The 57,671-nt window shown below is 41.9% G+C and carries 51 protein-coding genes and 3 tRNA genes (2 of these 54 cut by a window edge); 24 read left to right on the forward strand and 30 right to left on the reverse strand.

The genetic code is table 11. The features are described from left to right. Positions 1-533, reverse strand: the beginning of a protein-coding gene (locus BIW53_RS12460; RefSeq protein WP_070992349.1) for a GGDEF domain-containing protein. 652 nt of this gene lie to the left of the window's left edge; the window shows 533 of its 1,185 coding nt (coding positions 1-533); it begins with the start codon at positions 531-533; the stop codon falls past the left edge of the window. Between the two features lie 179 nt (positions 534-712). On the opposite strand from BIW53_RS12460, the gene BIW53_RS12465 reads away from it, so the two are divergent. From BIW53_RS12465 to gloA, 4 genes are all read left to right on the forward strand, one after another. Then, on the forward strand, positions 713-2,215 hold the full coding sequence (locus tag BIW53_RS12465) for an ethylbenzene dehydrogenase-related protein (protein ID WP_070992350.1): 1,503 nt from the start codon (positions 713-715) through the stop codon (positions 2,213-2,215). Continuing rightward, positions 2,212-2,880, forward strand: coding sequence for an Lcl C-terminal domain-containing protein (locus BIW53_RS12470; protein WP_245699409.1), 669 nt, complete (start codon positions 2,212-2,214; stop codon positions 2,878-2,880). Before BIW53_RS12465 ends, BIW53_RS12470 begins: the two co-directional genes overlap by 4 nt. Positions 2,881-2,895: 15 nt before the next feature. Next, on the forward strand, positions 2,896-4,857 hold the full coding sequence (locus BIW53_RS12475) for a pre-peptidase C-terminal domain-containing protein (protein ID WP_070992351.1): 1,962 nt from the start codon (positions 2,896-2,898) through the stop codon (positions 4,855-4,857). A 70-nt stretch (positions 4,858-4,927) separates the two neighbouring features. Then, on the forward strand, positions 4,928-5,368 hold the full coding sequence (gloA, locus tag BIW53_RS12480; RefSeq protein ID WP_070992352.1) for a lactoylglutathione lyase: 441 nt from the start codon (positions 4,928-4,930) through the stop codon (positions 5,366-5,368). 34 nt (positions 5,369-5,402) lie between these two features. Here gloA and BIW53_RS12485 read toward each other — a convergent pair whose 3' ends face one another. The 4 genes from BIW53_RS12485 to cysB form a co-directional block, all read right to left on the reverse strand. Further along, positions 5,403-6,212, reverse strand: coding sequence for a substrate-binding periplasmic protein (locus tag BIW53_RS12485; protein ID WP_139158841.1), 810 nt, complete (start codon positions 6,210-6,212; stop codon positions 5,403-5,405). Between the two features lie 143 nt (positions 6,213-6,355). Then, a complete protein-coding gene (locus BIW53_RS12490; protein ID WP_175442132.1) occupies positions 6,356-9,154 on the reverse strand; it encodes a collagenase in 2,799 nt (932 codons plus the stop codon). 245 nt (positions 9,155-9,399) lie between these two features. Then, complete coding sequence (locus BIW53_RS12495) at positions 9,400-10,866, reverse strand: amidohydrolase family protein (protein WP_175442133.1); 1,467 nt, start codon at positions 10,864-10,866, stop codon at positions 9,400-9,402. 129 nt (positions 10,867-10,995) lie between these two features. Then, positions 10,996-11,973, reverse strand: coding sequence for an HTH-type transcriptional regulator CysB (gene cysB, locus BIW53_RS12500; protein ID WP_070992356.1), 978 nt, complete (start codon positions 11,971-11,973; stop codon positions 10,996-10,998). A gap of 290 nt (positions 11,974-12,263) precedes the next feature. Between cysB and BIW53_RS12510 the strand changes: the two genes are divergently transcribed. Continuing rightward, complete coding sequence (locus BIW53_RS12510) at positions 12,264-13,025, forward strand: hypothetical protein (protein WP_070992358.1); 762 nt, start codon at positions 12,264-12,266, stop codon at positions 13,023-13,025. 37 nt (positions 13,026-13,062) lie between these two features. Here the strand turns inward: BIW53_RS12510 and BIW53_RS12515 are convergent, their stop codons facing one another. Further along, positions 13,063-14,352: an NCS2 family permease gene (locus tag BIW53_RS12515; RefSeq protein ID WP_070992359.1), complete on the reverse strand. Its 1,290-nt coding sequence runs from the start codon at positions 14,350-14,352 to the stop codon at positions 13,063-13,065. Positions 14,353-14,471: 119 nt separating this feature from the next. Here BIW53_RS12515 and BIW53_RS12520 point away from each other — a divergent pair, with 119 nt between their 5' ends. From BIW53_RS12520 to BIW53_RS12530, 3 genes are all read left to right on the forward strand, one after another. Continuing rightward, positions 14,472-14,921: an SEL1-like repeat protein gene (locus BIW53_RS12520; protein ID WP_070992360.1), complete on the forward strand. Its 450-nt coding sequence runs from the start codon at positions 14,472-14,474 to the stop codon at positions 14,919-14,921. Between the two features lie 168 nt (positions 14,922-15,089). Beyond that, entirely contained in the window at positions 15,090-15,527 is a 438-nt protein-coding gene (locus BIW53_RS12525) for a SulA-like leucine-rich domain-containing protein (RefSeq protein WP_070992361.1), read from the forward strand. Positions 15,528-15,539: 12 nt separating this feature from the next. Then, the gene (locus tag BIW53_RS12530; protein ID WP_070992362.1) at positions 15,540-15,998 is read left to right on the forward strand and encodes a YchJ family protein; all 459 of its coding nucleotides are present in this window, start codon (positions 15,540-15,542) and stop codon (positions 15,996-15,998) included. A gap of 10 nt (positions 15,999-16,008) precedes the next feature. Here BIW53_RS12530 and BIW53_RS12535 read toward each other — a convergent pair whose 3' ends face one another. Further along, positions 16,009-16,530 carry a VC2046/SO_2500 family protein gene (locus BIW53_RS12535; protein WP_070992363.1) on the reverse strand — a complete coding sequence of 174 codons (522 nt, stop codon included), beginning with the start codon at positions 16,528-16,530 and terminating at the stop codon, positions 16,009-16,011. A gap of 112 nt (positions 16,531-16,642) precedes the next feature. On the opposite strand from BIW53_RS12535, the gene BIW53_RS12540 reads away from it, so the two are divergent. From BIW53_RS12540 to BIW53_RS12550, 3 genes are all read left to right on the forward strand, one after another. Next, a tRNA-Tyr gene (locus BIW53_RS12540) sits at positions 16,643-16,727 on the forward strand. Between the two features lie 21 nt (positions 16,728-16,748). Beyond that, a tRNA-Tyr gene (locus tag BIW53_RS12545) sits at positions 16,749-16,833 on the forward strand. Between the two features lie 17 nt (positions 16,834-16,850). Next, a tRNA-Tyr gene (locus BIW53_RS12550) sits at positions 16,851-16,935 on the forward strand. 5 nt (positions 16,936-16,940) lie between these two features. Here the strand turns inward: BIW53_RS12550 and BIW53_RS12555 are convergent. Further along, on the reverse strand, positions 16,941-17,612 hold the full coding sequence (locus BIW53_RS12555) for a M48 family metallopeptidase (protein ID WP_070992364.1): 672 nt from the start codon (positions 17,610-17,612) through the stop codon (positions 16,941-16,943). Positions 17,613-17,703: 91 nt separating this feature from the next. Here BIW53_RS12555 and BIW53_RS12560 point away from each other — a divergent pair, with 91 nt between their 5' ends. Further along, a complete protein-coding gene (locus tag BIW53_RS12560; protein ID WP_070992365.1) occupies positions 17,704-18,684 on the forward strand; it encodes an ion channel in 981 nt (326 codons plus the stop codon). Between the two features lie 15 nt (positions 18,685-18,699). Here BIW53_RS12560 and BIW53_RS12565 read toward each other — a convergent pair whose 3' ends face one another. Then, complete coding sequence (locus BIW53_RS12565; RefSeq protein ID WP_070992366.1) at positions 18,700-19,326, reverse strand: HD domain-containing protein; 627 nt, start codon at positions 19,324-19,326, stop codon at positions 18,700-18,702. Between the two features lie 187 nt (positions 19,327-19,513). On the opposite strand from BIW53_RS12565, the gene BIW53_RS12570 reads away from it, so the two are divergent. Then, positions 19,514-20,704, forward strand: coding sequence for a class I SAM-dependent methyltransferase (locus BIW53_RS12570; protein ID WP_070992367.1), 1,191 nt, complete (start codon positions 19,514-19,516; stop codon positions 20,702-20,704). A gap of 63 nt (positions 20,705-20,767) precedes the next feature. Here BIW53_RS12570 and BIW53_RS12575 read toward each other — a convergent pair whose 3' ends face one another. The 7 genes from BIW53_RS12575 to BIW53_RS12605 all read right to left on the reverse strand — a co-directional run bounded on the left by BIW53_RS12575 (position 20,768) and on the right by BIW53_RS12605 (position 29,249). Further along, positions 20,768-21,058, reverse strand: a complete 291-nt coding sequence (locus BIW53_RS12575) for a PilZ domain-containing protein (RefSeq protein ID WP_070992368.1) — start codon at positions 21,056-21,058, stop codon at positions 20,768-20,770. 10 nt (positions 21,059-21,068) lie between these two features. Further along, positions 21,069-21,452 (reverse strand): response regulator, encoded by a 384-nt coding sequence (locus BIW53_RS12580; RefSeq protein WP_070986943.1) that lies wholly within the window; start codon positions 21,450-21,452, stop codon positions 21,069-21,071. An 88-nt stretch (positions 21,453-21,540) separates the two neighbouring features. Continuing rightward, entirely contained in the window at positions 21,541-25,425 is a 3,885-nt protein-coding gene (hrpA, locus tag BIW53_RS12585) for an ATP-dependent RNA helicase HrpA (RefSeq protein ID WP_070992369.1), read from the reverse strand. A 356-nt stretch (positions 25,426-25,781) separates the two neighbouring features. Beyond that, complete coding sequence (locus BIW53_RS12590) at positions 25,782-26,210, reverse strand: CBS domain-containing protein (RefSeq protein ID WP_070992370.1); 429 nt, start codon at positions 26,208-26,210, stop codon at positions 25,782-25,784. Positions 26,211-26,278: 68 nt separating this feature from the next. Next, positions 26,279-27,292: an isoaspartyl peptidase/L-asparaginase family protein gene (locus tag BIW53_RS12595; RefSeq protein ID WP_415839084.1), complete on the reverse strand. Its 1,014-nt coding sequence runs from the start codon at positions 27,290-27,292 to the stop codon at positions 26,279-26,281. A 160-nt stretch (positions 27,293-27,452) separates the two neighbouring features. Then, the gene (locus tag BIW53_RS12600) at positions 27,453-28,163 is read right to left on the reverse strand and encodes a SapC family protein (protein WP_070992372.1); all 711 of its coding nucleotides are present in this window, start codon (positions 28,161-28,163) and stop codon (positions 27,453-27,455) included. A 105-nt stretch (positions 28,164-28,268) separates the two neighbouring features. After that, the gene (locus BIW53_RS12605) at positions 28,269-29,249 is read right to left on the reverse strand and encodes a cupin-like domain-containing protein (RefSeq protein WP_070992373.1); all 981 of its coding nucleotides are present in this window, start codon (positions 29,247-29,249) and stop codon (positions 28,269-28,271) included. Positions 29,250-29,325: 76 nt separating this feature from the next. Here BIW53_RS12605 and BIW53_RS12610 point away from each other — a divergent pair, with 76 nt between their 5' ends. Further along, on the forward strand, positions 29,326-30,027 hold the full coding sequence (locus tag BIW53_RS12610; protein ID WP_070992374.1) for a DUF6445 family protein: 702 nt from the start codon (positions 29,326-29,328) through the stop codon (positions 30,025-30,027). 4 nt (positions 30,028-30,031) lie between these two features. Here the strand turns inward: BIW53_RS12610 and BIW53_RS12615 are convergent, their stop codons facing one another. The 6 genes from BIW53_RS12615 to pgi form a co-directional block, all read right to left on the reverse strand. Beyond that, a complete protein-coding gene (locus tag BIW53_RS12615; RefSeq protein WP_070992375.1) occupies positions 30,032-31,582 on the reverse strand; it encodes a tryptophan halogenase family protein in 1,551 nt (516 codons plus the stop codon). Continuing rightward, positions 31,579-33,099 carry a tryptophan halogenase family protein gene (locus BIW53_RS12620; protein WP_084228153.1) on the reverse strand — a complete coding sequence of 507 codons (1,521 nt, stop codon included), beginning with the start codon at positions 33,097-33,099 and terminating at the stop codon, positions 31,579-31,581. Before BIW53_RS12620 ends, BIW53_RS12615 begins: the two co-directional genes overlap by 4 nt. Positions 33,100-33,167: 68 nt before the next feature. Then, positions 33,168-35,891: a TonB-dependent receptor gene (locus BIW53_RS12625; RefSeq protein WP_070992376.1), complete on the reverse strand. Its 2,724-nt coding sequence runs from the start codon at positions 35,889-35,891 to the stop codon at positions 33,168-33,170. A 626-nt stretch (positions 35,892-36,517) separates the two neighbouring features. Then, a complete protein-coding gene (gene pgl, locus BIW53_RS12630; RefSeq protein WP_070992377.1) occupies positions 36,518-37,225 on the reverse strand; it encodes a 6-phosphogluconolactonase in 708 nt (235 codons plus the stop codon). Further along, complete coding sequence (zwf, locus tag BIW53_RS12635; RefSeq protein ID WP_070992378.1) at positions 37,225-38,697, reverse strand: glucose-6-phosphate dehydrogenase; 1,473 nt, start codon at positions 38,695-38,697, stop codon at positions 37,225-37,227. The genes pgl and zwf overlap by 1 nt, the downstream gene beginning before the upstream one ends. A gap of 357 nt (positions 38,698-39,054) precedes the next feature. After that, positions 39,055-40,695 carry a glucose-6-phosphate isomerase gene (gene pgi, locus BIW53_RS12640; RefSeq protein ID WP_070992379.1) on the reverse strand — a complete coding sequence of 547 codons (1,641 nt, stop codon included), beginning with the start codon at positions 40,693-40,695 and terminating at the stop codon, positions 39,055-39,057. 299 nt (positions 40,696-40,994) lie between these two features. On the opposite strand from pgi, the gene BIW53_RS12645 reads away from it, so the two are divergent. Continuing rightward, positions 40,995-42,026 carry a LacI family DNA-binding transcriptional regulator gene (locus BIW53_RS12645; protein WP_070992380.1) on the forward strand — a complete coding sequence of 344 codons (1,032 nt, stop codon included), beginning with the start codon at positions 40,995-40,997 and terminating at the stop codon, positions 42,024-42,026. Between the two features lie 9 nt (positions 42,027-42,035). Here BIW53_RS12645 and BIW53_RS12650 read toward each other — a convergent pair whose 3' ends face one another. Then, positions 42,036-43,121: an AI-2E family transporter gene (locus BIW53_RS12650; protein ID WP_070992381.1), complete on the reverse strand. Its 1,086-nt coding sequence runs from the start codon at positions 43,119-43,121 to the stop codon at positions 42,036-42,038. A 378-nt stretch (positions 43,122-43,499) separates the two neighbouring features. On the opposite strand from BIW53_RS12650, the gene BIW53_RS12660 reads away from it, so the two are divergent. Genes BIW53_RS12660 through BIW53_RS12680 form a run of 5 tightly spaced genes read left to right on the forward strand, consistent with a single transcriptional unit; the run spans position 43,500 to position 47,006 of the window. After that, positions 43,500-44,165, forward strand: a complete 666-nt coding sequence (locus tag BIW53_RS12660) for a hypothetical protein (protein WP_070992619.1) — start codon at positions 43,500-43,502, stop codon at positions 44,163-44,165. A gap of 1 nt (position 44,166) precedes the next feature. Further along, on the forward strand, positions 44,167-45,621 hold the full coding sequence (gene bepA / locus BIW53_RS12665) for a beta-barrel assembly-enhancing protease (protein ID WP_070992383.1): 1,455 nt from the start codon (positions 44,167-44,169) through the stop codon (positions 45,619-45,621). Between the two features lie 49 nt (positions 45,622-45,670). Next, positions 45,671-46,018, forward strand: coding sequence for an arsenate reductase (glutaredoxin) (gene arsC / locus BIW53_RS12670; protein WP_070992384.1), 348 nt, complete (start codon positions 45,671-45,673; stop codon positions 46,016-46,018). After that, positions 46,018-46,569, forward strand: coding sequence for an NAD(P)H:quinone oxidoreductase (gene wrbA / locus BIW53_RS12675; protein ID WP_070992385.1), 552 nt, complete (start codon positions 46,018-46,020; stop codon positions 46,567-46,569). The genes arsC and wrbA overlap by 1 nt, the downstream gene beginning before the upstream one ends. Beyond that, entirely contained in the window at positions 46,566-47,006 is a 441-nt protein-coding gene (locus tag BIW53_RS12680; protein WP_070992386.1) for a DUF2069 domain-containing protein, read from the forward strand. Before wrbA ends, BIW53_RS12680 begins: the two co-directional genes overlap by 4 nt. Positions 47,007-47,038: 32 nt before the next feature. On the opposite strand, the gene BIW53_RS12685 is transcribed toward BIW53_RS12680, so the two are convergent. Further along, positions 47,039-48,370, reverse strand: a complete 1,332-nt coding sequence (locus BIW53_RS12685) for an ankyrin repeat domain-containing protein (protein ID WP_070992387.1) — start codon at positions 48,368-48,370, stop codon at positions 47,039-47,041. A 195-nt stretch (positions 48,371-48,565) separates the two neighbouring features. Between BIW53_RS12685 and BIW53_RS20535 the strand changes: the two genes are divergently transcribed. After that, complete coding sequence (locus tag BIW53_RS20535; protein ID WP_084228154.1) at positions 48,566-48,730, forward strand: DUF2897 family protein; 165 nt, start codon at positions 48,566-48,568, stop codon at positions 48,728-48,730. Positions 48,731-48,777: 47 nt separating this feature from the next. On the opposite strand, the gene BIW53_RS12690 is transcribed toward BIW53_RS20535, so the two are convergent. Together BIW53_RS12690 and bamC are read right to left on the reverse strand one after the other, a co-directional pair. Further along, entirely contained in the window at positions 48,778-50,151 is a 1,374-nt protein-coding gene (locus tag BIW53_RS12690; RefSeq protein WP_070992388.1) for a YjiH family protein, read from the reverse strand. Between the two features lie 69 nt (positions 50,152-50,220). Next, positions 50,221-51,282, reverse strand: a complete 1,062-nt coding sequence (bamC, locus tag BIW53_RS12695; protein WP_070992389.1) for an outer membrane protein assembly factor BamC — start codon at positions 51,280-51,282, stop codon at positions 50,221-50,223. A 348-nt stretch (positions 51,283-51,630) separates the two neighbouring features. On the opposite strand from bamC, the gene BIW53_RS12700 reads away from it, so the two are divergent. Both BIW53_RS12700 and bcp read left to right on the forward strand, forming a co-directional pair. Then, entirely contained in the window at positions 51,631-52,164 is a 534-nt protein-coding gene (locus BIW53_RS12700; RefSeq protein ID WP_070992390.1) for a glycine cleavage system transcriptional repressor, read from the forward strand. Positions 52,165-52,172: 8 nt separating this feature from the next. Then, positions 52,173-52,646 carry a thioredoxin-dependent thiol peroxidase gene (bcp, locus tag BIW53_RS12705; RefSeq protein WP_070992391.1) on the forward strand — a complete coding sequence of 158 codons (474 nt, stop codon included), beginning with the start codon at positions 52,173-52,175 and terminating at the stop codon, positions 52,644-52,646. Between the two features lie 53 nt (positions 52,647-52,699). Here the strand turns inward: bcp and BIW53_RS12710 are convergent, their stop codons facing one another. Further along, positions 52,700-54,016 (reverse strand): hypothetical protein, encoded by a 1,317-nt coding sequence (locus BIW53_RS12710; RefSeq protein ID WP_070992392.1) that lies wholly within the window; start codon positions 54,014-54,016, stop codon positions 52,700-52,702. Positions 54,017-54,116: 100 nt separating this feature from the next. Beyond that, positions 54,117-54,782 carry a 7-carboxy-7-deazaguanine synthase QueE gene (gene queE, locus BIW53_RS12715; protein WP_070992393.1) on the reverse strand — a complete coding sequence of 222 codons (666 nt, stop codon included), beginning with the start codon at positions 54,780-54,782 and terminating at the stop codon, positions 54,117-54,119. A gap of 122 nt (positions 54,783-54,904) precedes the next feature. On the opposite strand from queE, the gene queC reads away from it, so the two are divergent. Next, complete coding sequence (gene queC / locus BIW53_RS12720) at positions 54,905-55,564, forward strand: 7-cyano-7-deazaguanine synthase QueC (protein ID WP_070992394.1); 660 nt, start codon at positions 54,905-54,907, stop codon at positions 55,562-55,564. A gap of 256 nt (positions 55,565-55,820) precedes the next feature. Here queC and BIW53_RS12725 read toward each other — a convergent pair whose 3' ends face one another. Next, positions 55,821-56,426: a hypothetical protein gene (locus BIW53_RS12725; protein WP_139158843.1), complete on the reverse strand. Its 606-nt coding sequence runs from the start codon at positions 56,424-56,426 to the stop codon at positions 55,821-55,823. Between the two features lie 14 nt (positions 56,427-56,440). Beyond that, on the reverse strand, positions 56,441-57,671 hold the 3' portion of the coding sequence (locus BIW53_RS12730; RefSeq protein ID WP_070992396.1) for a YHYH protein. Its footprint extends 1,475 nt past the window's final position; 1,231 of the gene's 2,706 nt are visible here — the last part of the coding sequence; its start codon lies off the right edge, out of view; the stop codon is at positions 56,441-56,443.

Genomic DNA, 57,671 nt, shown 5'->3' on the forward strand with positions numbered 1-57,671 from the left:
TCGCGTTGGTTATTAAATGCATCTAAAGCGGAAGAGATAACATGACTAATAGTAAAAAGCACATCAACAATAACACCAGAGTATTCCTGCTCATTACGATAAGATTGAATGATAAACGCCCCCAGATAAGAGCTACGATTAAGTAAAGGAAAACATAACCACTGTCTAGGCATGGTGCCTAACACCTGTATTTCTCCAGAATCTATAAGTTGTTGTATGTCTTGCTGAGTGAAATTACAAATTTTACGCTGGCTGATGGCATAACCTGTTAGCGTTTGCTCTACAACATTTAGATCAATATCTTCTAAATCTTCGGCTCTGATGTCATCCATCACGTCATGAAAATAAGGAAATTGTAGCGTTCCTTCGCCACCGAACAAGACAACATAGAAATTATCTGCGTAGGTGACTTTTTGAAGTATACAATGAATATCCAACAAGAAGCGCTGTATCGAATCACTCGTATTCAAACAAGCAACGATATCTGTCATGCTGTCAATAACGCTGTCATTCGCTATTTTTGACACAGGCATCGCCCTCTCTAGTGCTGATAAAACGCTTACAACTGATTATGTTGAGTATAGGATAGGATCTCGCATTAGCTAAAAACTCTCGAAAAATACTTTGATAATTAATAGATTGTCATCATCCCTTCACAGCAAGTAAATAAACTGTAATATTAATTTACAATTATTTTACTCAGTGATATTTCGTGCGACGTCCAATTTTTATTCTTTTACATACCGCTGCTATATTCGCAATTACGCTAAGCTTGCTTTCTGGCTTTCGTATTGCAACCTTGACTAAACCCTACATATTAACGGTTGCACCGCTATTACCCAGCGGACAAGTTCATAATCTACACTTACTATCTGCAAGCCTGCTTGTAATGCTAAGTGTGTATTATTTATATTTTACAGTGAACAGTGGTCGTATTACCTCACAAAACCGCTACCACAACGTAGTCACATTTTTTGGCTACCTAGTCATAACCATATGCCTAGTAAGTGGCTTATCAAATTACCTCGACCTAACGCCCACACAATTTTTGTCATTACATTATTACAGTGCGTTAGCAACTGTCGTCTATTTATTGCTGCACAGTTGGGTGTATATACTTCAGTATGGTCGCAGAGCCTTTAAAAAAATCCTGCTGATGAACACCAAAAGTGTACCTTATGGCTTACTTGGCACACTAGGCTTATGCACAGCGATACTATTTTTTCTGCTGAATACGCTAACACATACCTTAAATGTCGCACCTATTTCAAATCAGGTATTGATGGAAATAGACGGTCTAGCCAATGAACCCCAGTGGCAACAAGCACATACGTTCATAATTGACACCACTAACGGTGCTAACTTTGATGACGGCCATACTCAAGTACATATAAAAGCACTGAGTAATCATAAAGAAACCTTTTTTTTGTTCCGCTGGGCAGATCCAACCAAAAGCTTACAGCACTTACCTCTTATAAAAACATCACAAGGCTGGAAGGTAAAAGAAAACGGCTTTTACCAATTTGATGAGCAAAGCCACTATGAAGATAAGTTTGCAGTAATGCTGTCAAGCAGTTGTGACATAGGTGCTGATGGCACCAGTTACTTGGGTAAAAAACCATTTTCTAACAAACCAGCTAATTGGCATGGCAAAGGCTATCACGCCAGCTTAGATGGCAAAATACGCGACCTATGGCATTGGAAAGCAGTGCGAACAAACAATATGGTACTGGCCGATGACAATTATATTGGCCCATTGGCACAGCCGCTAAGTGGTCAACGTCGCTATAAAGCTGGCTATCAAACAGATGGAAAAGAAAGCGGTGCATATGTAATGAATTGGCTATGGTATTCTCCCAATCAGGTTACTCCAAAAAGATTACCCACCCCAAGCGAGCATAATCATAGCTCGGTATTGCCCTGGTTTGGCTCGCAGCCCTACCAATCATCTAAGGATACCTATCCCATTGGCACGCAATTAAGCTCGGTATTATATCGCTCCAACCGATTCGAAGGTGACCGCGCTGATGTACGGGCCAAAGGCCATTGGCAAAATGGGTATTGGACTTTGGAGCTGGTGAGAAAAAATCAGACTGAGTCAAAGTATGATGTGACGCTAAATAACAATACTTGCATCTGGGTTTCGGCCTTCGATAGTAGCCAAATCGCTCATACTCGCCACCAGCGTGCAATTAAACTTAGGTATTCACTGTGATCAAAAGGCTTTTTGTTTCATTGCTCATCATTGCGCTAACCTGCGCTTACGTTATGTTTAGCGACACACTCATTGAACCCTCCGTACATCCTAGATATACAAAAGTAACAGCGCAAGGCCAAGCGCTATCACCATGGCAGGGTCCTTGGGCCTGTGTATTGGACCGACAACATAACCTTTTGTGGGAGGTAAAAACCGATGATGAATCCATTCATGACGGCTACTGGACGTACTCTTGGTATGACCAAGGCTTAGGTACTGAAAATTACGGTGATTGTTATTTTGAAGCGGCACGTTGTGACACCCAGGATCTTATCCATCACACCAATAAGCAAACACTATGCGGCCAAAATAACTGGCGACTGCCGACTGAGCATGAATTAGCCAGCTTGATTCAACCGCCTGCTCGACCCGGCCAACCCTACATTGCCTATGATTACTTTGCTCATATCAAAAAAGGGGATTACTGGACAAGTAAAGCAAAGGTCAAATTACAACAAAAATTTGCGCACCTTAAACAAGGTGCCAAAGCGGTGAACTTCCATAGTGGCGAAGTTGTTTCTTTACCCTATAGAAACGCCGCCTTTGTTATCTTAGTGAGTGATGTCACTAAGACTTACTCCCACACGCAGCTAAGCAGTCGCGACACTTCAACTACACAATAATATAGGATCAAGGAAATGAGCACACGTATCGTGAGCCTTGCTATCGGTTTAACCCTTACCGCCAGCGCTCAAGCGGGTAGTCAATACCATAGGCTTATCTGGGATCACAGCCCAAAGTCACAAGCGACAATTGGATTCACTCCATCTGGGGGCAGTAATCACCACGTTAAATATGGTACATCAACCGATGAACAAAACTGGACCGTGCAGCCTGTGAGTGCATCTCGCACGTTCGATGGTTCACTAGAAAGCCAGTTTGTTACATTGAAAAACCTCAGTGCAAATACCAATATTTACTATCGAGTATGTGACACTCAAGGCTGCTCAGAAGCATTTTGGTTTAAAACTGCGCCGGCAGACAACCAAGCTTTTACGGCCATAGCTGGCGGAGATACCCGAACAGGCTGGACAACACGTCGCCAAGGTAACCAGCTCATCGCAAAAATCCGCCCACTGTTCATTATGCACGGCGGCGACTATACCAATGCAAACTCCGTATCAGAGATGAAAGAGTATTTACAAGACTGGCAGTTAACCTTCTCCGATGACATTATCGATGGCATCAACTATCGACGTATCTACCCTTTTGTAGCAACACATGGTAATCATGAAGATGACAACTATAGAACCCTATGTCAGGTGTTCGGTGTTGACTATAACCAAGATGGTGAATGTACCAGCTCAGACACCTATGGTGCTTTCAATGTTGGCACCTTGCTTCGGGTTTACACACTAAATAGTCAATACAAAAATAGTGGTTGGTCTAGCTATGCCTCTGCTATGAATGATTGGCTAGCACAAGATCTTAGTAGCCAAGGTAGCACAGCTAAGTGGCGTAGCACGCAATACCACAAACCTATGTACCCTCACTACTCTGGTAAATCAGACAACACCATTTTGCACACTTGGTGGGCAGATGCATTTTATAACCATGCCATGAACCTTGTGGTTGAATCAGATACCCATATCAATAAACTCACTCAAGCATTACAGCCCACCAACAATGGCTTTAATGCGACTACATCAGGTGGCACTGTCTATGTAGGTGAAGGTAGTTGGGGTGCGCCTGCTCGCTCCGCCAATGACCCAAAGTCTTGGACCATTGATTTGGCAAGTATTCAACAATTCAAAGTGCTATCTGTCAGCTCTGAAAGTTTACTGGTACGCACCGCGCAATTTGATGCATCTGCCGACACGCTGACACGTGCACAGCGCGCCGCCGACCCCCTTGCCTTACCTACCAATGTTAATTGGTGGCACGCAAATGAAATTGGAGAGGTGCTCACCCTCAAACAAGCAACTAACAAGTTAAGCGTTATTGACAATGGTACAGGCCCTGTTGAACCGCCCAAAGCCATAGCACTACAAAATGGTGAAGCATTAACTGGGTTAAGTGCAGCAAAAGACAATGAAACACACTATGTACTGGATGTGCCAGACAATGTTACAAGTTTGTCATTTAACACCTCTGGTGGCTCCGGAGATGCTGACATGTATGTTAAATTTGCCCAACTGGCAACGCAGCAAGATTATGACTGTCGTCCATATGAAAATGGCAACACAGAAAACTGCACAATCAGTAGCATTCAATCTGGTAAATACTATGTAATGTTGCACGCCTATCAAGCCTATTCTGACCTGAGTCTGGTAGCAAACTTCAGCGTTGGCACTACACCAGGTTCGCAGCAGCAGTGGCCAGATCAAAGTGCTAGCAAAGAAGAGTGGTTGTACTACACCTTTGAAGTGCCAGCAGGCACCAGCAGCCTAAAAGTACAAACAACCGGTGGTTCAGGCGATGCTGACCTCTATGTAAGGTTTGCTCAACAGCCCACTACTTCAAGTTATGAGTGTCGTCCTTATGAAAATGATAATGAAGAACTTTGTAGCATTACTAACCCTCAACCTGGTGTATGGCATTTAGGTTTAAGAGCATACCGAAGCTTTTCGGGCGTGTTACTAAGCGCACAAACCCAGTAGTTAACTTTGCCCCTTGTTATTTAAGCAAATGACCATAAGTCTATAGCTTATTTGAAACAAGGGGCAATACATGGATTTTTTACATACTATGGTGCGGGTTAAAGACCTAGACGCATCACTGAATTTTTACTGTGATCTGTTGGGCTTGATAGAAGTCAAGCGATATGACAGTGAGCAAGGAAGGTTCTCTTTGATTTTTTTGGCGGCTCCAGGTCAGCTAGAAGAAGCTAAAACCTCTCTTAAACCAACCATCGAACTGACCTATAACTGGGATCCTGAAGAATACACTGGTGGCAGAAACTTTGGTCATCTAGCATTTGCAGTTGATGATATTTACGAAATTTGCCAAAAACTTCAGCAAGCAGGCGTCACTATCAATCGCCCTCCACGTTGCGGGCACATGGCCTTTGTCAAATCTCCTGACGGTATTTCGATTGAATTACTGCAAAAAGGCAAAGCCTTAGAACCACAAGAACCTTGGGCTTCGATGGAGAACACAGGTACCTGGTGATCAAGATACAATGCTAAGCGACTCAAAGGCTCGCTTAGCTTTTTACTTGCGACTTTGAACTTGTAACATGATAGTGCTTCAGCATCTGCTTGAGCGCTTGCTTAAATTCGCTCTTTTGAAACACTTTATTGATCAGAGCAATTATGTGGCTCATCTCTTTTGGTGCCAGCAGCGCTCGGCCGTATGATTCATGGGGCTGCTCAGAGAGGTGTATCGCGCTTTCCCAATGTTTGTTCTTAGCCAGTAAATAATTCATCGTAGCTTTACTAATAACAGCAATTTCAAGACGTTGCTTTACTATCATTTCCAATAGCTGTAATTCAGATCCAGTTTCAAGTTGACTTGCTTTACCTATTTTTACTACTGGGGCAACCTGAAAGTAGTGATAGCCTCGTACACCACCAACGGTTTTTCCGTACAAAGACGCCTGACCTGTATACTCAAAGGGCGCGTTAATGTTCGATACAAACTCATCTCTGTCGGTCATAAATGGTTCAGACCAAGCAAACTTACTCTGCTGAGTGTCTCTAAACCAAACAGGATTTACGCCGACAATTAATCCATCTAACGTGCTTTGTTCTATGTCACGGTTAAGGCGCTTGCGAGGCATATACTCCATTTTAAAAACATGCTCTGTCTGATATTGATTCAGAAGCAACACCAAATCAAAATATAAACCTTGCTCATACTCCACATCGACAACATAGGGGGCTTTGAGGTGATATGTATAAATTGTAACGGTTTTTTTAGCCTGCACCACGCCGCTTGAGGTCATCAAACAGCTCACAAAGACCAGACCTAGCAATCTTTTTAATAGAGAAAATGTGTTGATACGGTTACTCAATTATTTTCGTTTACACTCTTATAGTGTTAACCAGTGGTTTACGCTTTGCAACCTAAATGGCTACTTAGCATAGCTATTGTCATAAAAAAGGCGACCTAAAAAGTCGCCTTTGTGTTAGCTTATCATAACAACCTAATCATCGATTAGTTACAACCACCTTCGTTATATGTCACTTTTAAAGAAGCAGCTTGACTGTCTCCGGATATTTTCAAATAACCCCAATATTGCGTTTGTGCACTGACGTTAATACACTCCGCATTACCCAGGTTATCTGATGTAGCATCCACATTAGTGCCATCAGGCCAGCCCGCATTACTATATTCAAGCTTTAAGTCACCGCTACCATTAGCCGTTTCAATACGTACCGTGTCTTGTCCACTGACATTTTCCAAGCTAAACCACATCACAGATTGATCGCCAAGACAGATCAATTCACCAGCCTTCGCACGACCGCCTGTTGTTGCCGCTTGTGTTTTACATGCATCTGGTAAAGATGCGATAGGTGCGTCAAAGTTAGCAACCAAAGACACATTATTGAAAGCATTGTAGCCTCTTACCATGACATAGTATTGACCTTCTTGCGGTGTCGCAAAGTCACACTGTTCAGCATTACCTCCAACATATGGACGACAATCATAACTACTCAGTGTAGGCTCACTGCCATAACGAACATACAAATCTGCATCTCCACTGCCACCTGAAATAGCAATATTTAGGTCGCTGGCTCCCTGTGGCACATTTAAGACAAACAACAACTGTTCATTTTGCTCACCATTAATGGTGACAGCTTGACCACGTTTTAGTTGAGGAAGTCCTTGACCTTGCTCAATTTGTGCAGAAGTGCTGGCGCTACCTGACAGACCTTGTTCGTCGGTCACCGTCAGTGTCACTGTATAATCTCCCGCAGCGTCATATGTATGCGTTGGATTAGGTTGCTGACTTTGGTTACCATCACCAAAATCCCATAAGTAACTTGCAATTGGGCCTTCAGCATCACTACTGCCATTACTTGAAAACGATACAGATTCACCCGCTACACCACTATATGGACCATTAATTTGCGCATCTGGAGCTGTGTTCACATCGCTGGCTAAATCTTGTGTCCATTGCGTAAACTCGGCATCGTAGTTTGTTTGCCAGCCATTAAGTAATGACTTATAGCCGGACCAATCACCCACTCGTGTTTTACTCAGCATTTTATTCACTTCATCATTATGGCGCTCAAACATAAAGCGAACAGCCAGGTAACCCCAACGATAAATCCTATCTTGATCGAAACCATCATAGGTAGTTGCAAATACTTGCTGTAGATTGTAAACAGAACCATCTTTAATCGTATCGATAGCGTCCTGGTTATCATTCAGGTTTGCTATGTATTCAGCCACCCCCTCTGTCCACCAGACAATATCTTCTGTTGGTGCGTTAAACCCGCCATATAAGTCAAAGCGCCCATCAAGATAGTGCACATATTCATGCTCTAAGTTCCAAACATAATGGTCTGCTTTAGCGTAGTTTGCCTCATATGCGACAAAATTAGCCTGATTATCGGTCTTGCTAGGGTCTCCTTCCAAATACATACCACCATTGTTGGTATCTATTTTAAAGATAGCTTTAGCGTATTTTTTGTAGTCGCTGCTGCTATTGAAAATATTCACCTGTAAGAATGAATTATTGTCATCGGCAACGGGAGTCTGATTGGTAGCTAAACGAGTATGGAAACGTGTTTCTTCAGCCGCCATGGTGTCACACGCAGAGGAAAGTTGCTGTGCCGTCATTTCCTGCGCTCGAATACGAATAGTGCTGCTACATTGGTGAATTTGAGACAATACTTGTTGTGTCAAAGTCTCTTCAAAGTTACAGATGTCAAACTCACTACAATCGGCATAATACGAAGCCACATCTGCTGCATTGAGCCACAGTGAATCACCATATCCATAGCTCTTATACGTAGAGAATAATGTTTTCAGGCCATTGGTAACTGCTTGATCAATATCACTAGGACGGTACTGAGTCAATCGTGCTAATTCACCTGCGGCGTTAGCAATCAAGAATTCAGAATCCGAGTCCACCATCCAAGATTTTTGTGTAAATGCAACCAAGGCATTGACCAGAGCAGTGTCTGTTTTAATTTTAGTTACATATTCATTATTCCATTGACCACGGAATAGAATATTAAAAATGCCATTTACTGCATTGCGCATATTGCGGTTGTTGGCGTAATTCTCATCAAAACGTGATAACCACTGACGCACCACACCAATATATTCGTGCTGCAACTCGGCGCTGTCCATCGTCGTTATAACTTCCTGCAGCACTTTAGCGTGTTCGTCATTGTTGTCATAAAAGTGGCTGTTATTGACAAATGCATCTATCGCGTTTTTAACATTCGCTGTAACTTGGCTGTCAAACGTAACGGCGTCATTATAAAACTCTACATAGAAGCCTGCACGAATAAACAAGAACATAGCCTTAAGTTCATCCCCACCTGCACCTGTATAACTACTTGCCAGCGAGCGAGCATGATCTGCGATGGTATTCATTTTACTGCTTGTAAAAATCGCGACTTGGCTTGCGCTACTTGCATTGAATAGCTCGTTCACACAGTTACTACCCTGCGATTTAACCTGTTCAACCAGTTGGCTACCAGAAGAGTTAGCAAATGCATTGATATCACAGCTTAGTAACACATCAGAAGCCTGAGATGTCATAACTTGTCGTAATCTAAGTTGTGGACTAATAGGGGCCACATCTTGCAGTTGTGACGCTGCCACCGGCGCTCGTTCATCCACTTGGTCATGTTCATGACCGTGATAGATATGCTTAACTGATTGTTCTGTATGTGGTTGTGTGAGCGCTAGTCCACGATGCTCCGCCGCATTAACAGTCAGGTTTAGGCTCATTCCTAGTACGGGCAGAGCTAACGCTATTTTATTAAGTTTCATAATGTACCTTTGTATGTTGTGTATCCAAACCCATCAAATTTGATAACGGGCATTTAATTATTAACACCAAATACATAATGTATACAATATATTTTATATAACTTTAATGAATAACCACATAATTTTATATGTAAACCGGGACAATCGAATCATGATAATTCTTTGAAAATATGGGTAATTAATGGATAAGACGGGTACTATCTCGAATGATAAAAAACAAAATAAAAATTTATAAATACTTGGATTTACTGGTGGGCGTAGCAAGCTACAACTGCTAGTTCTCTAAAATTAGAGCTTTTAGCAAGTGGATCTGCTGACAAGTGAACAAAATTTGCGGTATCACCTTCTTTTAAAATACCCAGATTAAAACCTAAGTGATCAGCTGCAGCTTTAGTAATGGCATTAAGTGACTGAGGTTTTGACAAACATTGGTCTGGCAACAAAACTCTTTCGTCGCGAGTGTAACACCCGGGCGCATATTCCATCATACGGCTACATGCTTGCTCTGCAGCTCGTAACGGGCTGAGCGGCAGAACCGGAAAACCAGATTGCAAACATACATTGTATCCCTGTTCCATTAGCTGCTGACAGGGCTGTAACATTGACTGTCCGTGATAGCTTTTTACCCAATCATAACCACAGTAACCAACCTCACCAATATTAATCGCTATTGAACGATTTGCTGCAGGTTGTACTGCTTGATGGTGGGTACTTAAACAAGCCAAACTATTTAGTTCCTGTAACCAACTGTGTTTTGGCTCAACTAAATTTATCGCGGGGTTAGTCTGTTGATACTGAGTGAGTACCTTTCGTGCAAATGGATGACTATCAATAGTGCCTATATGAGTAATTCCAGATGAACGCGCACGCTCGATGAGACTGTCAATTTGCGCAAACATATTCATTAATTGCCGCCTTAGCTGGTCCTCTGGCAAGGCCTCAACCAGCCACACGAGCTGCTCGTTGAGCAGTCCATTTTGGCGGCGAACTAAATCAAAAAATATAGCTTTTGAGGAAAAGGGATTAGCGGCATGATTTTCTAAGTACGCGTAAATTGCTTCCAATGCGCTGTCGTTAACGTAGGCTATCGCACTGGTTGCATCTAAAATAGCTACAGGTCTATCGATACAAACTTGTTGAATCAATTCATAAACATTATGCTGACTTGTTTGTGCACTCTCATCAAGCAACACACTATATAATCCGTAACCGAGCAACCAGTCCTTCGGCTTTAAGCCTTTGTCAAGATACAGTAATGCGCGAGCAATATAATTCAAACCATAATTGGGCATCAATTTCTGCCAACCACAGTCAAAGCCAAACGGTCCAATATGTGACCACTGCTGTAACATAGCACTAATAACTAAATTCATATTCGGTTCGATAAAACCTGGGCATAATACCTGCTCTTCCCCTAAATATTGATAGCGAACATTAATATCTAGACGCGCCACATAACGCTGAACGTCATGATGACTGCCCAAAATAACAACTTTGTTATTGCTAACTAACATCGCCTCTACCGTTTCAACTGTAGGGTAAAATTGGGTATAGATTTTTCCTAAAAAGACTTGGTTGTTTGGGGCTATGGAGGGTCTTTGACTACGAACAGGTTCTAGAGCCAATGAAAACTCTGACAGCCTATCAAGTAAACTGTCAAAAAATATATGATTAAGAGAAAATCGTGCGCTTGGCTTAGATAATCCTTCCACAGTATGCATCCCACATGTAACACACACTAACGTTAGACTAATACCAAAAAACTGCCATTACTGTTCATTACAGCTTTAAGCAAACTGCGTTGCGTGCATTTATTCGCACGCAACTAGCGCTGCGTATTGTTACTTAATTGGAAGTGTAATACCTGCAAACAACGCATCTACATCGTCCTGATTACGCAGCAGACTTGCCTTTTCAACCAAGTCTTTGCTTAAGTGTGGAGCAAAGCGCTCAATAAAGTCATACATATAGCCACGCAAAAAGCTGCCTTTTCTGAATCCAATCTTCGTGGTACTGGCTTCGAACAGATGACTGGCATCAATACAAACAAGGTCTTTATCAGTAGCGCTATCTATAGCCATCGATGCAAGCACCCCGACTCCAAGTCCTAAACGCACATATGTTTTTATGACATCAGCATCAGTGGCAGTAAACACGATGTGTGGCTCTAGGCCATGTGCATTAAATGCCTTATCTAATTCTGAGCGGCCTGTAAAACCAAACACATACGTAATGAGTGGGTATTTCGCCACATCATGCACTGTTAGGTTATGTGCTTTTTGAGCAAGCGGATGATCCTTTGCTACTACTATTGAGCGATTCCAATGATAGCAAGGCAACATCACTAAATCTGAATATAAATGAAGTGCTTCTGTGGCAATAGCAAAATCCGCATCGCCCCTAGCAGCCGCATCAGATATTTGCTGCGGAGTACCTTGATGCATATGAAGGGAGACCGCTGGGTACTTTTTCATAAACCCCTGAATAACGCTTGGCAGCGCATATCGCGCTTGAGTATGGGTGGTCGCAATATTTAATTTGCCTTGATCGGGCAATGTATGCTCGTTTGCCACCGCCTTGATGCCTTCGACCTTTGATAAGATCTCGCGCGCTATATTTATGATTTCATTACCCGCGTTAGTGACGTGGGTTAAATGCTTACCACTTCGACCAAAAATCTGTACGCCAAGCTCATCTTCCAGCATTCTCACTTGCTTTGATATGCCAGGTTGAGAAGTATAAAGACTTTCAGCAGTAGCTGACACATTCAGGTTATGGTTTAAAACTTCTACAATATATCTAAGTTGTTGTAATTTCATAGCTTATTTTTTTCTTTTTAGTTTTTACAAGGCAATGAACACGGCGCGTTATTTAATGGTATATGCAAGAGACAAAGCCAATCTTCCTAAGGCTAGCATAATTACATCTATGGAGATAGCTCTAGGCTTATCTGTTTGTTTAACAGATAAAACTGTGTCTTGGTCTATAATGATAAATAATGATTTTCAAAATATTTTTCATACATGTGAACGGAAAACTGTTCAGAATGCAATTAATTGATGTAAGATAAAAATTCATCTTTTGATTCGTGGTCTAAGAGAAATTTGTTATGTTCGTTTCTATTATTATTATGCTAATTGTTGCACTGATCGTCATTGCGGTTTGGGTCAGCGCCGTACAGCAGCATAGAGAAAAACAAGAAGCTGAGCGTAGAAAGGAATTAGCGAAACAGAAAAAAATTATCGAGGAATCTGAAGACATCATCGTTAATAGCTGTAATATTCCTATGTCGGACCTAATCTTACGGGTCCTACAGCGCAGAGTTTATGACGCGCTGGCGTCCATGGTTGAGCTTTCACCGACAAATCGAGAATTAAAAAGCCGCCTGAACGACGCTAAAGAGCGTTTAAGTTCGTCCATTAACCCTGAGTCACAAATTGATAGTTTAAGTCTGCCCGATGCTGACAAACAATTAATTGCGCTGGTACAGGGCATTAAGCGTCTTCGTCACGTACTTCGTGCAGAGCATTCAAAAGGTAAAGTTGATACGCAGTTATTCGTAGCCGAAGACAAACGTCTTGAAAAGCTACAGTTACGGATTAATGTTGAAAGTCAAATTAAACGTGGCGTCTCAGCTAGAACCGCAAACATGGTCGGCTCAGCACGCCAATACTTCGAAAAAGCTTATGCAACTATTTGTTCAGTTTCATACACCGATGAATATGTAGAAGAGAAAAAGGCGCAACTTACAACCTTGCTAGATGAAATCAGTACCGAGCTCAAGGCTTCAAATGCCTCTGCTGTCAAAAAGAAAAAAGAAAAAGAAAGAGACGATCTAGACGTGTTGTTTGCACCAAAGAAAAAGTGGTAACAAGCACCACTTTTTGCATATTTTTCAAGTTTCTTCGCTACTCCATAGCAAACTTTAAAATAAACAGTACTGTAAGTAGCCATACACTTAGCGTGATTTCATGTGATTTACGACAAATCACTTTAACCGCTGTATAAGCAATAAAACCTAATGCTATCCCGTGAGCGATTGAGAAAGTCAATGGTGTCATTAATAGCACCACGCTCACTGGAATTGCATCGCTCATGTCATCCCAGTTTACAGACTTAAGGTTTTGCAACATCAAGACTGCAACGTACAGAATTGCCCCAGCAGTAGCGTAAGCAGGCACCATTTTAGCCAATGGGGCAAAAAATATCATGAGTAAAAAACAAACGCCCACTGTCACGGCTGTTAAACCCGTTTTCCCCCCAACCGATACTCCTGAAACAGATTCAATGTACGATGTGGTTGTAGATGTTCCCAACATTGCCCCTGCTATCGTGGCAGTACTGTCTGCCGACAATGCTCGACCTAGTCTTGGCATTCTACCATATTTATCAGCCAAACCTGCTTTATGAGTAACCGCAACCAACGTACCCGATGTATCAAATAGGTCAACGAACAAGAATGCAAACACCACACTAAGCATAGAAAGCTCCAAGGCGCTAGCAACATCCAACTGCATCATAGTGGGTACGACACTAGGTGGTGCAGATACCAGCCCTTGATACGAAACTAGGCCTAAACTTAATGCCACAGCTGTGACCGCAAATATACTGATAAGTACGCCACTTTTTACTTCTCTGAACATCAACGCAGCGATAATGAAAAAGCTCAATATCGCAAGCAAGGGACCCGCCTGAGTAATATCACCAAGCTGTACCAATGTGGCTGGACTTGCGATAATAATGCCCGCATTTTTAAGTGCGATTAACGCTAAGAAAGCGCCGATACCAGTAGCAATAGCCTGTTTTAAAACTAAGGGAATAGCCTGAATCACCCATTCTCGTATTTTAAATATGCTTAACAGTAGAAATAGGCATCCTGATAAAAATACCGCGCCCAATGCGGATTGCCAGTGATGACCCATCCCCAACACCACACCGTAAGTAAAAAATGCATTTAGTCCCATCCCCGGTGCCAGTGCTAGCGGATAATTAGCCCAAAACCCCATAATGAAGCACCCGATGGCCGCCGCTACACACGTTGCGACAAATGCAGCCCCAAGGTCGATACCCGCTTCGGCTAACATAGGAGGATTTACAAATATGATGTAGACCATAGTCACAAATGTGGTCAACCCGGCAATGATCTCAGTCCTAACAGAAGAACCTTGCTGGCGTATATTGAATAGGCGTTCTAACATAATATAGGTTTAAATTTGGAAACAAGTGTTTGGATTTTAACATAAACCACTGGTTTATTCGGACAAATTCGTTAGAATTCAACTACACTTGCTAATGGGCTTATTATTGCGGTTAAACTATGGAACGAGATCAATTCGAAAATTCAGCAAGCCAAGATTTAGAGCAGCAGTTGCTTAATGTATTGGACTTTGTAACTTCCCCAATTAGTAGTGACGCCCAGTTACCACAGGATAACGATCCTCAGCTCGCTTTAAAAAAAGGCTTATATTACCTAGGGGAAAAAGCCTTTCCTCTTGCTGCTAAATGGCTTCGTATGTCAGCCATGTCGGGTAATTATAAAGCGCAGTTTTATCTTGGCCTACTCTTTGTTAAAGGACAAGGCCTGCCACAAAGCCCATTCCACGCCATGGCTTGGTTAGTACTTGCACAAAGTCAAGGAATGGAAGCCGCCAGCGCAATGATAGAGCAATTAAAACCTCACTTGAGCACAAAGCGTATTAAAGATGCTCACTGTTATGCAGCAACACTGTACGAACAAATACATCAGTTGACCTATATCCAGTCCTAGTTTAGCTAAAAGGTTTTATTATTACTTTCATAGACATGGCAAGGAACCATGCACTTCCTCACGGCCACATCTGCGACTTTGTATAAAAAAGTGACAATTTTCACTTGCATCTAATTACTGTATAAACTACTGTATATAAATACTGTATATAACACCAGTGAGTTGATTATGTTGCAAACAAGTTCAGTTTTAGAAGTTACATCGGGTTTACCACAGTCACCAGTAAGTAATATCCATCATGTGACAACAGAGGATGATATTTGTGCAAGCCTAGCATTGCTCAAAATTGTTCATCAGTGTAATCAAAAACAAGGCTGGACACTGTTGATAGCCCCCGATAATGTGCCAAATAAAGCAATGATTGATAGCTGCTCTATTGATACCAATAAATTATTGGTGATAAGAAGAAAGCATATAGTTGATTTAAACTATGTTTTATCTTCAGCATTAAAAAATGGTAACTTCGCAGCAGTAATCACTTGGACAGATATTCTCAGTTCCAGTGAATTGAAAGATATGAATTTACCCAACTCGGACACTGAAATTTTCTGTTTTTCTAAAACTAAGCAACTAGAAAAGTGTACAATGCCCGCATTTATTTCTTAATGTGTATAAGTTATGTGTTATTGCTCAAATGAGGCACCTTTTCAACAATGTTGCGAACCTTTTATTTCTGGGGCTGAATCGCCTAAAACAGCAGAACAATTAATGCGTTCACGCTATAGCGCATATGTAGTAAAAAATGCGCAATACATAAGAGAAACCTACGCAAAAGAAGAACAAAAACACCATAGCGTTGAAGACATTTTGGCATTTGCAAGTGCTGTTGACTTTATTAGCTTAGAAATATTATCGGCTAGCGATGCAGCTGATGGTAGTATTGTTGAGTTTCAAGCCACCTATATAACAGAAAACAAAGTCTGTGTGCTTCATGAGCGATCAAACTTTATTTTGGAGGCTGGTTTATGGAAATACTTAGACGGCCACATTTATCCAACTCCTGAAATAAAACTAGGCAGAAATGACGAGTGCCCATGTGGCAGTGGTAAGAAGTTTAAAAAGTGCCATAGCACCTGACGGGCGTTACTTAGGCCGTTAGCTGTAACGCGCTTTGCATCTGCCCGCTGGCTAGTTGGTCATAAAAGCCCGCTGCATTCATAGCGGGTTTCTCTTCTTTCGAAGCCCCATTTTTAACCGATTCTAATCGCTTTCTTACCGCTATCTCGCAATTATCCACAACAACCAATGGAATATGAGCCTTATCATTACGTATAGCTAAAGGCTCAGGTGACAAACACTGTTGTAGTTTCAAGGTGGTTAAGCTGCTTTGTGCTAACCTTGCAGCATTATCTTGGCCTATTAACATATCATAGGTTTCTGGCGCTAATGCTTGCTGAGGGCCAATTTGAAGTTCCTTTTTAAGTGCAGACTCTGAGAGTTCAGCCTCAATGAGTTCTGACTCTGGTAAATGAAATTGACTAAATTCTAATGCGTCTTGAGAAAGCATCGCCAGTAACATGGAAAAATCAGCGCGACGATGCTCGGTCACGCTAACCGAAAGTGCGTTGCCGAGTTGGTCTTCCCTGGTTAATACCACATCAAATTGCATAGAGTTTCACCAATTAATCACTGAACTATGCTTTTATCGGCATTTTTTAAAATTTCTTTAGCAGTTTTCTTTACTTAATAAGAAACTTTGATATTATCACCGCCGTTGTTGAGGAGGGGTTCCCGAGCGGCCAAAGGGATCAGACTGTAAATCTGACGGCACTGCCTTCGCTGGTTCGAATCCAGCCCCCTCCACCACCAACAACACAAATACAATTTGGAGGGGTTCCCGAGCGGCCAAAGGGATCAGACTGTAAATCTGACGGCACTGCCTTCGCTGGTTCGAATCCAGCCCCCTCCACCAAATTGTATACTCCCTGAGGAGGGGTTCCCGAGCGGCCAAAGGGATCAGACTGTAAATCTGACGGCACTGCCTTCGCTGGTTCGAATCCAGCCCCCTCCACCACTTCTTTAATCTTTAGCTATAAATAACTGCTTACCATTTTCTTTGAACCAATTGACTGCTTCTTTGTAGTTCGAATCATATTGACCTACAAGTTGCCAAAATTCTCTGCTATGCGATAAAATATGGCAGTGCGCCAACTCATGTACCATCACATAATCCACCATTCTCTTTGGCGCACCAGCAAGTAGTATATTGAATGTAAGTGCATACTGACTAGAACAGCTTCCCCAACGACTTTTGTATTCTCTAAATTTCACATTGGCTACGGGCGCATTCATTTGTGTGCTAAGTTGATGTAATTTGCTATCTATGTATTGCTCAAGCTCAACTGCTAATAAATTTATGAGTTCGACCCTAATCGATTTAACCGAAGAACGCGTTGATGTTTTGACAACCACATGCTTTTTTTGATGATCAATATATGATGAAGCCCCGAATGAAAACGCATATTCCTCGCCAAAGATAAGTACACTATTGCTCTGCCATGGTGTTTGCACTTGTACACCCACTGAGAGCCGTTTTTGCTGAGCCTCTACCCAAGGCTTTTTTGTACTCAGCCACCGCTCTACCTCAGTCATACACGCACCATATGGTGCATACACATGGATGCCTTTAGCTGTAACTTTTAATGCAACGGTCTTACGCTTTTTGCTGAGCTTTAGCTGATATTCAAACATCTTCAATAAAAAAAAGTTTCACTCCGTTCATTCTACCCCGCCAATTAGCTGCTAATCTATAAAAATAAATGGCTAAAGAGATCAAATATCTATGAGTGATAAACCATGTTGTCAATATAAATCACCCGACGGTCATCAATGCCAAGAGATTGATATGGGGTCAGGACTTTGCTTTTGGCACGATGCTAAATTTGACAAAAGTGGCTTAGAACTCACCCAAAAACTAGAGCGCTATGCAAAGCGTGGGGGGTTATTACACGGCTTAGAGTTGAAACGTGCAAATCTTGAAGGGCTTAATTTAGTTAAGTTTGGTGATCATACTGGCTATGACTTGTCATACTGCAACTTTTATAGAGCAAATTTACAAGGTGCTCACTTATTTAATAATACGATACGCCATGCCTCTTTAATGAAAGCAGACTTAAGAGAAGCCAATTTACACTGCTGTCACCTTGAGGGCACAAATCTGCTGGGCATTAAACTCAATAACACCCGCATCGATAACCTATATTTGGGTGACAAACTGTTGCAAGAACAACAAGCGTTCAGCGCTTTGAAAGAAAAGCGCATTGATGATGCCAACGACCTATTTCTACAGTCGGAAGAAATATATCGCTCGCTTAGGAAAGGCGCAGAACAACAAGGTTTATTTGAAATGGCTGGCAAATACACCTACCAAGAACTGCGTATGCGCCACCAGCAATACCCAAAATATTCGCAAAGACGCATCGTCTCAAGCTTTATTAATTTAATATGCGGATATGGAGAAAAGCCTGAAAACGTTATTCGCTTCAGCTTAACAATGATAGTGTTCTGTGCCCTTATGTACTTCATATTTGGCGTAACCTACGACGAGCAACGCTTGCAGTTAGACTTTGCCAATTCGTTCTCTGACAATCTCAGTGCCCTGCTCAATAGCTTCTATTTCAGTGTGGTTACATTTACCACATTGGGCTATGGAGATATTACACCTGTGGGGATCTCTCGATTTATTGCAGCGGTTGAGGCTTTTACAGGCAGCTTCTCGCTAGCCTTGTTCGTGGTGGTGTTTGTAAAACGCATGACTCGTTGACATGCGTTTTATAATTTAGGCGATCTCTTGTTTTAACTGCTCCAAAAATGCTTTCATAAAATCTGTTCGCTTGCGGGCCTCTTCCTTGGCTGAACGCGTATGCATTTGCTCAGCAATATGTAAGAGCTTGATAAAGAAATGATCTAACGTATAGCGCATATCATCAGCTTCTCGGCGTTCACAAAATGGGTCATCTGGATGGTATAAATGACGTGCAATGGCACCTCCCACCTTCATGCATCGACTCACACCAATTGCTCCCAGTGCATCCATTCTATCTGCATCTTGAACAATTTTGGCCTCTAATGTCTCAGGAGTAACATTGGCACTAAAACTATGCGCAACAATCGCGTGATGAATCGCATCAAGTTTAGACTCATCGTAGTCAATTGACTGAAGAAAGCTCACTGCTTTATCTGCTGCCATTTTTGAAGCTCGCGCTCTATCCGGATGATTTTTTGCTACGGCAACACAGTCATGTAACCATGCAGCTGGCAGCACTACGGCCAGATCTGCCTGCTCTTGCTCTGCGAGCAGCTTGGCAGTTTTAACCACTCTTTCAACATGCGTTAAATCATGAGCGGTATCAGCAAAGACGCAGTTTAACATAAAGTTTTTACATGCCAGTTCAATGTTATGCATTACATTCTCTTATTATTTTCAAATTATTGTGAACACTTAGCTCTGTCTATGACATACATACTCACAACTGAGATAGCCTACAATTTGACAGCTCTAGGCTCTAGCCGGTCAATATTCATGAGTTAAGATTGTATGTTGGCATGGCCTTCACTAAAATGGCAAGCATTCTATTAAGTAAGGAATTTTTATGTCTTGTGCCCTGTATTTACAGCCCGGTCGAGAAAAGTCATTAAAACGTAAGCACCCGTGGGTTTTCTCTAAAGCAATCAAGAAAATAAAGGGCAAGCCCGCCTTAGGTGACACAGTTACTATCTATACCCATGATGGTCAGTATCTTGCAACCGCAGCCTATAGCCCCGATTCACAAATTCGTGCCCGTGTGTGGAGCTTTAATAAGAACGAACAAATAGATACTCAGTTTTTTGTCAATCGATTACGTCGCGCGCTTGATGCGAGACAGCACACCATCGAAGAAGGTGGATTATCAGGGTTTCGATTAAGTGCGGCAGAGTCAGATGGACTCCCTGGCATTACTATAGATAAATTCGATAACTACTTAGTTTGTCAATTGCTTAGTGCAGGTGCTGAACGCCATAAAGGCGACTTACTCATGGCGCTTAGAGAGCTATTTCCTGATTGCTATATTTATGAGCGTTCTGATGTCGATGTGCGTAAAAAAGAAGGTTTAGAAAAAACCGCAGGACCTCTATGGGGTGATGCCCCAGAGGCTCCTGTGATCATTGAAGAAAATGGCTTAAAGATTGAAGTTGATATTATCAATGGCCACAAAACAGGTTTCTATCTCGACCAAAGAGATAGTCGCGCAGCATTAGAGCGTTTTGCCAAAAACAAAACCGTCCTGAACTGCTTTTGTTACACTGGTACCTTTGGCTTGTATGCACTGCGAGGAGGATGCGAAAAGGTTATTAATGTTGATGTATCTCAGCCAGCACTTGATACCGCTAAGCGCAACGTAGAGCACAATAATTTGGACCTTTCAAAAGTTGAGTTTGTTAAGCAGGATGTGTTTAAGCTGTTACGACAATACCGTGAAGAAGGTCGCCAGTTCGATACTATCGTGATGGACCCACCAAAGTTTGCCGAGAGTAAAGCTCAACTCAATGGCGCATGTCGCGGTTATAAAGACATTAATATGATAGCAATGCAAATCCTAAAGCCAGGCGGTACATTATTAACCTTCTCCTGTTCAGGTCTTATGGAGCAGAACCTGTTTCAAAAAGTCGTTGCAGACGCAGCGCTAGATGCAGGAAAAGAATTGTTGATTATGGAGCGCCTAAATCAAGCTGCTGATCACCCAATTTCTGGCAACTATCCCGAAGGTTTTTACCTCAAAGGGTTAGTGTGCAAGGTGTATTAGGGAGTCCTACAGTGGTTGCTAAAGGTGTGATTACACCTTTAGCTCTGTTTGCAAATCAAGCCCTTAATTAAACTGAGTGATTTCTAAGCCCAATATATATCTACCATCTTGCTCTTGAGCACAACGTACCACGTTAGCATGTGCATTCAATGGCGGGATCGAAGCGCTAGAGGAGTTAATATGCACCTCCATCATAGTATTGGGTTCAATGGGTTCGCTGACCTCTATTGATAGCCCTGTTGCACTTAAGTCATGGCATTTGCCTTCAAAAGTCAAACCCGTCTCTAATATCGTCAATCGAGCCCTTGCATTGACCATCATACGCATAAACCTGCGCTTATCTTCATGCAACATCGCTGTCCCCTTATACCATTGATTTTAGTTTTTCTAATAAGGATTGGATGGCAAATGGTTTAATCACGTAAGCATCACAGCCTGCTTCATAACCTGCTTGTTGCTCTTGTTCTGATTCTAAGCCAGACACCATCACTACAGGAATATCTTTGGTTTCTGGAGTGTTTTTTAACATACGACACGTATCGTACCCATCAAGACCCGGCATACATACGTCAAGCAAGATTGCATCTGGCTTATGAGCTATCGCATTGGATAAACAGCTCTTTCCTGAGTCTGCATAACTCAGCTTGAACGCATCTGACAAAGCCATGCTGAGCATTTCATAGTTAAAATACTCATCATCGACCACAAGTACATGCGGCGTGTTATTCCCTTTTTTGCGAGTGGACATAGCTGATGTCACTTCCTTTTCAAAATCCAAAAAATTTTCCTTCTAATAAGGTAATTGGCTTAGAGTAAATTGCAAGCTTCTTAAGCAATTATTCGCAGTCCTTTATTGCATTCATCACCCGCTTGGCGGAGATGGGATAGGGCGTACCAAGTGTTTGCGCAAACAACGAAACTCGAAGTTCCTGCTGCATCCAAAAGATATCTTGTACATTATCAGGCAAAGGATGCCCTTTTGGAATACGTGCGGCCACTTTTTGATATGCCTGAGCAACCTTCTCGAGTTCGAGCACACATAGACGATCGCGATTTGGGTCAATCGGTAACTTCTCTAGTCGCTTTTCTATCGCTTTCATGTAACGCAGTAAATCGGGTAACTTATCTGCTCCATGTTCACTGACGAAGCCTTTGAATATAAGGGCTTCTAGCTGAGACTTAATATCTCCATGTGCCGTGATCATCGTCAAGTCGACACGCCCTTTCATTCGCTTGTTGATGGAGTGTGCAATGCTCAAAACCTGCTCGACCTGCATAGCAATGTGGACCACGGTATCACCGAGCTCTCCACGAACACGCTCTTTTGCTTGTTCAAAACAATGCTCATCACGAATGTCTGTACCTTGAGCCAAAAGCTGGTCAACCCCTGCTGCAATACAATCATCAATGAGATCCTGCACTTTGCCAAACGGATTAAAATATAACCCCAGCTTTGCTTTGTTTGGCAAATGTTGTTGTAAATATTTAATAGGTGAGGGAATATTTAGCAGTACCAATCGACGTATGCCTTTTCGATGGGCAACCTCTGCTTTGATTGGGCTATCGAATAGTTCTATCGCGGTGCTGGCTTTTTTATCTACCAAAGCTGGAAAGGCTTTAATTTCATAGTTACCTTGTTTTTTGGTGTACTCTTGAGGCAACTCACCAAACTGCCACAAGGTAATGTCTTGTTGTTCAATCCCCTCTTCTGCCACCTGCGAAAGGGTGTCACAGACACGGCCCTGCAATTTATCTTTCAATACCTGCAAGTCAAACCCGTGAGCGATCACTTTGCTATCTTCTGCAATCACTTGAAACTGTATTTTCAAATGAGGCTCAAGTGCACTCAGATCCCAATCTTCAGTCTCTACTTTAACCCCTGTCATACGTAATAGCCGTGTTGCTAAAGCATCAAGTAGATTACCCTGCATTGGCTCTATCGCTGCCAGCACTGCATCAGCATAGTTTGGTGCAGGTACAAAGTTGCGACGTAGGTTCTTGGGTAGCGTTTTGATCAAACCACAAATCAATTCATGTCTAAAGGCTGGTATATGCCAATCAAAGCCTTGCTCATCCACTTGGTTTAACAGCGCCAATGGTATATTCACCATCACCCCATCCACAGCCTGCCCTGGTTCGAAGTGATACTCAAGTGGCAGCATCAGGTTGCCTTGGTGCCATACATCAGGGTAATCAAACTCTGTGATTTGTTGTGCATCATGCTGCATTAACTGCTCACGACTCATATGCAAAAAACGTTTGTCTTTTTGTTTGTGACCTTTCCACCAATGATTAAAACCAGCACGAGTGCAGACATCTTGAGGTATTCGCTGATCATAAAATTCAAACAATGTTTGCTCATCTACGAGAATATCGCGACGTCGTGCTTTTTGTTCCAATACGTGAATGTCGTCAATTAGAGACTGATTGTGTTGCAAAAATGCTTCATTTTGCCCAAGTTGTTGTGCCACCAGCGCTTCTTTAATAAATAGCTCTCGACACAACACAGGTTCAATTTGACTATATACAGTACGCTTACGTGCAACGATAATTAAACCAAATAACGTTTGTTGTTCAAATGCGATGATACAACCCGGCTTTTTCTCCCAGTGTGGTTCACTAAAGCTACGCTTAACCACATGCTGCGCCAAGGGGGCTATCCAATTCACGTCGATTTTAGCGTTGACTCTGGCATACAGCTTACTCGTTTCAACAAGCTCCGCTGACATCAACCATTTTGGGCTTTTCTTAAATAAGCTTGAGCCTGGGAATATATGAAACTGACTGTTGCGTGCGCCTTTGTAATGCTGTTTTTCATCTTTAGCACCGATATGGCTGAGCATCCCACTGAGTAAAGCTTGATGAACATTATCCAAATCAGCTGGATTTTCACTCAATTGCATGTTCATTTCTTCACAAATAGTGCTCAACTGGTAAACAATGTCTTGCCACTCTCGAATACGCATATAGGCAAGGAAGTCTTTTTGACATAGTTTGCGAAACTGTGCGCGAGTAAGCGCCTCTTGCTGCTGTTCGATGTAGTACCATAGATTTAGAAATGCGACAAAATCTGAGTCTGGATGTTCAAAACGAGCATGCTTTTCATCCGCTGCACCACGTTTTTCTTGCGGCCTTTCACGGGGATCTTGAATAGATAGTGCAGCCACTATCACAATGACCTCTCGCAGTGCGCCCAATTTGTCTGCTGTGAACACCATTTTCGCTAAACGAGGGTCAATAGGCAGGCGACTGAGCGTGCGTCCAGATGGCGTTAATTTAGTACTTTGGCGACGCTTGCTCGGGTGCACCGCTTCAAGCTCTTCTAAAAGAGCAATACCATCATTAATATTGCGACTATCTGGTGCTTGTACAAATGGAAATTGCGTAATGTCACCTAGCCCCAAGCCGAGCATTTGCAGAATAACCGACGCCAAATTGGTACGCAGAATTTCAGGGTCTGTAAACTCAGGTCTAGACAGGAAGTCCTCTTCCGAATACAGGCGAATACAGATACCCGCTTCAACACGTCCACAGCGACCTTTTCTTTGGTTCGCACTCGCCTGAGAAATAGCCTCTATCGGCAGTCTTTGCACCTTGGTACGATAGCTATAACGGCTGATCCTGGCCGTTCCAGGGTCAATAACATATCTTATTCCAGGAACAGTAAGCGATGTTTCTGCCACATTAGTTGACAAAACAATTCGACGCCGACTGTGGGGGGCAAAGATGCGATTTTGCTCAGCATTCGATAAGCGTGCATATAATGGTAATACTTCCACCCCTTTGAGGTTACGCTTATCAAGAGCGTCCGCTGTATCCCTAATTTCACGTTCACCATTCATGAAAATGAGAATATCACCGGGACCCTCAGCACACAGTTCATCTACCGCATCAAATATGCCCTGTAACTGATCATTTTGCGCTTCGCTGTCGTTAGATGCGCTATCGAGAACTGGTTTATATCTTACTTCAACAGGATAGGTTCGACCCGAGACTTCTATAATTGGCGCGTTATTGAAATGCTTAGAAAAGCGCTCTGGATCTATGGTTGCTGACGTAATGATCACTTTGAGATCGGGACGTTTAGGCAGTAAGTTCTTCAAATACCCCAGAATAAAGTCGATGTTCAAACTGCGTTCGTGCGCTTCATCTATGATGATAGTATCATATTGATTTAAATAGCGATCCTGTTGTATTTCCGCAAGTAAGATACCATCGGTCATCAATTTTACATAGGTATTGTCTGACACTTGGTCACTAAAACGAATTTTAAAGCCGACCTGCTGTCCCAGCTCACAGTCGAGCTCTTCAGCAATACGGTTGGCTACACTACGGGCCGCCAGTCGCCTCGGTTGTGTATGACCGATATAACCATCAACTCCTCTTCCTAGTTCTAGGCATATCTTGGGTAACTGTGTCGTCTTACCAGACCCTGTTTCGCCTGCAACAATAACTACTTGATGTTGCTCAATCGCCGCTTTTATTTCATCTTTTTTCTGACTAACAGGGAGCAACTCAGGGTAACTAACTTTGGGTAGTCGCTCTGTTCGTTGCACTTTTAGCGATTGGCTTTTTAAAATCGCTTCTTCAATCGAGGCAACCACTTTGCTTTGCTTGTTGGCATCAGTGATTTTATTCGCACCATGCAAACGTTTTTTAAGGAGAAACTGATCTTTCTTTAAACAAGACTTTAGCTCAGCAAACAGTGGTCCTACACTCACTACACATTACCTATCATCGTAAATTTAAGAGCGCGTAGTGTACCAAAAGACGTTCGCTGAGCCTATGCTCTAAGCGTAATAATATATTGCTTAGTATTTGTATAAATACGTTGAATAGGGACCCAGAATATTGAAAAACACGAAACATTCACTGACGGATAATTTATGACTTACTCTGTATTGCACCGTATCACTGCAAAAAATAGCGTTATGTTTTAAGGCCACTGATGCTAGAAGATATAATATATAAACGCTCAAATGGACAGGAGGGGTCATTGAGCGCCTATCTAAAGACTGAAGAACTAATACGATTATCTAACTGTTTGAGTTTTAATAACTAGCTCCCATCATTAACTTTATACATACCTATGCCCTGATAAATACGTGTCATGTAAATGTTTATCTAGTGCTAACAGCACATTAGCGCGACTGATAATACCAAGTAAGCGGCCTTCATCATCAATCACAGGGTACAGTTTTGGCTTATTAACTGTCATTTTATCTGCTATCTGCACGATGCTATCTTCTGGTTTTACGCAGACAGGATTTGCCGTCATCACATCCCCTACTACACTGTGAGATTCGTTTTGATAGGTTGCTTCGAGCATTTTTCTCAGACAGTCTTGTTCAGATAAAAAACCAACTACTCGCTTGTTTGAGTCAATGACCGGACCTCCTGGCTGTCCACTTTGTAGCAGCTTCTCTACTGCTAATTCAACTCTCATTTCTACAGAAAAGGTAACGGGGCGATGATTTAGATAGTCCGCCACTTTAATTGATTGCATAACTATTTGCTCCATATAAAAACGCCAGCATTTTAACTATAGCTGGCGTGCATGGAATTGCCTGTTTTTCAATCCTTTTTAAAGATTCCTACATAGGTTGGCTGAACATTAGACTTGCTCGCACGATACATACCCTTCGTATTAAATGGCATACTAATATTGCCTTTGCTATCAACAATAATGACCCCCCCTGTGCCGCCTATTGGCGCTAATACATTATGGATAACGTCGTTGCCAGCCTCAAAAATTGACTGACTCTGATACTGTACCCGCGCACAAATATCACTGGCGACGCTGTAACGAATAAAGTACTCACCATGCCCCGTGGCTGATACGGCACAGGAGCGATTATCGGCAAAAGTACCTGCACCAATTACCGGAGAATCACCAATGCGACCAAAACGCTTCGCTGTCATTCCTCCCGTAGAAGTCCCCGCCGCCAAGTTACCTTGCTTATCCAGCGCCACAGCTCCAACCGTTCCCATTTTAAATTCGTCAGGTAAAACATGGTGTGCGGCTTGGTAAGACTTATCTTGCTTTTGGGCCGCATCAAGCTTTTGTTTGGCTTTTTGCAGTGCTTCGAAGCGATGTGGAGTATCAAAATAGCTGTTATCTACAAACGTGAAACCCTGTTGTTTTGCAAACTGTTCTGCCCCTTCCCCACTGAGCATCACATGTACAGAATCTGTCATCACTTTGCGAGCTAAATCTATTGGATTCTTTATATGTTTGACCCCAGCCACCGCACCCGCTTGTCGCTCCCTGCCATCCATGATGGAAGCATCTAATTCATGCTGACCTTCGTAGGTGTACACAGCCCCCTTTCCAGCGTTAAAAAATTCTGAGTTCTCAAGTATATTTATCGCAGAGGTAATGGCATCTAAACTTTCTCCACCTGCTGATAATACCGCGTAGCCAGCTTCAACTGCCTCTTCAAGTTTGGCTCTGTACGCCATTTCTTGGTCCTTACTAAAGCGGCTTTTATCTATGGTCCCGGCACCGCCATGAATAGCAATAGCAATTGGCTTAGCCTGGGCTGTCACTTGATTACTTGCGACTAACAGAAGCCCCAATACTGCCATCAATATCGGTTTATTTTTCATTCTCTTTCTCCCCCGTTAAAACCCCAAAATGCAATTTAGTAACGTTACTTGCAATTAAACGCGATTAACAACATCGCATTTAATTCACTGGCATAAAAAAAGCACCCTAAGGTGCTTTTTAACATGATTATATTAATGATTAATCAGCAGAGCGTTTTGCTTTTAAACGCGCTAAACGTGCAACTTGATGAGTTGACGTTAAGAATGCAAAGATAGGTGCCAAGTAGCCGCGCTTACGCAACTCTAGGTACTCTTCATCGCTCAATTCGTTTAGCTTACGCTCATCTACAAGGTAGATACCGTTAATGTCTTTCTTCTCACCTTTGATTTCCACTGTTAATGTTTGTGGAACCAAAAGCTCTTTCTCAGCTAAGTATTGTGTGAAAGCCTCTGTCACGCGTGAAAATTCAATGAAATTCACTAGCGCTTCTTTGCGACGTGTTAAGTACTCAGTCTCTTTTCCGTCTTCAAACAGTGCATTACCCTGCTCTTCACCAACCAAAGAACTTGCTTCGTCGATAACGATACCGTATTGATCACCTTCTGGGTGCTTTACCAAACCAAATGGGTAACGTGTAACCGCAAGTGGTGCAAAACCAGCTGTCCATTGACCATTTTCAACAAATAGGTTTTCGCCAGGCTCTAGGCCAAGCATTGCAACCGCTTGGAATTGGCCAGTCTCATTATTCTTTACAAATGCCATTGGGAATTCAGTTGCAACACGCGCGAACTCATGTGCAACTACTGGGATTAAGTGCTGTGATTTCAAAAATTCAACATTGATGCCATTTTGTACTTTAGTGTTGGCATGTTTCTCGTTGTGTAAAGGCTGCACTTGTTGCTCCGCCATAATACTACTCCATTCATTTACGTAATTATTACTTTTGTGGCCCTAAGGCTAAAGGTTTTGGGCACAAATTGGAAGCTAAAAAACTAATAAAATAGAAGCTTCCATCTATATCAGGGATTTAAACCATTCTCGCACTTTTTCTCGATCTTCTTCAGTAATGTTTGCACTCAGATCATGCAAGTCTGTGGGTAAATGCGCTAATGATGAGTCCTCTGTTCGGAACACAAAATGATTAAAGAAACTTTGCCATGCTTTGCGTTGTTCAAGCGGAAGGCTGGGCATAAATGACATCAAATAGAGCATGCTCTCAAACGGCTTGTCTTGTCTGGTCGACTCTTGCTTCCACCAATAATTTATCAGGATGTTAATATCCGATAAGGATTGCACACTATGCCACCACAGGTTTGGAATATAAATCCCTTCACCGCTGTCCACATCTACTTCGATAGCATGCTCTAAGGCATTGGCATAGCGAGGAAAACGCTGTAAGTCTGGAGCACTAACATCAACTAAGCTGATCGGTGTACCACCTGGGGTGCAGTTAATAGGCCCGACATAGAGGTCGCCAATGGTCTCTGGTGGAAACAACGTAAACTTTCTGCGCCCTGCTAAAACAATCGCGACATTTTCCGAAAAATCAAAGTGCGCTGCAGTATTACATTGATTACCTATCCACATACGCACATCGGCGTTGTTTGCTAGTACCGGGTGACATATCTCACTCATAACCTGCTTAGAAAACACGGCTTCAACGGGAATGGCCTGTGCAGCATAATACTGCTTATTCGGTTTTGAGCTTTGCGCATTGAGCAGAGAAAAGAACTGCGCTAGAGAACTGCTTGCCACCGTAAAATTAAAACCGTTTAGCTGTTCGTTGTAAAAATAACGACCAGCCGTTTCAGAGCCGCAAGTTAAGTAGTGGATCTGTGATTGCTTGGCGTTGGCAGCGAGTTCCTCACACAGATTATCTAACAAATTCGAGCCCATTTGAGGATAAGCATTTTTTATTTTTACTGGCTGAGCCTGCAAAACAAACTCAGTTTTCTTTGCCAAGAACTCTTCAAGTGTAACTTCTTTTAACTTCATTTTTTCAACTTAATAGTTTAAATAGCGCACCAAAATCATTAATATTTAGGAAATATATAAATTCTGGTCCCTGAAAATGCAAGTGAATGTAAATCCCAACCTAATGATAAAGCACATACCTATTAAAAACTGCGATGCCAGCGTTTATATAATCGATGACTTTCTATTAAACCCAGAGCTTCTTGTTAACTTCGCTAAACAAAAGGCATATTTTTTACCACCTGGTAAAGATGGTACGTTATATCCAGGAATAAGAGACCAGCTACCCAAGCCGTATGAAAGAGCGCTAGCTCAATTAATTAATGAACACTTATTTACCAACTATGATATTTTTGTCCACCGTTGCTTATTAAGTTTGGTCACGCTCAATGCCGAGCAATTATCGAATATGCAAAAATTACCTCATATTGATTCTTTGGATAAAAATGAATACGCAAGCGTTCACTATTTATGCGATGAAAAATATGGCGGCACGTCTATATATCAATATAAGCCAGAGTCAGTAATCGAAGTTACAGAAGATAACTGTCATATTATCCATGAAATGATTAATCATGTTCAAAACTCTGAAAAAAACTCTGGTTACCTTAATGGAAAAACAAGTATTTTTGAGCCGATAATCACGATCGAAGCAAAAATGAACCGCTTAGTATTATATCCAAGTAACTTATTGCATTGCGCTAATATTGATCCACGATACAGTATTAGCGCCAACCCGAGTGAGGGTCGCCTCACCGTTGCCTCATTTTTTAGATTGGACAACACCAATACTCAATAAAGCTTTATACCTTTGGCAAGCCATATTGATAAATTTTGTTAATTAACTCTCGATGAGAGAGTAACTTCTGCTTATACACAGCGGCTGTATCTTTTACCCGCTGAACCTGCTCCGCATAATTATGTCTGGCCTGTCCACTCATAAACTGCGAACCACCAGTAAAGTTCATGCCATTCAACACATAGAGATAGTTTTCAATATCAAATACTTCAAACTTACTGAAAAAATCATCCTTCGAAATAGCGCAGTGTTGCCACAATGCTAACTTATCTTGCAAAGATACCGGTATGCTATTGGGGTTGCGATTTGCCCGCCAAAACTCGCTGTCATTCCGATCTGAAATGCAATAATGTAACTTAACGAAATCCACCACACCTCGCCACGCGTACTCCACCCTTTGATTGTAACGGCTCGCCAATAAAGAAAGTTGCTGGTAAGAATCCGGTAATTTATTACACAATAAATTAGCCGAAAAATCAGATAGTAAAATAGCAGTTGCTTCGAGTGGCTCGACAAACCCCTGTGATAACCCTATAGCCACACAGTTTTTATGCCAGAACTTTTCTCGGTAGCCTATTTGCATATCAATTTTTCGAACTGAGCTATCAGTTAGATCCATTTGTGTGTAACGGCTTAATTTCTCAAGGGCTGCGTTTTCATCCATAAATTGACTACTGTAAACTAACCCTACACCTCTTCTTTGCGTCAACGCGATATCCCAAATCCAACCAGCTTGATGTGCTGTTGAAATGGTATATGGTGGAATAGCCTCATCGACTGCTGGTACTTGTATAGTTAAAGCTGTATCGGTAAGAATAATATCTGACTGAGATTTGAATGGTACTTGTAGCTTTTGTCCTAATATAAAGCTTGAAAAGCCACTACAGTCTACATAGAAGTCATAGCTCTTCTCACCTTGTTGCTCTAATAACAGCGATTGAATATGGCCACTACTGTCAAGTTTGAGATCAATCACTTTATCTTGGATATATTGGACATTTAGGTTTCGGATCGCATGCGTCTTAAGCAACTGAGCAAATTTATGCGCATCAATATGATAAGCATAATCACATACCCCTTCATACTGAGCGTTTGTCATATCCTTTGGCGCTAAGCCACTTTCAGCAACATCGTATTGAATTGAAACGAATTGTGCAAAACTTGCAGAGGTTAGTTCATCATTGCGCTGCTGTTTCCAATATGAGGAAAGGTCATCCCCAAATGGCATAGGGTAGTCAAAAAGGTGGTGATAAAAGTTTTTACCACGATGTCGATACTTATCATTCCAGTTCACAAATTTTATAGATTGCTTAAATGTCGCATCACACTCACGAAACAGCTCTGTCTCACTAATACCTATTTTCTTCAAAGTATTGCGAATAGAAGGCACCGTCCCCTCACCTACTCCAATAATCGGAATATCAGGCGCTTCTATTAGTGTTACAGACTTTCTGGGATCATCTTTTAGCTTACTTGCAAGTAAGCATGCGCTTATCCATCCGGCAGTGCCACCACCAACAACAACATAATTTTCAATATAATGAGATTTATTCATTGTGATAACTTCACCGTAACTTGACCCTTAACATCGTAAGAAAAGTAATCCACATGATTCAATGCAATTGCTACCGCCTTTTGCTGGCGACTCTTTACGAATTCAAAAACATCAGTGAACTCTCCGTCAAAATAAGGAATTTTGATCTGAGGTATATGGTCCATACCAAACAAGATATAGCGATAACTGGTATCCGTAAACATATGTGACGTGCTGTTTGACACATCAAAAAACTCACACACTTTCGACTGCCACAAATCCAATTTCTGCGCTAATTGTGGGCATGCATCCAAAGTTTTGCTGATATCACGCCAAAAGTCAGAGTCATCTCTGTCAGATAAAACGTAATGCGTCACAATGAAGTCTTTGAGTTCATCGTAGGTTGCATTCATCGTTTGATTAAAACCTGCAATATTGGCTTCACAATATTGAAAATTATTATGTAAAACCAAAAAGCGGGCGGCAAGAAAAATAAGGTGTAGGCCGGTAGATTCAAGCGGCTCTATGAATCCCCCTGCGAGTCCTATTGCTACGCAGTTCCCAATCCAGTGTCTTTTGCGTCGACCAACTGACATATCAATGTGGTTTAGCGCTACATTATTATCTAATTTTAAATAGTTTCTAAATTCCAGCTCTGCTTGCTCTTTCGAACAGTACTTACTTGAGTATACATAACCATTGCCAGTACGGTTTTGTAAGTCAATGCTCCATGCCCAGCCGCAACTCAAAGCATGTGCCACAGTATACGAACGCGGAATGTGCTCTTCACTATGAGGTATCTGAACCGTCACCGCACTATCACACATTAGCTCATCTTGATAGCTGCGCCAATTGCTAGACTTTTCTTCTAAGGCACTTATCAATAATGCCCGAAAACCTGTGCAGTCAATAAATAAATCAGACTCGAATAGACCTTGTGTTGTTGCTATTGATGATATTTGACCGTTATCCGTATTGACACTTTCAACGTGAGCTTCAATTCTCGTCACTCCAGCCGCCATAGCACGCTGACGTAAGAACTGCCCAAAAAGTCTAGCATCCATATGATAACTATAATGAACAATGCCATGATATGGCTTAGTCGTGCGCGTTTTGGGGGTCAGATTGTGTTGAATAAGTGTACTTGCAAGAGATACTGATTCATCAAATGGCCTTTGTCGTTCTGATAGCACCCAAGAAGTAGCTATATCTAGGCGTTTTTCAACACGTTCGAAATCGAATGGATGAACGTACCTGTGCATTTTACCATGCTTCGGCTGTCTCCAATTTTCAAACATAATGCCATTTTTGAAAGTTGCATTACAGTAGTTCATAAATTCAGCTTCATCTATACCAGCTGCCTGTAGAAAATCTTTAATGGCCGGTACTGTCGCCTCACCTACACCGATGATATCCACATCAGGGCTTTCAATTAGTCTGATATCAACCAGTTTATGGTGTTTATTATAAGCTTGATTTATTAATGTTGCGGTCATCCACCCAGCGGTGCCACCACCGACGATCGTAATTGAATGCACATCAGACCCTTTTCAAAGTTACAAAAACAAAAAAGCCCAGCGCTAGCTGGGCTTATTAATGACATTGCTTAGAAGCGGAAGTTCACGCCCGCGATAATACGTCTTTCACCTTCAAAAGACCACGCTGGGTAGTTATTCTTCAACTCATCTTTAACAGACGCTTCTGTTGGTGCAGCACCATACTGAATACTATCTTCTTCTAATAAGTTCACCACTTCAAGTGTTAAACCGATTGAATCAGTAAGAGTATAAGTTGCTGATAAATCGAGAGTACCATAGTCATCGTGCATACGGTTACCGTAGAACTTAGCGCCTTCACGGATCATATATTCCGAACGCCAGTTATACGCTGCACGTACTGTGAAATCATCGCCTTCATAGTAACCCACAAGGTTAACTGTATGCTTAGAAGAATCAGAGAATTCTGGTACTAAGTCAGCATAGTTTTCTTTTTCTGCAGCTGCATCAACAAATGTGTAGTTTGCTACGTAACCGAAGCCACTATCAAATGAGTTCTGCCATTGAAGCTCGAAACCTTCGATCTTACCGCCAGTCGCATTTTTCTGTGTACTCAAGGTCCAATTGTCATTACCAAAGTTATCAATAATGCCTAACTTTTGATCCTGAACCAACGCTGCCGTAGTGAAGTTAGAAATATCTTTGATGAAGTAAGTGAATGATAATAGTGCACTACTGTCATAATACCACTCTAAGCTCAAATCCGCCTGAGTTGCCTTAAATGGACGCAACGCTGGAGAGCCTTTTGATAATACTTCATTGCCCTCGATATCATCGTTGTAACCGTTTTGTTCTTGACGGGCAAACATATTTGCATAGTTAGGACGAGCGATTACCTGTGCCGCAGAAGTACGTAAGATTAAATCTTCGCTTAAATCGAAAACTATGTTGATGCTTGGTAGTACATCGTTATAGCTCGCTTTCTCTGTTGATAGAGATGTTTCGTATGCCTGATAACCCTCTAACGCACCACCAGCTGCATACTGACCTTTTGCAATACCGTCAAAATCAACTGCATAGAAATCAGACTCTGCATCAGTTTTGATATAACGAAGACCAAAGTTACCGCGAATACCTTCAGCTTCAAACTCAGCCATCACATACGCTGCAAAGTTCTCTTCTTCAATTGTACCGTAACCAGAGCGAAGTAGTTCCCATTCACCCAAACCGCTCTTTGCGCGTGCTAGTAAAGCATCATAATTTGCTTCTGGGAACAAGAAACCTTGACCAAGTTGTAGTTGACTGTCTAGGTAAAGATCACCCGGCGTACCAGCAATAACATTTTCAGCCGCTACGCGTGGGTTTGGCCAAAATGTTTTTTCTTCAACGGTATGCTCAGCAAATGAGAAACCTGTTTTAATTGATGTGATTGCACCAAAGTCTACGAAGAACTTAACGTTACCTTGTACAAAATCTTCTTCATCAGTGTTAGGTTGACTTCTAATTGACCAACCAGGAAGGTCAAGGTCACCTACGAAATCTTCGTGAGTCCAAGATTTTACTGCGGTATTTACGATGTACTCTTTACCCGATGCATCATATAAACCAGCGAAATCTGACGCTACACCAATACCGTTACGCTGTGCTGCAGTGAAGTTTGTACCACCTTCAGACTTAGTTGTACCGATACGGCCATCAACGACAAAGCCATCACCTGAATATTTACCATTGACCTCTAGTGTCTTTGAGTTCATTTCTGCATCACGAACCCAAGTTTGACCCCAGCTACCACCAGCTAGTTCGTCCAACGTGCTCTTAACACAGATACCAGCTACATTTTTAGCCTGGCACTCTGGCATGTTACCCAATGGACCATCGACTGGGTTCTCAGTTACACCACCATTACTGTATTTATCACCAAATGGGATCCAACGAGCTGCATCAGCGCCTTGTGAGAACAAAAATAATGAGCTGTTGATATTGTCAGCTTGAAGATCTAATGAGGTGTAGTTTAGACCGAATTCTAACTCTTCTGTTGGCGTATATTGTAGCGCTATATTTGCCGCTGTACGCTCACGGTCTTGCTTGAATACTGACGGCGCAACAGCACCACCCCAAGATAAAATTGTTTCAGTACCACGGCGCTGATATTCAGTATCTTTACGTGATAAGGCGACCAATGCACCGAAGTTTTCATCTTCGTTCTTCCAGCTGTATAAACCAGATACTTCAGGGTCCCACGCTTCAGAAACCGAGCCATAATCAAATTTAACGCTGCCGTAGATAGTATTCGCATCTAAGTCTAATGGTTTGCGTGATTTAACAATAATCACACCACCCACACCACCTTCGGGTAGGTCAGCCTGTGAAGACTTATACACATCAATACCACCAACCATTTCTGAAGGCATCAATGAATAGTTGAAACTGCGGTCAATCGCTTGTTGATCGTACCAGTTTGTTGATGCAACAGTGTGTCCATTTAAAAGAGTACGAGTAAGTTGAGCTGATGCACCACGAATTGAAACCTGCTGGCCTTGACCAAACTGACGACCTACTGAAACACCAGAAATACGACCTAGAGCTTCACCTACATCACTATCAGGGAACTTACCCACATCTTCTGCTGATACAGCGTCAACGACTGAGTTTGCAAAGCGCTTAGTATTTATTGCAGCTTCAAGTGAGCGGCGTATACCGCGTACTTCAATAACTTCAACATCTTCTTTAACTTGGTTTTCATCAGCAGCATAAGCCATGCCCGATACGCTTGCACCTAGTACAAGTCCGACATTAACTGCTAGTAAGCTTTTTTTAAAATTATTAGCTAACACAGGATTCCCCTTGAATCATTTTGTTGGATTTTTTAATCACTTCTGCCCAGTGATGATGACAACGCTGTCATCTAATAACAAACCATACACCGTAAATTACAAATCCGCTACATCTTTTTTGTCAAATTAATCAAAAAATATTCAACAATAAAATTAAGCATTTGATTTAAAACAACATTAATTTACCTATATTATGCTTTGTTACAAATTCTAGATAGAATATAACATGGAGATACATATTTTGGGGACAAAAATGTATTTTTTAGACATGTAAGTAAGAAATAGCGGCTCTCTTATAGCAATAGAGAATAGTTGTGCTGACGTAACGAAACTTTGGCAGAAGTGTTCAAGGGTAATAATACGCAAAATGACAACGCTGTCATTATAAATATTCAAGCTCCCAATGTCTAGGTCCATCACCAGAAAAACACAGCGCTTACTGGGCTCCGTGCGGGTAATTTAAGATTATATAACGCTTACTAGTTAAAAAAGCGAACTGTTAGATGTACTTGGGGGGATAGGTCGATTAGAAGTAACGGGCTGAGCTGGTATTTAGAGATAGTGAAATCATGTAAGGCATTGTCTCAGCAATGCCTTGCATATTATATTTTGTGTCTACTTTTGTCTCACGGACACCAGAAAACCGTTAAATTAATATCTGAATGGTTTAAGACAGCCCTTAGCGGAATGTCTAACTCTGAACCTGGCTGCTTAGCTTGCTCATACATAGCACGCTTTTCATCTCCACTGATCAGTAACACAACTTGTTGAGAATTTGCGATTCCATTTAAAGTCAAAGTCATACGCTCTGTGATACTGCCCGTTACATCACTTTGCTTTGCATTTATCGCACATACAACATCAGTTGTATTTAGACCATTTTTAAGCCCATCTGCATGGGGAAACAAAGAGGCGGTGTGTCCGTCTGGACCCATTCCTAAAATCGTAACATCAGCCTTACCGAGTTCACGATAAGCTTGTTCGCATTCTGCCTGCCCTGCTTGCGCCGTTGCAGCAGAATTTTTCATGGTGACAAAGTTAGCTTTTGCACCATAGTTTTGCAAAAGCGTCGACCTGATAAAAGCCTCATTTGATTTTTCGTGTTCAGCATCAACCCAGCGCTCATCAACCATAGCTACAGAAATTTTATCCCATGCTAAAGGTAACTGTGAAAGGTGTCGATAAGCAGGCGCAGGTGAAGAACCACCCGATACCATAAGAACAGCGTTACCTTTTTGCTCGATGCCCGCCACAAGACCTGCTTCAAGCAAACTAGCTAAAGAATTACTAAGTTCTTCTTTTGATTCAAAAAATCTTTCTGATATTTTCGCCATTAAGCTTGTTCTCCAACATTGAACCATGCATGATTATTCTCCTGTAGCAACTCATCAGCATCTTCTGGGCCCCAAGAGCCAGCACGATAAAGCGCAGGAGCCCCTTTAGTTTGCCAACGCTCAATAATTGGGTCGATCCATTGCCATGCCTGACGAACTTCGTCACGGTGGATAAACAGAGCAGGATTATTAGCTGCGGCATCTAGCATTAAGCGCTTATATGCATCTGAGTGAAAACTAGATCCATATTGCTGGCTAAGTTCAATATTTAATGTAACTGGCTGCAACTCCATGTTCAGATTATCCATACGCTTAGACATCAGAGTTAGCTGGATAGTCTCTTCTGGCTGCAAGCGAATAACAAGACGGTTTGGCTGAATTGGTCCCACAGATTCGTCATAAACATTGTGCGAAACACGCTTATACTCTACAACAATTTCAGCACAACGCTTTTTCATACGCTTACCGGTTCTTAGATAAAATGGTACGCCAGCCCAACGCCAGTTATCAATATTTGCACGAATTGCTACATAGGTCTCAGTTTTACTCGAGCCTTCGCCCAACTCTTCCAAGTAACCTGGGACCATTTTCCCCCCAAGCTCTCCAGGCACGTATTGACCACGTACGATATTATCATCTACTTGCTCATCCACTAGTGGGCGTAGCGCTTCCAATACTTTCAATTTTTCTGCGCGAATACTGTTGGCGTTAAGCTTGTGTGGAGATTCCATAGCCACTAAACAAAGTAGCTGTAGCAAATGATTTTGTACCATGTCTCGCAGTGCGCCCGCTTTATCATAGAACCCTGCGCGCGACTCAAGACCCACGGTCTCTGAGATACTTATTTGGATATTATCAATTGACTTTGCGTCCCATAAATTCTCAAACAATGCATTTGAGAACCTTAATGCCATTAAATTCTGTACAGTTTCTTTACCCAGATAATGGTCAATACGGAAAATCTGCTCTTCTGAGAAGTACTGCGCAATCTTGCCATTAATTTCTTCTGCTGATTCGCCGCAGTAACCGATAGGCTTTTCAACTACAACTCGCGATGTTGCTGTAATTAGCTTTTTCTTTGACAGAATTTCACAGCAAGTACCATAAACAGCTGGAGGAAGTGACAAATAGAATACTCGAGACTTATCTTCTGCATCTTGCTGCAAAATCGCACGCAATTCATCCCAATGGTTATCAGCCTCGGTAACATTAATAACCACAGGCACTAAGTACTGTGAAAATGCTTTCCAATCACGATTATTAAACTCCCCATCACCTAAAAAAGACTTCAGTGCCTGTTGTGCTGTTTCGACATATTCTTGTTGTTTACTTTCTTCTCGAACAGTCGGCAAAATACGAGAGCCTTCAGGTAGGTTACCTTCTTGATATGCGCGATACATTGCAGGCAATAGCTTGCGTAGTGCTAAGTCTCCGCCCCCACCAAAAATTACAATATCAAAAGGATTAAGCATAAATTACTCTCTACAAGGTTAAGCGCAGCAAATCAGTCCTGTTCACTGTCTGCGCATTTATTGTTAATGTCTGGTCATGCCATATTCCTAGCCTACCAAACTATCCGCGTTTTAGCGGTAATGAATTCGATTGTAACAACAGTTCAACTACAAAGTCAGGCAGCAATTCTAAAACCTAAATTGCCTCATCAGGAGTGGCTGATGAAGAAATGTCAGCCTGTTAAATGAGCCTTAGGGGCACTGTAATTCCTCTCACAAAAATACAGGCCCTAAGAACTCCAGCGCTACCCGTTCAAAGGTATATTTTTCACATTGAGTGAACTGGTTGCTTTCACAAAGAAAGCGAATTTATTTCAATTATCTATTATTTTTATAATATGCAATCAAACCTGCCGTAGAGCTATCATGAGGGTTACTAACCCCTTCTTTTGTTAGCTCAGCTTCAATGGTCGATGCTAGGCCTTTGCCAAGCTCCACACCCCATTGGTCAAATGAGCATATTTGCAATAATATGCCCTGACAGAAAATTTTATGTTCATATAACGCAATCAGTCGGCCTACCGCTTTTGCGTCAACAATATCAAGTAATATTGATGTCGTTGGTCTGTTACCCTGATGTATTTTATGAGCAAGTAATTGCTCAATCTCTTGCTCAGACTTTCCTTTAGCTGTTAGATCAGCACGAACTTGCTGTTCGTCTACACCCGTCATCATCGCTTCTGTTTGCGCGAAAAAGTTTGATAACAAAATATCATGATGCTGACCAACATCCACTTGCGGCTTAAGTGATGCAATAAAGTCTGCTGGTACTACGGTATTACCTTGGTGTAAGTACTGATAAAACGCATGCTGACCATTGATTCCCGTCATACCCCAGATCAGTGGCACCGTAGTATATGGCACGGCGTTACCGGCAAAGGTAACATGTTTGCCGTTACTTTCCATTTCACCTTGTTGCAAATAAGCAGGTAGCATGTGTAGCGCCTGGTCATAAGGTAAAATCGCCTGTGCGGTATGCCCCAAGAAACTACTATTCCATACGCTTAACAAGGCCATAATTAAAGGAATGTTTTTATCAAATGACGTATTTTGGAAATGCTCATCAATCTCAAACGCCCCCTCTAACACCTCAATAAATCGCTCAAAACCCACGTACAACGCGATGGGCAAACCTATCGCGCTCCAAAGCGAAAAGCGGCCACCAACCCAATCCCACATCGTAAACACGTTTTCATCCGCTATTCCAAATTCACGGGTTTTGTCTAGGTTCGTACTTACCGCAACAAAATGCTTTGCAATGGCTTCTTGTTGCTGTGCGTGTTCTAAAAACCACTTTACAGCCGATCGTGCGTTGGTCATCGTCTCTGACGTAGTGAAAGTTTTCGAAGAAACCACAAACAACGTCGTTTCAGGGTTTAGGTTTTTTAACACCCCAGCGAGCTGCACACCGTCAACATTAGAGACATAATGTACGTTAAGCGTATCATCAGCATAGTTCTTCAACGCTTCTGTAACCATTTGAGGGCCTAGGTTAGAGCCCCCCACGCCAATGGCTACAACGTCTTGCACTGGCTTTTGCGTATAGCCTAGCCATTGGCCACCACGCACCTTTTCGGTGAATGCTTTAATTTTTGCCAACTCGGTGTTAACCAAGGGCATTACATCTTCCCCATCTACCATTATTGGAGAGTTGGCTCTATTTCTAAGCGCCACATGCAACACCGCGCGCTGCTCAGTGAAGTTTATTTTTTCTCCGCTAAACATTTTACTACGCCACGTTGCTATATCCGTCTGCTCTGCAAGTGAAACAAGTTGAGAAAATACTTCATCATCAATAAGTTGCTTTGAGTAATCAAATAAAACCCCTGGAATTTGACATGAAAATTTGGCAAAACGCGCCGGATCTTGTGCAAACAAGGTTTTCAAATGTTGTTGCTTTAATTTTGTTGCTGATTGCTCTAAAGCTTTCCAACTACTCAATTCACTGCGGCAACTCATACTCATTCCTCTACTATACAAAACCGCTCATTGTTCAGCTTAAAGGGCTGTTTCAACAAGCAAAAGATTATTTTCAGCATTTACAATATGCCAGAATGACAACGCTGTCAATTATCTAATTTTCAATTCTACAATGTGGATAATAACGCAATTTTATCTTTTTGACACCGGTATCATTCATTTATTTGTTATATTTGTACTGCTATTTTTGTTTTAGATTAGATAGACTAAGCTACTCACATGATCATTTAATGAATTTTGAGCGAACTACATGCTCTCGTACATAAAAGAACAAAAAAATGAAAGTCACCATTAATGATGTCGCTAAGTTAGCCGGTGTTTCTATGAAGACCGTCTCACGGGTGATCAATAAAGAACCTTCGGTTCGTAAAAAAACCTATGATTTAGTAATGAGTGCAGTAAATGAGTTGAACTATCAACCTAACATTGCTGCACGAAATCTGGCTGGCACTTCCTCATTTGCTATCGGGCTCGTGTACGATAACCCTAACGCTTACTATGTCATAGACATGCAAAATGGTGTGCTCTCTCGCTGTAAAGATGAAGGGTATGAATTGGTCATACATCCATGTAGCTATCTTGATGACAATATGCAAGACGAATTCAAGACCATGATCAAACGCTCACGTCTGGCAGGGCTTGTACTGACGCCACCATTGTCTGAACAACAGAGTATTATCGACATGCTTGACGAGTTAGGTGTGCAATATGTGCGATTACTCTCTGGTCGCGAAGGTGATATTTCTGAACGCAACAACTGTATCTTAGTGAATGACTTCGCAGCAGCATATGAAATCACCGAACATTTGATCTCATTAGGCCACAAGCGCATCGCTTTTGTGTTGGGTGATAAAGAGCACAAATCTACTTCAGAGCGGTTGGCTGGATATCATCAAGCCTTGAAAGACCACAACATTGAACCTTGCGATGATTTGTTATATGAAGGTAGCTATTCATTCGAGTCAGGTGTAAATGGCGCCAAAGAATTACTAAAAGATGGCAATCCTAATATGATCACCGCCATTCTAGGTGGTAACGATGAGGTCGCAGCAGGAGCCTTGTTTGCAGCCAGGTTGATGAATATTGACATACCATCAGAGCTTTCTATCACAGGATTTGAGGACTCTCCCTTCTCTCGTCAAACATGGCCAAAGTTGACCACTGCACATCAGGCTAATGATGTGATTTCTGAACATGCTGCTAGGCTGTTGTTTAGTAAAGCAAGAGGGTCTAGGAAGCAAGACAAAGATATAAAAACCACTTTCACACCGAGTATTGTAATACGTGAGAGTACCGGGCCTGCTAAATAAAAAAAGGCACTATATAGTGCCTTTTTCCTCTTTACTTTCAGGAGCTTCACGCTTGTTTGACCAAGCATTTGCTAACGCCTTTACCAATGATGCCAGCGGAATAGCAAAAAATACCCCCCAAAAACCCCACAGTCCACCGAAGAACAACACAGCCACAATAATATAAACTGGATTTAGGTCCACAGCCTCTGAAAAAAGTAGCGGAACCAATACATTGCCATCCAATGCTTGAATAATCCCATAGACAATAATCACGGTCCAAAACTGTGCCTCAACGCCAAACTGAAACATAGCAACCGCAGCAACGGGAATAGTAACCAATGCTGCGCCAACAAAAGGAATAAGCACAGATAAGCCAACAAGCGCTCCCAACAAAGCAGAGTAGCGCAAATCTAGTATCGAAAAGGCAATAAAACTTGCACCGCCAACAATCCCTATTTCAAACACCTTACCACGAATATAATTCATGATTTGATGGTCCATTTCAGACCAAACTTGACTAATTAGACGTCTCTCTCTTGGAATTAAACTTTCGATACCGCGCATCAGCACGACTTTATCTTTAAGCATAAAGAATACGAGTAATGGTACAAGAATCAGATAAATAAGCCATGCAACTGCATCTTTCAAAGACGTCAAAGATACCGACACTAACATTTGCCCCAGCTCAAAAGCTTTAGACTCAACGCTGGTCACTAAAGTGCGTACTTGTTCTTCGGAAATCAGCGCGGGGTAATCTTGGGGTAAATGTAACAAAAATGCCTTACCTTGCTCTATCATGTGTGGGCTTTCTTGAAGTAAATTACTCAATTGGTGCCACAATACCGGTACGATACCCAACAACATAGCAAGGCACAGCCCAACAAAAAGCAGAATAACCAATGTCGTTGCCAACACCCTATTAGGCACCAAACACTGTAGTCTCGTCACCGGCCAATCTAATAAATATGCTATCACCAGCGCAACCAACACAGGCACAACAAAAGGTCCAAAAAAATATAATACAGCTACTGATGCAATCAACAACAACAGTAACGTAACGGAGTGAGGGTCTGAAAACTTATTTTTGTACCAAGCTTTTACTAAGTCAAACATGCTTAATGCTAACCTCTATGGATGGCTGAGCACCATTACAGTGCTTATATAAATATTGATGTTGATCCAGGTAACGGACTATATCACTAATATCTTGTTCCTGATGATAATAAAACTGAACTTTAGAATCAGATTGTTGAGCTTGGCGCAGGTGCCACTTAAACTGTACAAACAATTGAGGACACTGATATGTGGACAGGTCCACCTTAATTAGAGTTTTCGCGTCCACCTTTTTAACTCCCTACCATATGACTTCGCATACCTACAATGTCATATGGTAGCACTAAGCTAAATCAACTTAAAAGTCCTATACTATGGCCTGACATCAAACAATGGTTTATTCTTTTATATAGAAATAGAATTGGAGTATTGCCGGCCATGTCCAGAGCAAATAGCAAGGCTATCTTGCCTACAAACCCTACTCTCAAAGAAATAAATTGGTATAAAAAACAGATTAATTGGGGTGAACTCCCCCCTTTCTATCACATGGTAGCATCATCAATTAGTGAAACAGAGGGGATATTACATCATGGCTTTGATAATGCCGTCAAAAGAGTACTTGATAGACGAAATTGGAATCTAGAACTTTTGGGTGGTTACGAAGACGACCACGGTGTGATTTTTTGCGATGACAAACCTCAAGTATCCTTGCACCAAGTGTTCACAGAAAGAGGGTATGAGCTGTGGGCCTTTCCTGTTGCAAAAAACGTAAAGGTCGACAAGTACATGCGAGACAATCGCTTCCTTGGATTCAATATATGGGATCCACATAGTATGAAAGGACTACTTAGAATCAATCAGCTACACAAATTTATTGGATTTTATTTTGAACGTGGGGACACAGCAGACAAAGCCCTAATACTTCATGCACATAAAGCTGTACACAAAGTTATTAGTTTTTTGCAAGCCGAATTGAACATCACGTCTGTTGATGGGGTCACAATAAAAGATTTTTATTTGATGTGTGAAAAAGAAAACCGTACCAGCAGCGATGAATATGATCTTGCTCGCCTTAAATACGGTGAAGGTATTAAGAAGGAATAATATGCAACTTACTTCTCTGGTCCGTGCCGCAGTTGGAACGGCGATGCTGATTGCGAGCCAAGCCAGTCACGGACAAAGCGCCTTAAAGTTACCTGACTTAGGCACTTCCGCACTACAGGTGCTACCACTAGAAAAAGAACAAGCCATCGGCGAAGTCATGATGATGCAGATCAGAAGCCAGTCGCCACTTGTGCAAGACCCCGTGCTTGATGAGTATTTAACCAGCTTAGGCAATAAGCTGGTAGCCAACGCTAATGACGTGCGCTTCCCATTTTCTTTTTTTTGGGTAAATAATCAAGCGATTAACGCATTTGCGTTCTATGGTGGTCACGTTGGCGTTCACACCGGCTTAATAGCACAAGCTGACAATGAATCTCAGTTAGCCTCGGTTTTGGGCCATGAGATTGCCCACGTAACTCAGCGTCACCTTGCCAGACGTATACAACAGGCTAAAGATAATAGTGCACTCACTATCGCTGGCATGATAGCGGGAATTTTGACAACCGTCGTGGCGCCTGATGCTGGTATGGCAATATTAGCGGCAAACTCGACACAAGCACAGTTAAGCCAGCTAACTCATAGCAGAAAGGCAGAGCAAGAAGCAGACAGGTTTGGTATGCAAACACTGTATGAAGCCGGCTTTGACCCATCACAAGCCAGTGAGTTTTTATCTAAACTTTCGGCTCAAGTACGTTATCAAACAAAGCCTCCCACATTTTTACTTACTCACCCTTTACCTGATTCACGAGTGTCAGATGTCAGACTCAGAGCACAGCAGTTTACAACGCGTTATGTGCCAGCCAGTCTGAAGTTTGATCTAGCAAAAAGTCGTGTACTTGCGCGTTACCAATATAAAAGTGAAGATGCGCAAGCTTATTTCGAAAGCCAGTTACGACTTAAAGCAACTGAGATGAGTAAACAAGCCCTTGAATATGGGCTAGCACTGGCATTGTTAGATCAAGAAAAGTTGGATCAAGCACAAGTTTTGTTAGACAAGTTATTAAAACAGGACGAGAACAACCTGTTTTATCTCGATGCTTATACCGATTTACTGATCGCCCAAAAGCAGCCTGATCAAGCCACTAAATTATTGCAGTTAAAATACGAGTTTCGACCAAACAACCAAGTGCTAACATTAAACCTTGCCAATGCTGCAATTGAAGCCAAACAATTTGATACCGCAGAAAAAGTCCTTAAGCTATTTTTACTCGATAAGCCAGACAGTACTTTGGCCAAAGATTTACTCACTAAAGTGTATAAGCAACAAGATGACGAAGCGGCCTATCATGAAATGTATGCCAACTTACTTGCCCAGTATGGTGCTTATATTAAAGCTGCGGATGAGATCCAACGAGCCTTGAATCATATAAATGAGCAAGAAACAGTTAAAGAAGCCAGACTCAAAGCGCTATTGAGTCAATATAGACAAATGCAAAAAGAGCTCGCTAAGCTTTAAGTCGAAGCATACATCCTTTAAAATAAGCAAAAAATTATCAGGACCTATTATGTCAGTTATTATTTATCACAACCCTCGCTGTTCGAAATCTCGCGAAACACTTGCACTGCTCGAAACACAAGGCGTCACCGCTAATGTCGTGGAATATTTGAAAGACCCAATTAGTTTAGAAACATTGAGTGAGTTACTGACACAACTTGGTTTTGATTCTGCTCATCAGCTTGTACGTAGTAAAGAAACACTCTACAAAGAGCTAGGTCTGAGCAAAGACACTGACGAAGCAACACTGCGCCAAGCTATGATTGATAACCCGAAACTGATTGAGCGTCCAATTGTGGTAAACAATGGCAAAGCAGCGCTAGGACGCCCGCCTGAATCTGTATTGAATATTCTTTAATGGTCACTGTAGTTGTCCTATATCACTCAAGCCATGGCTCTGTGGAGGCCATGGCACATGAGATCAGCGATGCGTTAGAGTTTCATGGCGCGGATGTCAAACTCAGGACCTTCGAAAAAAAGCGTGAACACGATCAGATCATCAGTAAATCTGACCTTATCGAGTGTGATGCCTTAGCATTTGGCACCCCAACACGATTTGGCATGATGGCAGCGCAAGCCAAAACCTTTTGGGAAACCACCAGCGATATCTGGCTTAAAGGTCAACTCATTGACAAACCAGCATGTGTTTTTTCTTCTTCTAGCAGTATGCATGGTGGTAACGAGGCCACTTTACTCAATTTATCTCTACCTTTGTTGCATCATGGTATGATGCTGCTGGGTGTGCCTTATGACGTGCCGGAACTGTTAAGCACCCGCTCTGGTGGGACCCCTTATGGTGCCACTCATGTTGCTGGGAGTGATAACTCGAACGAGTTAAGCGAATGCGAAAAGAGAATTTGTCGTGCCGTTGGTACTCGATTATTTAACATTGCAAGTAAACTAAAATGACAAAACCAATTAAACAGCCCATCACCATTACCTATCAACGACTGGCTTTGTTTGGCTATGTGGGGCTATTGTTACTGATGCCAATTTGGCTTTTTATCCTGGTCCCTCGAGAGGGTTACAGTAACGGCTTTATATTTGTGGTCTATATATTGCCACTATTATTACCGCTAAAGGGCATAATTCAGGACAAACCATACACCTACGCGTGGGCTAACTTCATTGTTATGATTTACTTTATTCACGGCTTAAGCTTGCTTTGGGTGGCTCCCGATGAGCTCGTGTGGGTGATCTTAGAGTTGGTATTTGCAACATCTATGTTTGTAGGATGCACTTACTACGCTCGCCACAGAGGCCAAGAATTAGGCTTGAGGATACGTAAGCTAAAAGATGAGCTGGCTGATGAAAAAGCAGCGCACCAGACTGACAAGAGAGACTGATGCTAGCGCCTAGAGGCTAAAGCAGTCATGCTCTAGCCTCTGAAAAAGGCACTCAGAATTAACAAAGCGAACAAAACTTGTACACTCACACTCAACCAGCTAATCGCTGTCAATCCTTTTAATGACCAAGGATGAGATAGATTAGGATACAACTGACCACGTCTAACATTACGAGCGAATGCAAACAACAACAGTCCAATGGCTGTTCCTCCCCATACAAACAAAGACTTATCTTCTATTTTTTCGCTAAAAAACAACGCCAGCTGAATTGGCAGCAATAAACTAGCCAATGCATATAAGATATGTACCTGCTTTATTTTCAACAACTTCCCTTTGTCGGAAAGCTCTTTAATACCGTGCTGCTCTAAGGTCTTTTTAGCCACCAATGCTGAAAGCTTCATGGCTAAGCGATAAGGGCTTTGGCCATGTATGTCCACTTGAGTTGCATCAACTCCCGACGCAATCATCAAATCAATCATGCTTGCCAAATTAGACTTAACTGCAAAGTGCATCAACGTCTGACCTTGCTCATCACGGTCATTAATATCGTGGTATGTGATAAGCTTTTCAACTACATTCACAAACCCTTTTTCAACCGCCCACATAAGCGCAGAGCGCCCTTCTTCATCTCGCACTGTGCCTTGGGCACCTTGTGCCAATAGGCCCATCAGCTTAGGTTGTTTCACATCATCAAGCATTACTTGAGCCAACAAAGACTGCTCTAACAGTAGAGATATTTCTGCTTTGTCTTCAAAAAGCAATTCTAAAAGTGAGTAATACTCCTCACCGAGCAACAGTTTATCTGTGGCTAACGTGGCCGTTTGCGCTCTATCTGCAATACATGTTTCAATATGCATCTCGATAGCGGTTCTAAACTCTTCTGTCTGCCACGCGGTGACAACTTCGTGAGCTGTAAGTGACATTTGAGCTGCCAAGCACCATTCAAATACCTGTTCATGCTTTAAATTGATGAGCAATTCAAAAAAGTTTGGGAGCTCAGTAGATTCAATTTGTGACGCTAGGTCACTATACTGGGCAAGACGTTCCAACAACATGATACAAATCGCCTGACGGGTCATATCAGATTGTTCAATATGTGCGAATAGCTGCTGCGTGTAAGCCTGCTGCTGCTGGTCATATTCATCTATGTGTTGAAAATAACATGACTCAAATGGCTCAAGAGGCTTTAGCCATTGCAAGTAAAACACAGGAGGAAGAATGGTTGTCTCTACACCTTGTTCATCTTTACTCGTACTACAACTTGGCCAAGATTCCAAAGCATCTAATATAAATGCCCCATTTTGTTCTATTAACCCACGCAGTAATAAAGGGTACTGAGATGGCCACAGTAAAACATGTTCCATGAGCGAGTTATTCACCTTATTTAAAACCAAATTTACGACTTGTATCAGCCTAAGTGCTTTAGTCTGACTGTTAGGTGAATGATACCAACATCGCAATAAAATTGCTTAACAATTCTTATGGTTTGACTCAGAGGTTTCATATCCTTACCTTAAGCAGCTACACTATCTGTAGTAGTCAGTCTGAAGGGTAAAAACATGTTAGAGCAACTAGAAACTTGGCACGTCGTGCTCATCATTGCGACAGTTATTGCTGTTATATGGAGTAACATCGCATTGCTCAAGTACTCAGCTAAATTTGATTTCAAAGGTAAAATTGATAAGCAAACAAAACCCAATGAAAACAATAAAGAGCAAAAATAAGATAAGGTTGAACATGAAAAGATGTTCAACCTCGTCAGACGCCTACTCTATCCTACTAGCCAATGCGCCATAAATGCTATCACTGGTAAAGTCACTAAGGTGCGCAAGATAAAAATTGCAAAAAGCTCCAGTAAATTCACTGGGATTTTACTACCTAATAATAGCGCGCCGACTTCAGACATGTAGATCAACTGAGTCACACTCATCGCAGCAATAATAAAGCGCGTTACGTCGCTTTCAATGTTACTGGCCGCCAAAATTGATGGAATAAACATATCAGCAAAGCCAACCACAATAGTTTGCGCAGCTTGTGCTGCCTCAGGTACATTCAATAGTTCTAAATAAGGCACAAATGGAGTACCCAGCACTTGGAAAATCGATGTGTGCTCAGCAACAATTAGCGCTAACGTGCCCACCGCCATAACCACAGGTAGAACAGCGAATAACATATCAAGTGCGTTACTCACACCTTCTTGCAATGTGCCTTTAACACCCGGTGCTTTTTGTGCTTTTGTCAACGCTACATCAAGCGCATGCTTAAATAGTGTTTTTCCTTCAGGCACCGCCTCTGCATCACTATCAGGTACAGTGTCGTCAATGTAAGTATTACTTTTGAATCTAAGCGGAGGTAAACGAGGCACAATAATCGCGGCAACAAAGCCTGCTAAACATACAGTTAAATAGAACGGAGCAAACAGATGCTCTAGCTTTACCTGGCCGATAACAACTAGGCAAAAAGTAATAGATACAGCTGAAAATGTCGTACCTATTATAGCTGCTTCCTTTTGGGTGTAATACTTATCTTCATATTGGCGAGCGGTCATCAAAATTCCAACGCTACCATCACCAAGCCAAGATGCTACACAGTTAACAGCACTGCGACCTGGCACACCAAACAGTGGGCGCATGATCTTAGTTAGCAAGGTACCAACCAGTTCTAATAAACCAAAATTCAGCAATAAAGGTAATAACAACCCCGCCAGAATGAATACAGAAAAGAGCACAGGTAGTAAATCGTTCAGTACTAAAGCGCCCGTATGTGAAGAGTTGATAATACTGGGACCGACTTGAAAGTAAGTCATCAAAATAAACACCATACCGACCAAACGCGTCACAAGCCATATCCAGCTGACTTCAAATAGGTGTTTGATCAAAGCGATTTTCATCAAAGGTGCTGGCTTTACAAACTTTACCAATAAGCTCATAACACCTGTTGTGCAGATCACAAAGAGAATCAAACTATCAACATATGGCCCGACAAACCCCTGTAGGGATTTTGCCATGACAGCGATAGGAATCGTCATCGCTTCACCAATCGCAACGGGGGTCATAAATAAAAACACCCCGATCAATGAAGGAACTATAAAAGCAAAAAGCGTGCGCCAATCGGGCGTCACCGTACGACTTGTTTGTGTTGTCATTATATTTAGCCTACAAAAACAAAGAAAAGAGCCTAAAGCTCTTTTCTCAATTAAAAAACGACCAACTGATTAAATAGTCAGGCCTTTATCGCGCAATACTTCTACGAGTACCTGTTGTAACTGCGCCATAATATCTGTATCTAACACATCTCCTTGCGCATCTCTCCAAGTGATTGACGTACTCCCGTCCTTTGTCGTGGCAACCGATAATTTATAATCGCCGCTTTCCAGTGGAAGTTGTACCGCCTCATCACCCCAGATAGAATCCCAGACACTATCCTGTGGTTTTTCATAGCGGGTTGAAATTAAACCGTCACCTCTATTTATTTTGATAATGGTAAAGTTCACACGTTCTAAAAATCCAGCAAATCTGTCAATAACGATATCACGTTTCTGATCTGTGAGCATGGCACCATTGCCATCGTCATCAAAGCCATTAGCCAAGGACAATACACCTTGCTGTTTTCTCAACTGAACTTCTAAAATACGATACAAATAGTCAAACTCAGCAACGACTTCGTTAACAGCCCTTGCTTCTAACTGTTGTTTAAGTAAGTCATTTAAAGGCGCATTGTCACTACGATAATCCACCAGTTCGGCACGTAATGAAGCGGTTCTTTGATGCTCTTTCTGCTCAACCATAAAGCGGAACTTTTGTTCAGAAACAGTCGCATCATCCTCCCAAAACCAACCCTCTGTTGGCTTGATGAGTGAGTACCACCCAGTGCTTACATCACCCTGTTCGCGATTATCTTGCTCCAAAGAGGTGTTATGCCCTGACACAACACTATCAACAGCTTTCCAGATAAACGCCGATAAGTTTTCAATGCCATCATTTTTATCAAAATAAACTCTAGCCTTGTTCTCATTTTCTTCTACCCAACTACCTTTGGCCACCGTCAACACCTGCTGGGGTGGACGATAACTTTTTGCCTCTGGGTCACTTTCAAAACTTGCTACTGGCATTTTATAAGTAGGATCTTGTAATGGCTGTTGTAGGTGCTCGGGTACCTTAACGGGCTCGTTTACACGATAATTACGCTTGTGATGCGCATCATTAGTAAAAACACTACATCCAGATAAACCAATTAATACGCTGAAAGCCAACGTTTTTGGGATCCAATACTGCACTGATTATTCTCCTTAGCAGACCCGTTGATTTTTATTTCATTACTATGAGTAGGGAATGCTGGTTTGGTTCACTGTCAATTCGAAAAATTCCTAATAAGATGACAACTTCATTAGGAATGAATAGGTTAGTTGTTATCAACCGAAAAATTTGCAACTATGGTACTTTCCAATGGGAATAAACACAAGAAAGCCTTAAAATTATCCGCTCAGTACCGTAATAAATCCCAAAACAGGCATGTTAAGCGCCGAGTTCTGTGGTACTATTTTTGGTTAAATATCAATTGTCCACTGTATTCTTCATGGCACTTTGTACCGATAGAGTACATTTACAGAGGTTAGGTTTCATTAATGACTGCATTTGCCAATCAACAACTGGTGTTAACCGCAATAGGTGAAGACCGTTCAGGGATAGTAAGTGAGCTAACGCAACTTGTGAGTGACTGTCACTGTAATATCATTGATAGCCGTATTGCTATTCTTGGTAACGAGTTCACGTTTATTATGCTACTTAGCGGTGATATGTCTGCTATTAGTAGAGTCGAACATAGTTTACCGGTTAAAGGGATGGAACTTGGTCTGCTGACCATGATGAAACGCACAAGCTCTCATCAACAAGGTGATTTTAGCGCAGGGTACACGCTTGAGTATCAGGGCCTAGACATTCCAGGTACCTTAAGCAAGGTGACGCGCTTTTTTGCAGAACAACAAGTGAGTATTTGCTCACTGAAATCAGATACATTCGAGACAAATGAGCAATTACATATGCGTTGTGAACTGGAGTTTAATATTCCCAGCAGTGTCGATTTAGATAAATTTAAAATCCAATTTGAAGATCTTTCTCACACATTGAACGTAGATTACATTTTAAGACGAATTCGCTAAGGATTGACATGAAAACACTTACCGCTGGCGAACAAGCGCCACTATTTTCATTACAAAACCAAAACGACGAAACCGTTTCTCTGGCTTCTTTGCTAGAGCAGAACCAAGTACTTGTGTATTTCTACCCAAAGGCATTGACACCGGGTTGTACAGTACAAGCTGAGCAATTGCGTGATCATAAAGCTGAGTTGGCAAAACTCAACACTGTTGCCGTTGGGATAAGCCCCGATCCTGTAAAAAAGCTGAAAAACTTCGAAAACAAGAAAGATCTTAACTTTGATCTATTATCAGACGAAGACCATGCCATTGCAGACGCATTTGGTGTATGGGGCCTGAAAAAGTTTATGGGTAAAGAGTACGACGGTATTCATCGCATCAGCTTCTTAATTGGACAAGATGGTAAAATTAAACACGTGTTTAATAAATTTAAAACAAAAGACCACCATCAAGTAGTGATTGCGCATTTAGAGGCAAATAACTAAACTGACGCTTAAAGCTCCTATCCTAAAAGAATAGGAGCTTGACTGTCATCAGTTTAATTGAGATAAAGAGAAACGATGACGCTAGAGACATCCTCATTACCTTCCAAAATACGTTGTTCTAAAGTCGTTTGACTAATGTATTTAAGCGCTTCGCTATGACTTGAAACGCTACCCCCTGCGTTTATTTCGACAGAAAGATCCATCATCTTACGGTTTTCCATGTCGACTAAAAGCAAATCGCCAAACGAAAGTTCAGGAATAGTTGACTGTGCGCCTGACTCTATATGCCATCTGATATTAGTATTCAAACCATTACGGAGCACCAACTGATGCGAGACTAAAAAAACAGTGTCTGATATAGAAGAATAGTTAAAACTCGTATTAATTGAGTCGTTATTAACAGCACTTACAAAGCTTTGAACAAATTCACTATGAACATCTTGAGCAGGTAAATAACTCAAATCTCGATAGTAGCCATCTTCATCGACCTTAGAGGACTTAAAATAGTATAAAATGGCATCACTACCTAGGCTCCCCCTATTGCGTTCAGTGAGATAAGACGTGATTTTATTTGACTTAACTAACTGTGGAAAAATGTACAATGTATGTGGGTTACCAAAACTACTGTCTTGAGTGAAAACTTCTTGATTGCCAACAACGGCCGAGACACTTAGACTTTCTTTTTCATTGATAACTTTCGCATCACTAAGTGCAACACCATAATGAACAAAGTCCGACCCTTTTGGCGTAACATCACCTTGAGTTAGGTCATATTTAGCTGCGCGCGGTGTACCATTGGTGTCAGAGTTTATCGTCATATACGCATATTTCGAGCTACTACATACATTTTTTATTGACTCATCTACGGTGTTCCAAGTTGCATTGTGTAATTGTGCTGAAAAATTACTACTATTAATTTGTGAAAGGTCAAAGTTAGCGCGGTACTTACAACCACATCCCGAATACCTCCCATCCCTAGATCGGTCTAAAAATGACGTTCTATGCAACATTAAGCCATGTTCTACATCTAAATAAGTCCTAATATATTCATATGGATGAGTCTCATAGATGTTGAACTCAGACACTGAAGTAACGACAGACACATGCTTAGTACCCTTGGGCATCTCCAAGTTTACCTGTCCAAACCCATTTACCTCAGTGATTTCAATAGGTGCACCACTCACATCATGAAAAACGACACTAGCACTTGTCGAAATTTCATTTTTGCAGTAATCGGTAAGAACAACATTTGTAGAAAAACGGGCGGGTATTTTGTTAACTAAGGTATCTATTGTTTGTGTCTCGTTACCACCACAAGCGGCAAGTAAACATGAAACTGACAAAGATAGAGCAGCTTGATTCAACTTCATAATAACAACCAAGAGTAAAAATAGGCGCGTACCTTACATAAATTAAAGTACCTTTTAATGAAGCAATTACTTTTTATTACGCCTATTAATGGCTAGAAGTTTAATTAATGCCTATGTACTTATGTACTTGAACAGATAAGCGCCAGTTCTTTTTCATACAAGTATCAATCGCTAGCTTGGTTGCCTTGGCTTTTTGGCTGATAGGCTGTAAATACACGAGTTTCGGCGTTACACCTGTTTGTTCAAATAAGGCTTCTAATTCTTCTACATGCTTTTGCATCGCTACCGGATGCTTGATTTCATTCGCTCGTTGCATTGCACTGGCTAAAACTTCATAGCCTCCACGCATATTGATCTTTGGTGAAACCGTCACCCAAGTTTGCTCTGGTACTTTAATTTCAAACGTACCGCTGGTTTCAATTTGTGTACTGTAACCATGCTGATGCAGCAGCTCGCAAAGTGGAACTAAATCAAACATACACGGCTCACCACCAGTGATCACTACGTGTTTTGCTAGGTAGCCACGCATCTGAAACAGTTCAAGAATTTGTTCGGCATTAGCCTCAGCCCACCACTGTGAGTCTGTTTTTTTCTCTACCGTACCATCTAACGAAATTTTATATGTCGAGTCAACTTCCCACGTTTGCTTAGTATCACACCATGCACACCCTACAGGACACCCCTGTAAACGTAAAAAAATTGATGGCACACCGGTGTAACTGGCTTCACCTTGAATGGTTTCAAAGATTTCGTTTATTTTGTACAAAACGGCTCCGTAACAACTTCACAAACTCAAAAAATCACCAATGGAAATTGTTATTTCCGCGGCGGCCGTGTAGTATATCGCGCCCTGACGTAAACCTCTATCAAAATCGAGGCAAAACACCTATGAGCGAAAAAGTCGTTGTCATTTACTCCGGTGGTATGGATTCATACACCGTTCTTAACAAAGCAATTCGTGCCGGTTACGAAGTCTATGCGCTGTCTTTTAATTACGGCCAACGCCACGTAAAAGAGCTAGAAGTGGCAGAACAAGTATGTAACAGCTTAAATATCGCTCATAAAATTGTCGATATATCGGCAATTAACCAGCTTATTGGCGGATCATCATTGACCGATGATATTGACGTGCCTGAAGGTCACTACGAAGAAGAAAGCATGAAAAGTACCGTAGTGCCAAATCGAAATATGATTTTGCTATCTTTGGCAGTCGGCTATGCCGTGTCTCTTAAAGCCAACAAAGTATTTTACGGTGCGCATTCTGGCGATCACGCTATCTATCCAGATTGCCGCCCTGAGTTTGTTAAGAAGATGGACGACGTATGTCGTATCGCCAACTACGAAGAAATTGAAATTGTTTGTCCATACCTTAACAACAGTAAAATCGACATTCTCACTGATGGCCTGAAAATGGGTTTAGACTACAGCCACACATGGACATGCTACAACGGCAGAGAAAAAGCCTGTGGTAAATGCGGCGCCTGCCAAGAAAGGCTGGAAGCGTTTGCACTCAATAATGCGCAGGATCCTCTTAGCTACGAGGCTTAAAAAATACAAGGGGTGGTTAGCCACTCCCTCGCGTTGAAGAACGCAGTTTATAGCACTTGACGCAAGGTAAAACACTCAGCTCCATGATAAAATTAGGCTGAAAATTACAATTAGCCCATCAAAAAATACATGTTGTATGGGAAGCTTTTTAAAATTATGGTGACTCTAGCCCTCCACTATTACCTAAACCTCAAGTTCATACAAAAAAGCCGCGAATGTTCGCGGCTTTTAACGTCATGCTATACAAACTATCTGTCTACTTCCACAAAGCCTGAATATATTGGCTACCCTGCTCCGTTGGCGTAAGTGTTTGTATTTGTGGCTTGGTGTAACTAACCAATACTTGCCCCAGCTCTTTTGGAAAGCTAGCACTGAGTACGCGTGGTGTATCGTTACCAGCTGCGATAAAACCATCCACCTCTATACGAAAAAAGTTTTTAGGCTCTGCATCATGACTCTGCTCATGATGCTGTGCATTCAAAATTTGTTCGGCTAGTTCGGCTTGTAATAGCTTTTTAAGTTCTTCCTTTGGCGCAACCCTTACTTTTACAGATTGCAACGCTTGCTGCGCTACTGACAAATTCATGTTGTTTCGGAACAACTCCAGTAAGGCCTGTCGAAACTGGCCAAGCTGCTGATCTGAACCATTTGCCAGATGCATCAGCGATGCTGGTTTACCTTTGTAGTTCATATGCTGATACAGTTTCGCCACTGGCGTATGCATCGTTATAAACAAGTAGTTATCCTGACGCTGAACCACCTGCGCTGTACTCATTTGTAAGCCATGCGCTAGAAGTGAACCTGTCCAACTAAACAGCGTAACCATCAAGGCAATTTTCACACTAGAAACCATCTTTCGCATATTAACCTCTTGGCTCATCGACAATGCTCTGAATATGTATCATTAGTGCCAGCGGTATCTGTGCTATCAAGACGATATCTAAAGGCATAACAATTGGCATTAGGGTCATAACCACTGTCTCCACTTGCTAGCTGTCGATACATGATCAACGCTTTCTTACCCGCTTCGATACGATTATTACTTTCACCCGGCGTCACTTCAATAAATTGCCAAGTCTTACCACCAAAGCTCATGGTGTCATAGTCGGTGAGAGAAACATCATTGCCTGACCATGATAAATCGCGTTCTTGAACCCAATGAGGACCAGCCGGAACAGAACCTTCTTGATCTGCTTGCGCTCTAAAGCAACCAATGCTGTATGGTGCATCACTCGTGCTGTAATACACATACTCACTACCATCTCCGTGAAGATCGTAGGCATTACATTCATCAAGCGGATTACTGCCATCTTTCACATCTGCTGGCAAATAGTTCAAATCTTCATATCGACCTGCGCCATAGTCAGTGCCATCGGTTGTTTTTACGCCCCCACCTGTACCAAAATACAGCGGTAAGCCATCAAACATATACGCCAATGGCTGTGAAGGGTCGTGGCTGTCCATCAAACAAATCGGTGCCATATGATAGTGATAATCTTCACCATTGCCCGCATGACCACCACATTGGTCGATTTCTCCCAACAACACGGTATCACGACTACTGTAATCTTGACCCAGCTGAGCAATTTCATCAGGTGCACTTTCTTTTGCGTAGTGAAGAATTGGGATTCCCTCTACTGACACGCCCACCGCATGGTGAATATTGATGTTGCTTTGTGGCGATGGCAAATAGGTAGGCGTGATTGGCATAGTCCAAGTCAGTTGCTCAGGAATGGGCACGCGACCAATCCATGAACGAATACCAACATTCGCTTTATCACCCTCTAACTGTGAACGGTAAGGTAGCAGTGTTTGTGTTGTCACACTCATGGTATTGCCACTACAACTTACTGACACATAATCACTGTAGGCTTCAAATGCTGCTGATTTTGTAGCACAAGTCGTGGCCACGCTCTGAGGTACATGTTGATCATTGTTAGGGTTATAACGAGAACGTGTCAGCGATAAAGTAGCTGTGCCCAATGTATGAGGTGCAATTGCATCACGCAGCGTGACAAGATCAGTTGTGCTACCCGTTAACCCCAAGCTATCTACTGCTGACGAGAGCGCATATACTGTGATTGTATAATCATGATCTCCTGGAGCT

It is taken from the genome of Pseudoalteromonas byunsanensis (genome assembly GCF_001854475.1).
In the GTDB taxonomy this organism is placed as follows: domain Bacteria; phylum Pseudomonadota; class Gammaproteobacteria; order Enterobacterales; family Alteromonadaceae; genus Pseudoalteromonas; species Pseudoalteromonas byunsanensis.

Excerpts from the sequence above, each read along its gene's own strand:
- BIW53_RS12600 (WP_070992372.1), bottom strand. The coding sequence starts at position 28,163 with ATGGCGGAGCAACAAGTGCAGCCTTTACACAACGAGAAACATGCCAAC.
- BIW53_RS12650 (WP_070992381.1), bottom strand. The coding sequence starts at position 43,121 with ATGTTTGACTTAGTAAAAGCTTGGTACAAAAATAAGTTTTCAGACCCT.
- bepA (WP_070992383.1), top strand. The coding sequence starts at position 44,167 with ATGCAACTTACTTCTCTGGTCCGTGCCGCAGTTGGAACGGCGATGCTG.
- BIW53_RS12520 (WP_070992360.1), top strand. The coding sequence starts at position 14,472 with ATGGAACGAGATCAATTCGAAAATTCAGCAAGCCAAGATTTAGAGCAG.
- BIW53_RS12535 (WP_070992363.1), bottom strand. The coding sequence starts at position 16,530 with ATGCAATTTGATGTGGTATTAACCAGGGAAGACCAACTCGGCAACGCA.
- BIW53_RS12565 (WP_070992366.1), bottom strand. The coding sequence starts at position 19,326 with ATGCATAACATTGAACTGGCATGTAAAAACTTTATGTTAAACTGCGTC.
- wrbA (WP_070992385.1), top strand. The coding sequence starts at position 46,018 with ATGGTCACTGTAGTTGTCCTATATCACTCAAGCCATGGCTCTGTGGAG.
- BIW53_RS12490 (WP_175442132.1), bottom strand. The coding sequence starts at position 9,154 with ATGAAACTTAATAAAATAGCGTTAGCTCTGCCCGTACTAGGAATGAGC.
- arsC (WP_070992384.1), top strand. The coding sequence starts at position 45,671 with ATGTCAGTTATTATTTATCACAACCCTCGCTGTTCGAAATCTCGCGAA.
- BIW53_RS12700 (WP_070992390.1), top strand. The coding sequence starts at position 51,631 with ATGACTGCATTTGCCAATCAACAACTGGTGTTAACCGCAATAGGTGAA.
- BIW53_RS12615 (WP_070992375.1), bottom strand. The coding sequence starts at position 31,582 with ATGAATAAATCTCATTATATTGAAAATTATGTTGTTGTTGGTGGTGGC.
- BIW53_RS12510 (WP_070992358.1), top strand. The coding sequence starts at position 12,264 with ATGTTCGTTTCTATTATTATTATGCTAATTGTTGCACTGATCGTCATT.
- BIW53_RS12590 (WP_070992370.1), bottom strand. The coding sequence starts at position 26,210 with ATGCAATCAATTAAAGTGGCGGACTATCTAAATCATCGCCCCGTTACC.
- gloA (WP_070992352.1), top strand. The coding sequence starts at position 4,928 with ATGGATTTTTTACATACTATGGTGCGGGTTAAAGACCTAGACGCATCA.
- BIW53_RS12660 (WP_070992619.1), top strand. The coding sequence starts at position 43,500 with ATGTCCAGAGCAAATAGCAAGGCTATCTTGCCTACAAACCCTACTCTC.
- BIW53_RS12610 (WP_070992374.1), top strand. The coding sequence starts at position 29,326 with ATGCAAGTGAATGTAAATCCCAACCTAATGATAAAGCACATACCTATT.
- cysB (WP_070992356.1), bottom strand. The coding sequence starts at position 11,973 with ATGAAATTACAACAACTTAGATATATTGTAGAAGTTTTAAACCATAAC.
- pgi (WP_070992379.1), bottom strand. The coding sequence starts at position 40,695 with ATGAGTTGCCGCAGTGAATTGAGTAGTTGGAAAGCTTTAGAGCAATCA.
- BIW53_RS12645 (WP_070992380.1), top strand. The coding sequence starts at position 40,995 with ATGAAAGTCACCATTAATGATGTCGCTAAGTTAGCCGGTGTTTCTATG.
- BIW53_RS12575 (WP_070992368.1), bottom strand. The coding sequence starts at position 21,058 with ATGTTGCATGAAGATAAGCGCAGGTTTATGCGTATGATGGTCAATGCA.
- zwf (WP_070992378.1), bottom strand. The coding sequence starts at position 38,697 with ATGCTTAATCCTTTTGATATTGTAATTTTTGGTGGGGGCGGAGACTTA.
- BIW53_RS12605 (WP_070992373.1), bottom strand. The coding sequence starts at position 29,249 with ATGAAGTTAAAAGAAGTTACACTTGAAGAGTTCTTGGCAAAGAAAACT.
- BIW53_RS12680 (WP_070992386.1), top strand. The coding sequence starts at position 46,566 with ATGACAAAACCAATTAAACAGCCCATCACCATTACCTATCAACGACTG.
- queC (WP_070992394.1), top strand. The coding sequence starts at position 54,905 with ATGAGCGAAAAAGTCGTTGTCATTTACTCCGGTGGTATGGATTCATAC.
- BIW53_RS12515 (WP_070992359.1), bottom strand. The coding sequence starts at position 14,352 with ATGTTAGAACGCCTATTCAATATACGCCAGCAAGGTTCTTCTGTTAGG.
- bcp (WP_070992391.1), top strand. The coding sequence starts at position 52,173 with ATGAAAACACTTACCGCTGGCGAACAAGCGCCACTATTTTCATTACAA.
- BIW53_RS12555 (WP_070992364.1), bottom strand. The coding sequence starts at position 17,612 with ATGTTTGAATATCAGCTAAAGCTCAGCAAAAAGCGTAAGACCGTTGCA.
- BIW53_RS12570 (WP_070992367.1), top strand. The coding sequence starts at position 19,514 with ATGTCTTGTGCCCTGTATTTACAGCCCGGTCGAGAAAAGTCATTAAAA.
- BIW53_RS12560 (WP_070992365.1), top strand. The coding sequence starts at position 17,704 with ATGAGTGATAAACCATGTTGTCAATATAAATCACCCGACGGTCATCAA.
- BIW53_RS12690 (WP_070992388.1), bottom strand. The coding sequence starts at position 50,151 with ATGACAACACAAACAAGTCGTACGGTGACGCCCGATTGGCGCACGCTT.
- BIW53_RS12530 (WP_070992362.1), top strand. The coding sequence starts at position 15,540 with ATGTGTTATTGCTCAAATGAGGCACCTTTTCAACAATGTTGCGAACCT.
- BIW53_RS12525 (WP_070992361.1), top strand. The coding sequence starts at position 15,090 with ATGTTGCAAACAAGTTCAGTTTTAGAAGTTACATCGGGTTTACCACAG.
- BIW53_RS12580 (WP_070986943.1), bottom strand. The coding sequence starts at position 21,452 with ATGTCCACTCGCAAAAAAGGGAATAACACGCCGCATGTACTTGTGGTC.
- pgl (WP_070992377.1), bottom strand. The coding sequence starts at position 37,225 with ATGGCGAAAATATCAGAAAGATTTTTTGAATCAAAAGAAGAACTTAGT.
- BIW53_RS12710 (WP_070992392.1), bottom strand. The coding sequence starts at position 54,016 with ATGAAGTTGAATCAAGCTGCTCTATCTTTGTCAGTTTCATGTTTACTT.
- BIW53_RS12725 (WP_139158843.1), bottom strand. The coding sequence starts at position 56,426 with ATGCGAAAGATGGTTTCTAGTGTGAAAATTGCCTTGATGGTTACGCTG.
- BIW53_RS12685 (WP_070992387.1), bottom strand. The coding sequence starts at position 48,370 with ATGGAACATGTTTTACTGTGGCCATCTCAGTACCCTTTATTACTGCGT.
- BIW53_RS12595 (WP_415839084.1), bottom strand. The coding sequence starts at position 27,292 with ATGGCAGTATTGGGGCTTCTGTTAGTCGCAAGTAATCAAGTGACAGCC.
- BIW53_RS20535 (WP_084228154.1), top strand. The coding sequence starts at position 48,566 with ATGTTAGAGCAACTAGAAACTTGGCACGTCGTGCTCATCATTGCGACA.
- BIW53_RS12475 (WP_070992351.1), top strand. The coding sequence starts at position 2,896 with ATGAGCACACGTATCGTGAGCCTTGCTATCGGTTTAACCCTTACCGCC.